Here is a 54,368-nt window from a genome sequence, read left to right as displayed (position 1 = left end):
GTCGACGGCCCAGAGCTGCACCTGCTCGGCCCCGGCCGAACGGGCCCACTCCACGGACCGGTCGACCAGCCGGGAGGCGAGCCCGCGTCCCCTGGCCTCGGGGGCGACCCACATGGACAGCAGGTGGGCGCCGGACTCCTCCAGGAGCATGCACACCAGGCCGACGTCGCCCAGGCCGTCGTCCTCGGCCACCCACCAGCGCGAGTGCGGGTTCTTCAGCCGATCGGCCCAGTCGTCGGCGGAGAACGCGACCTCGCGCGCGTAGGAGGAGCCGAACGCGTCCGGTGACTCCTGGAGCGCCCGCAGCCGGACGTCCTTCAGTCGTTCCCCTTCGTCCGGCCCCAACTGCACAATGGCGATTTCCGTCATATGGGAATCATGTCAGGGACAGGTCAGGGTCCGTCCCCGATGCCTCATGGGGGCCCGCGGCGGCACCATGAGGACATGAACGAAATCAGTAGACGCGATGAGGTCTCACTGTCCGCGGCGGCCCTGCGGGGCGCCCCTTGGAAGACCGCCGCCATCGGCGGCGTCGTGGTGTCGGCCGCCAGCTTCGGGATGGGCCTGGTCACCGGCGGCGGTGACCTGGTCTGGGCCCTGGGCCTCGGCATCAGCCTGTTCGCGCTGATCGCCGCGATCGGCGCGGTCGCCAAGCCGCACGAGGGCGACCGCGTCACCCGCCAGGCCCGGCTCTGGTCGCTGCGGCACCCGTGGAAGTTCGCGCTCCTGCCCGCCGCGATCACGGCGGTGCTCGACTACCCGGTGCAGCTCGTGCTCGACGACGAGGGCGTGTTCGGCTCGGCCGTGCAGGCGATGTGGCACGGCGCGCTGGTCTACCTGATCGCCGCGATCCTGACCCTCACGATGAAGGGACGAGCACGATCTTCCCAGTGACCCGCCGCTCCAGCAGGTCGTCCATGGCCCGGCCCGCCTCCGCCAGCGGCCTGACCTCCGGCGCCGCCGGGACGATGCCCGGCATCGCCAGCAGACCTTCGAGCATGGCCCGGTTCTCCACGGCGTGGCCCATGGACCACGCGCCCCAGTCGACGCCCACCACGGCCCGGTTACGCAGCAGCACCTGGTTGGCCGGCAGCTTCGCGATTCCGCCCGAGGCGAATCCGACGACCAGGAGCCGCCCGCCCTCGCGCAACCCGCGAAGGGCCTGCTCGGACAGCTCGCCGCCGACCGGGTCGACGGCCACGTCCACGGCCCACGCCCTGGCCGCTTCCTTCAGCCCGTCGTAGCCGATCACGTCGTCGGCTCCCGCCCGCCGGGCGCGCTCCCTCTTCTCGCCGGTGGACGCCGCCGCCAGCACGACGGCGCCGAGCGCCTTGGCGACCTGGACCACGGCCAGCCCCACACCGCCGCCCGCCCCGAGCACGAGCACCCGCTCGCCGGGCAGCAGCCGGCCGCGCTCGCTGAGCGCGTACATGGCGGTGCAGTAGCTCTGCGGGAACGCCGCCGCCGCGAGCACGTCGAAACCCTCGGGCAGCGGTACGGCCTGCGCCCTGTGCACCAGCACCCGCGTGGCGAAGCCGCCCAACCCGGTGATCGCCACGACCCTGCCGCCGTCGGGCAACCGCCCGGCCACCTCGTAGCCGGGGGTGAAGGGCAGCGGCGGCCTGATCTGGTAGCCGCCGCGCACCATCAGCCCGTCCACGAAGTTGACGCCGGCCGCCTCGACCTCGACGACCACCTGGTCAGGACCGGGGACGGGATCGGGCAGCTCGGCCAGCCGGACCGGCTTGCCGTATTCGGTGCAGACGACGGCCCTCACGCTCATGGGGCCAGCTTCACCGACAGAACATCATTCCGGCAAGGCCTTCTCCGCCTCGCTCCGGCACACGCAGAACTCGTTCCCCTCGGGGTCGAGCATGGTCACCCAGCCCGTGCCGTCGGGCCTGCGCTGGTCCTGGAAGACGGTCGCGCCGAGGCCGAGCAGCCGCTCGACCTCCTCGTCACGCGTACGGCCCTCGGTGCCGTTGACGTCGAAATGCACCCGGTTCTTGCCGGTCTTGCCCTCGGGCACGCGGATGAACAGCAGGAACGGGTCCTGCGGCGTGCGCAGCATCACCTCGTCGGCTCCCGGCTTGTCGCCCTCGGCCAGCGGCCACCCGGTGGCCTGGCTCCACCAGCTCGCGATCTCGTAGGGGTCGGTGGCGTCGACGGTGATGGCATGGATCTCAATCATCGCACTAGTGTCCACCAGCCAGATTGAGCCCCACGACACCGGCCAGGATGAGCGCGATCGAGGCCAGGCGCAGCGGCGAGACGTTGTCGCCCATGGCGACCATGCCGAGGATCGCGGTGCCGACGGCCCCGATGCCGGTCCACACTGCGTACGCGGTGCCGACCTCCAGGGACTTGAGCGCGTAGGCGAGCAGGCCGAAGCTGAGGGCGGCCGTGGCCAGGAAGGACAGGGTCCACCACAGGTTGCTGAGGCCGTTGCTGAGCTTGAGCGACAGTGCCATGACCACCTCGAACAGGCCGGCCAGCACAAGCAGAATCCACGCCATTTCCCACTCCTGACGACGAGACGTACGGGTACGTGCGTCGTCTTGGCGTTTCCGGGTACGGCGCGTCTCGTCCGGGAGCGGTCAGCTCAATGCTTACAACGGCTCAGCGAAACGGATCATTCCCACCAGACGGTGACCCACCGGTCACGCGGCACCGGCCACATGCCCAGCTCGACGGCGGTCTCGGCCACCTCCTCCACCCTGGACGGGTCGAGGCACACCCGGCGGCAGGCGCTCTCGGCCAGCTCCTCGACGGTCGTGAAACGTTCCAGGGGCGCCTCCCGCTCCTCCACGCGCACGGGGAAGCCCAGCGCCGCGGCCAGGGCCACGCAGTCTTCCGCGATGGGCCGGACCGGGCGGTCGACGCCGTGGAAGTGCTGCCAGAGCGGCGTCATCCAGCTCATGGGATGGCGGTGGGGCAGTTCGAGCACCACCCGGCCGCGGGTGCGGCGGTCGAGCGCCTGGAGGAACTCCGCCAGGTGGGGCACGTTGTAGACCACGTGCGCGGCGACGGACACGTCCACCACGGGCACCTGGTCGGCCACGTCCGGCCAGCGCCCCTCGACGGTGGTGGCGGGCACGCCGAGGTCCATCGCGCGGACCTTCAGGCCCTCCAGCATGGGCGCGGACGTGTCGACCGCGTAGAGGTGGCCGATGCGCTCGCGCAGCGGCAGCGACGCGGCGCCGGGGCCCGAGCCGACGTCGAGCAGCGTGCCCTTGTCGGGCAGCGCCTCGGCGAGCCGGGTCATGGTCGGGCCGTCGTCGGGCTCGGCCAGCGCCCGGTCGGTCCGCGTGGCGAACCGGGCCGGCGAGTGGCTCCACGGATCGGCCGGAGCCTTGGCCAGGATCTCCTCGGGGATGGCCCAGGATTCCAGTCGCTCCCGCCATCTTGTGGCGAGTTCTTCGGCGTCCATGGAGTCGAGCATGCCACGCATGGGCGGGGTTACCCGCGGGTAGCATTGCAGGTAAGGTTACTGGCCAGTACATGAAGACCTCGGTTCAAGGAGATCTGCACCCATGGGCCACTACAAGAGCAACGTGCGTGACCTGGAATTCAACCTCTTCGAGGTGTTCGGTCGACGCGAGATCCTCGGCACCGGGCCCTTCGGCGAAGTGGACGAGGACGTCGCGCGGAGCATCCTGGACGAGGTCAACAGGCTGGCGACCGGCGTGCTCGCCGACTCCTTCGAGGAGGGCGACCGCACCCCGCCGGTGTTCGACCCCGCGACGAGCACGGTGACCGTCCCGGCCGGCGTCAAGAAGTCGTTCAAGGCGCTGGTGGACGGCGGCTGGGCGCACCTCGACCTGCCCGCCGAGCTGGGCGGCCCCGGCATCCCGCGCAGCCTCGCCTGGGCGACGGCCGAGATGGTGCTCGGCTCCAACCCGGCCCTGTACATGTACGCCGCCGGCCCCAACTTCGCCTACACCCTGTGGAAGCTGGGCACGCCGGAGCAGAAGCGCTTCGCCGAGCTGGCCATCGAGAAGAACTGGGGCGCCACCATGGTGCTCACCGAGCCGGACGCGGGCTCGGACGTCGGCGCCGGCCGGGCCAGGGCGGTCCAGCAGCCCGACGGCACCTGGCACATCGAGGGCGTCAAGCGCTTCATCACCAGCGCCGAGCACGACATGGCCGACAACATCTTCCACCTGGTCCTGGCCCGTCCCGAGGGCCACGGTCCGGGCACCAAGGGCCTGTCGATGTTCCTGGTGCCCAAGTTCCACGTGGACCTGGAGACCGGCGAGCTGGGCGAGCGCAACGGCGCCTACGTCACCAACGTCGAGAAGAAGATGGGCCTGAAGGTCTCCACGACCTGCGAGCTCACCTTCGGCGACAAGCACCCGGCGATCGGCTGGCTGGTCGGCGACGTGCACGAGGGCATCAAGCAGATGTTCATGGTGATCGAGCACGCCCGCATGATGGTCGGCACTAAGGCCATCGCCACGCTCTCCACCGGCTACCTGAACGCCCTCGACTACGCCAAGTCCCGCTACCAGGGCGCGGACCTGACCAAGATGGCCGACAAGTCCGCCCCCCGGGTGACCATCACCCACCACCCGGACGTGCGCCGCGAGCTGATGCTGCAGAAGGCGTACGCCGAGGGCATGCGCGCCCTGGTCCTCTACACGGCCACCTTCCAGGACGCCCTCCTGATCGACCCGGCGGACCGGCACGCGGAGGCCATGAACGACCTGCTGCTGCCCCTGGTCAAGGGCGTCGGCTCCGAGCGCTCGTACGAGCTGCTGGCCCGCTCGCTGCAGACCCTGGGCGGCTCGGGCTACCTGCAGGACTACCCGATCGAGCAGTACATCCGCGACGCCAAGATCGACTCCCTGTACGAGGGCACCACCGCGATCCAGGGCCTCGACCTGTTCTTCCGGAAGATCCTGCGCAACCAGGGCGCCGCGGTCGGCGCGCTGCTCGCCGAGATCAACGAGTTCGCCGCCTCCGAGGCGGGCAACGGCCGGCTCAAGGAGGAGCGCAAGCTGCTCGCCGAGGCCGCCGCCGAGGTCAAGGCCATGGGCGACACCATGGCCGGCTGGGCGCTCGGCTCGCTGGAGAAGCCGGCGGAGGTCTACAAGGTCGGCCTGAACAGCACCCGGTTCCTGCTCTCGCTGGGCGACCTGGTGATCGGCTGGCTGCTGCTGCGCCAGGCCGAGGTGGCCCTGGCCCGGCTGGCGGAGTCGGAGGACCCGTTCTACCAGGGCAAGGTGGCCGCGGCGTCGTTCTTCGCCACGACCGTGCTGCCCAGGCTGACGGCCGAGCGGCGCGTCCTCGCCGCCACCGGCCAGGACCTCATGGAGCTTCCCGAAGAGGCCTTCTGAGCCACCGCTGGTGACGCCCGCCTCCCGTCCGGGGGGCGGGCGTCGCTGTTAGGTTCCGGGCATGAGCTCTTCACCTCATGACCACCCCCTGCCCCCGCCGCGCGTCGAAGAGGTCTCCGAGGGCGTCTACGCCTACGTCCAGCCCGACGGGAGCTGGTGGATCAACAACACCGGCTTCCTGGCCGGGCGGCGCGGCGTGATCTGCGTGGACGCCTGCTCGACCGAGCGCCGCACCCGCGACCTGCGGGCGGCCGTCGGCAAGGTCAGCAGCGGGCCGATCACCACGCTGGTCAACACCCACCACCACGGCGACCACACCTTCGGCAACTGGCTGTTCCCCGAGGCCACGATCGTCGGGCACGAGGGCGTACGCGCCCAGATCCTGGCCGACGGGGTCCCGGCGTACCGGGGGGCCTGGTCGCCGGAGGTGGTGTGGGGGGCGATGGAGGTCGCGCCGCCGTTCCTGACGTACACCGAGGGGGTCACCCTCCACTCCGACGACCTGCGCTGCGAGGTGCGGCACGTCGGGCCGGCCGCGCACACGACCAACGACTCGATCGTGTGGATCCCGGAGCGGCGGGTGCTGTTCTCCGGCGACCTGGTCTTCAACGGCGGCACGCCGTTCGTCCTGATGGGCTCGGTGGCCGGGACGATCGCCGCCCTGGACACGCTCAGGGCGCTGGGCGCGCAGACGATCGTCCCCGGACACGGCGAGGTGTGCGGGCCCGAGGTCTACGACCGGGTCGAGGGCTACCTGCGGTTCGTCCAGGAGACCGCCCGGCGGGGCCACGCGGCGGGCCGGACGCCCCTGGAGGCGGCGCGGGAGACCGACCTCGGCGAGTGGGGCGCGCTGCTCGACCCCGAACGGATCGTGGGCAATCTCCACCGCGCCTACGCCGAGCTGGACGGCCGCCCGCCGGGCGCGCCGATCGACGTCGGCGCGGCCGTCCAGGACATGATCGCCTACAACGGCGGGCGGCCACTGTCCTGTCTCGCCTGACGCGGCGGGGGTGTGATCACCGATACCCGGGTATGACCGTGGGCACATCTCGCCTTTGCCTGGAGGTCGTCATGGGTGTCGGGGTCAGCATCTTCTTCCTCACGCTCGGCGCCATCCTGCGGTTCGCCATCGAACCCGACGTGTTCGGCCAGAGCGTGCACATGGACATCGTCGGCGTCATCTTCATGATCGTCGGAGGCGTGGGCGTCGTGCTCAGCATCGTGCTCGCGCCCCGGCGCGGGCGCACCTCCGAGGACCGGCTGATGCACCGCGAGAACCACCCGCCCGAGCTCTAGAGGCTGAGCTGCACGGCGGCGCGCGTCGCCAGGATCGGCTTGATGTACTCCGCGATCACGGCCTGGTGCCGGGGATGGTCGCGGTAGATCACGAAGTCGTCCACGCTGTCGAGGTCGGCGACCACGGCGAACTCGTGGTTGCCGGGGGTGATGCCGGCGTCGGGCCCCACCGTGTACGCCCGTAGCTGCGGGATCTCGCCCGGCAGCTTGCGCAGCTCGGTCGCGACCGCGGCCTTCTGCTCGTCGGTGGCGTCGTCGGCCCAGGTGAACAGCACAATGTGACGGATCATGCGCCAACCCTATCGACACACGCCCGTCGGCGGAGTTATTCTCAAATCGAGATTGACTCGAACTGAGAAGGACTTGGGAATGGAAGAGTTCCTGGCGGGCTACAACCCCCGGCTCTACGCGCCGGTCGCGGTCACCGTCGACGTGGTGGCGCTGACCATCCGCGACCGGCGGCTGCACGTCCTGATCGTCGAGCGCGGCGTGGAGCCGTACGCGGGCCGCTGGGCCCTGCCCGGCGGTTTCATCAAGCCGGACGAGGACCTGGCCGAGGCGGCGGTGCGCGAGCTGGCCGAGGAGACCGGCGTGGCCACCCGCCCGGCGCACATCGAGCAGCTGGCCAGCTACGGCGGCCCCGGCCGCGACCCCCGCATGCGGGTGGTGTCGATCTCCTACCTCGCCTTCGCCCCCGACCTGCCCGACCCCAGGCCCGGCACGGACGCCGCCGCGGCCGTCTGGCACCCGGTCGACGACGTGCCGCCGCTCGCCTTCGACCACGCCCGCATCCTGGCCGACGGCGTCGAACGGGCCCGGTCGAAGCTGGAGTACACGCCGCTGGCCACGGCCTTCGCCGGGGCCGAGTTCACCGTCTCCGAGCTGCGGCTGATCTACGAGACCGTGTGGGGCACGCCGCTGCACGCGGGCAACTTCCACCGCAAGGTCCTGTCCGTCCCCGGGTTCGTCGAGAGCACCGGCCAGACCACCGAGACCGGCGGCCCCAGAGGCGGCCCGCGGGCCAAGCTCTACCGCGCGGGCGACGCCCGGCTGCTCCACCCCGCGCTGCTGCGGCCCGCCAGGGAGGAGGAGGTGCGGTGAACACCGAGCGGGCGGCGGCGATCGTCATGGGGGCGCGATCGGCCCAGGAGCTCTTCGCCGGCGGGTCCGCGGCCCGCGTCTACCGGCGGCTGGCCAGGGCGCTGCATCCCGACCTCGCGCCGGGCGGCGAGGAGGCGTTCAAGCGGCTGGTCGCGCTCTGGGAGACCTACCACCGGGGCCGGCGGGTCGGCTCCTTCCTGGTCGGGCCGCCGCTGCACAAGGGCGGCACCGCCGTGCTCTACCCGGCCGGGCGCGGCGCCGAGCGCGACTCGCTGCTCAAGGTGGCCCGCGATCCGGCCGCCGACCGGCTGCTGGTCCGCGAGGCCGCCGCGCTGCGGAAGATCGCGGCCGACGGCGACCCGCGCTTCCTGCCGTACGTCCCCCGCCTCGTCGCGAGCTTCCGCTACCGCGCCGGCGAGGTGGTCCGGCAGGCGAACGTGGTCAGCCGGGCGCCCGCCGGGTTCGTCACCCTCGACCGCGCCGGCACCGGCCTCGACCCGCGCGACGTGGCCTGGATCTGGCGGCGGCTGCTCGTGGCCGCCGGGCTCGCCCACCGGGCCGGCGTCGCGCACGGCGCCGTGCTCCCCCGCCACGTCCTCATCCATCCGCTCGACCACGGGCTCGTGCTGGTCGACTGGTGCCACGGCGACCGGCTCGACGAGCGCGCCGACATCGCCGCGCTGACCCGGTGCGTCGACCACCTGATGGGCGAGTGCCCGCGCCGGATGCGCGCCTTCGTCCGCGGCTGCCTGCTGCGCCCGCCGTCCGACGCGTGGGAGCTGCTGCGCGAGCTGGACGACCTGCTCGACGACCTCTACGGACCCCGTACGTACCGTCCGCTCCACCTTTGAGGGAGGCTGCCATGGGCAGCGGAATCTGGTCCACGAACGTCTACGACTCCGCCGCGCGCTACCGCGCGGCCACCGGCTCCAGCGCCTTCGCCTACAGCGACGGCGGAGCCCGGCGCGTCCACCCCGACCTCGACCCCTTCGGCGTGACGCGGGAGAGCCGCGACTCGGCCGAGCACCCCGACTCGCTGGCCATCGCCGTGCTCTTCGACGTGACCGGCTCGATGCGCGCGATCCCCCGCACGCTGCAGACCCGCCTGCCCGACCTGCTCGGGCTGCTGCTGCGCAAGGGGTACGCCACCGACCCGCAGATCATGTTCGGCGCGATCGGCGACGCCACCTGCGACCGGGCGCCGCTGCAGGTCGGCCAGTTCGAGTCCGACAACCGCATGGACGACCAGCTCGGCCTGATCCTGCTGGAGGGCGGCGGCGGCGGGCAGAAGCGCGAGTCCTACGAGCTGGCCATGTACTTCATGGCCAGGCACACCTCCATCGACTGCCACGACAAGCGCGGCAGGCGCGGCTACCTGTTCGTCATCGGCGACGAGATGCCCTACCAGCGGGTGTCCAGGAACCACGTCAAGGACCTCGTCGGCGACCGGCTGACCGCGCCCCTCGGGGTGGACGACGTCGTGGCCGAGCTGACCCGCAAGTACGACGTCTACTTCATCCTCCCGCAGGGGGCCAGCTACGCCGGCGACCCCGAGGTGCTGGACTCCTGGCGCCGTCTGCTCGGCCAGAACGTGCTGGAGCTGGACGACCTCGACGCCGTGTGCGAGACGATCGCGCTCACCGTCGGGCTCGGCGAGGACGCGATCGGCCTGGACGAGGGCCTTGAGGACCTGGCCGAGCTGGGCTCGACGGCCGGCGCGTCGGTGTCGCGGGCCCTGGCCAGGCTCGACCGCGGCACGGTCGTCACCGCCGAGCCGCTCGACGGGCTCGACAGCGGACTCGGGGGCGGGCTGGGCGGCGGGCTGGGCGGGCTCCGGGCGTGAACGAGCACCTGGTCGTCGTCGACCTCGGGTACGGCGACGCCGGCAAGGGCACGGTCGTGGACTGGGCGTGCGCCACGCTGCCCGTCCACGCCGTGGTCCGGTTCAACGGGGGCGCCCAGGCGGGGCACAACGTCGTCCTGGACGACGGGCGGCACCACACGTTCGCGCAGTTCGGCGCCGGGACGTTCCGGGGGGTTCGCACGCATCTCTCGCGGTTCGTGGTGGTCGATCCGCTGGCGTTGTCGGCCGAGGCGGAGCACCTGGCCCGGCTCGGCGTGCCCGACCCCTTCGGGCTGCTCACGGTGGACCGGGACTGCCTGCTGGCGACGCCGTACCACGTCGAGGCCGGGCGCAGGCGGGAGCTGGCGCGCGGGGAGGCGCGGCACGGGTCCTGCGGGATGGGCGTCGGGGAGACGATGGCGTACCACCTGGAGCACGGCGCGCTCGCGCCCCGGGCGGGCGACCCGCCGCGCGAGCTGACGCGCAAGCTGACCGTGCTGCGGGAGGCGCTGGGGGTCGAGGGGCCGCCGGTGGCCGACTGCGTGGCCGTCTACCGGGCGTTCGCCGAGCGGGTGCGGCTGGTGGACTCGTCGTACACCGCCGGGCTGGTCAGGCGGGGGCCGGTGGTGTTCGAGGGCGCGCAGGGCGTGCTGCTGGACGAGCGATGGGGGTTCGACCCGTACACGACGTGGAGCACGACGACCTTCGCCAACGCCTTGGAACTGCTGGACGGGTCCGGGGCGGCGCGGCTCGGCGTGCTGCGGACCTACACCACCCGGCACGGCCCCGGCCCGCTGGTGACCGAGGACCCCGGCCTGGAGCTGCCCGAGCCGCACAACGTGACCGGGCCGTGGCAGGGGGCCTTCCGCCGCGGGCACTTCGACGCGGTCGCCCACCGGTACGCGGCCGAGGCGGCCGGCGGCGTGGACGGTCTCGCGCTCACCCACCTCGACGCGGACGTCACCCGCATGTGCGTGCGCTACGACCGGCCCGTCACGTTCGCCGAGCCGGACCGTACGGCCCGGCTGCTGCGGGCGACGCCGGTCTACGAGGAGGGTGTATCAGACTGGCCCGCGGCGGTCTCTCATGTCGTGGGCGCGCCCGTGTGGCTGGAGTCGTACGGCCCCCGCGCGCGGGACAAGAAGGCGCCCTGGCCGAGCCTGCGGTGACCGCCGGGGAGAGGGGTCCTCCCGGCGGTCGCCGCCCGGCTTCGGCCCGGCGTCGGCCCGGTTTCAGCCCGGTTTCAGCTCCAGGCGAGCATGCGGAGCGGGTCCTCCAGCATCGCGCCGACGTCGCGCAGGAACATCGAGCCCAGCTCGCCGTCGACGATCCGGTGGTCGAAACTGAGCGCGAGGGTGGTCACCTTGCGCACCGCCAGCTCGCCGTCCACCACCCACGGCATGTCCCTGACCTGGCCGAAGGCCAGGATGGCGGACTCGCCCGGGTTGAGGATGGGGGTGCCGGCGTCGACGCCGAACACGCCCACGTTGGTGATGGTGATCGTCCCGCCCGCCATCTCGGCCGGCTGGGTGCGGCCCGCCCTGGCCGTCTCCGCCAGCGCGCCCAGTTGCCTGGCCAGCTCGGGGAGCGGGAGGGCGTGGGCGTCCTTGATGTTGGGCACGACGAGGCCGCGCGGGGTGGCGGCGGCGATGCCCAGGTTCACGTAGTGCTTGACCACGATCTCCTGGGCCGCCTCGTCCCAGGACGAGTTGATCATCGGGTAGCGCCTGACCCCGGTGAGCAGGGCCCGGCAGACCAGCAACAGCGGGGAGACCTTGACCTCGGCGAAGTCGGGCAGGGCCCGCAGCCGCCGGACCGCCTCCATGGTCTCCGTCACGTCCACCTGGAGGAACTCGGTGACGTGCGGGGCCGTGAAGGCGCTGGCCACCATCGCCTGGGCGGTCATCTTGCGCACGCCCTTGACGGGGACGCGCTCCTCCCGCCGCTGGGGCTCGGCCTGCCGGACGGGCTCGGGCGCGGCCTGAAGACCACCCTGGAGACCGCCCTGCGCGGCGGCGTGCACGTCGTCGCGAGTGATGGAGCCCTGGGGGCCGGTGCCGGTGAGCGTGGCGAGGTCGACGCCCAGGTCCTTGGCCAGCTTGCGGACCGGCGGCTTGGCCAGCACGGCCACGCGCCCGGAACCGGCGACCACTCCGGCGGCCGGCGCGGCGGCGGGGACGGGCTCGGCCGGGCGGGCCGTCGGGGCCGGGCCGGGCACCTCCACGCGGGCCGGGTTGGCCACCGGCGCGGCCGGGATCGGCTCCGCCGGCTGCTTGCGGGGACGGCGCTTGGAGGCGCCGGTCTTGACCCCGTAACCCACCAGGACCGCCTGCCGCTCCTCCTTGGGCGCGGGGCTGCCGTGGGCGCCGGGCTCGACCGCGCCCTCCTCCGGCGGCTTGGGAACCATGTCGTCGGCCAGCGCCTTGAGGCCCTGGTCAACGGGGCCCTGGTCGGCACGGCTCTGGCCGGCGGGGCCCTGGTCGGCGCCGCCCGCCTCGCCGCCGGTGTCCACGGCGACGATCGGCGTGCCGACGTCGACCGTGCGGCCCTCCTCGACCAGCACGCCCGCGACCACGCCGTCCCAGGGGATCGGCAGCTCGACGATGGACTTGGCGGTCTCGATCTCCACCACGATCTGGTTGACCTTGACCTCGTCGCCCGGCCGCACATGCCAGCGGACGATCTCGGCCTCGGTCAGCCCCTCCCCGACGTCGGGAAGCTTGAACTCGCGTCGCATGGAAGCGCGTCCCCCTTTCAGAACCCGAAGGCGCGGTCGACGGCGTGCAGCACCCGGTCCAGGTCGGGCAGGTAGTGCTCTTCGAGCTTCGACGGCGGGTAGGGGGTGGAGAAGCCGCCGACCCGCAGGACGGGCGACTCCAGGTGGTAGAAGCACTGCTCGGTGATCCGGGCCGCCAGCTCGGCGCCGAAGCCGCTGTAGACGGGCGCCTCGTGGACCACGACCACCCGGCCGGTGCGGCGGACGGACTCCATGACCAGCGGCTCGTCCAGCGGATTGAGCGAGCGCAGGTCGATCACCTCCAGCGAGCGGCCGTCGTCCTCGGCGGCCGCGGCGGCCTCCAGGCAGGTCTTGACCATCGGGCCGTAGGCCAGCAGCGTGACGTCGGAGCCGGGCCGTACGACCGTGGCCTTGTCGAACGGCGTCCACCAGTCGGTCGAGGCCGTGTCGATGTCGGCCTTCTCCCAGTAGCGGCGCTTGGGCTCGAAGAAGATGACCGGGTCGTCGCTCCGGATGGCCTGCTGGATCATGGTGTAGGCGTCGGCCGGGTTAGAGCAGGCCACCACGCGCAGGCCGGCCGTGTGCGCGAAGTACGCCTCGGGCGACTCGCTGTGGTGCTCGACCGCGCCGATGCCGCCGCCGCACGGGATGCGCACGACGACGGGCAGCTTGATCGCGCCGAGCGAGCGCATCGGCATCTTGGCGAGCTGCGTGATGATCTGGTCGGCCGCCGGGAACACGAACCCGTCGAACTGGATCTCGCACACCGGCCGGTAGCCGCGCAGCGCCAGGCCGATCGCGGTGCCGATGATGCCGGACTCGGCGAGCGGCGTGTCGATGACCCGGTCTTCGCCGAAGTCCTTCTGCAGACCGTCGGTGACGCGGAACACGCCGCCGAGCTTGCCGACGTCCTCGCCCATGATGAGGACCTTGGGGTCGTCCTCCATGGCGCGGCGCATGCCCTCGTTAAGCGCCTTGGACAGGCTCAACACCGTCATTTCTCGAAGCCCTCCAAGTAGGCGGCGAACTGAGCGCGCTCTCCGTCGATGAGCGCGTGGGGCTCGCGATAGACGTGGTCGAAGATATCGAGCGGCTCGGGGTCGGGCATCGCCAGGCACCGCCTGCGCAGGTCGGCGCCGAGCTGGTCGGCCTCGGCGGTCACGGCGTCGAAGAAGCCCTGGTCGGCCAGCTCGTTGCGGAACAGGTACGACTTGACCCGCTCGATCGGGTCCTTCAGCTTCCACGCCTCCAGCTCGCTGGCCACCCGGTAGCGGGTCGGGTCGTCGGTCGTGGTGTGGGCGCCCATCCGGTACGTGAACGCCTCGATCAGCGTCGGCCCCTGGCCCGTACGGGCGGCTTCGAGCGCCTTCCTGGTCACCGCGAGGCAGGCGAACACGTCGTTGCCGTCGACCCTGATGCCCGGGAAGCCGAAGCCCGAGGCCCGGCGGTAGAGGGGGATGCGGCTCTGCTTCTCCAGCGGCTCGGAGATGGCCCACTGGTTGTTCTGGCAGAAGAAGACGACGGGCGCGTTGAACACGCTGGCCCAGATGAACGACTCGTTGACGTCGCCCTGGCTGGTGGCGCCGTCGCCGAAGTAGACGATCGTGGCGGCGGAGGCGTCGTCGCGCTGGATGCCCATGGCGTAGCCGACCGCGTGCAGGGTCTGGCTGCCGATCACGATCGTGTACAGGTGGAAGTTGTGCTCCTCGGGGTCCCAGCCCCCGTGGTTGACGCCCCTGAACAGGCCGAGCAGCTTCACCGGGTCGACGTCGCGGCACCAGGCGACGCCGTGCTCGCGGTAGGTGGGGAAGGCCATGTCGGAGTCGGTGAGCGCGCGGCCCGAGCCGATCTGGGCGGCCTCCTGGCCGAGCAGCGAGGCCCAGATGCCCAGCTCGCCCTGCCGCTGCAGCGCCACGGCCTCCAGGTCGATGCGCCGGACGAGCACCAGGTCGCGGTAGAGCGACCTGACCTCTTCGGGCGTCAGGTCTATGTCGTAGTCGGGATGCTCGACCCTCACTCCTTCGGGGGTGAGCAACTGCACGAGCTCAGGGGGTGCTTCGGCACCACGAGAGGCGTCGACTGTCACGTGCCGCTCCTGTGCGATCGGGGCCGGTGTCGATGGGGTCGCCACCTGAGGCCAGCCGTGTGTGCGTGCGAACCATGTGGTGGTGGTTCATACGCGTTTGGGGACATCGTGGCAGACGTCACAGCACTCCGCGCAAGCCCCATGTCCTCCCCGTTCCCGTTGTGTTGACGGCCATGCGCGCCGGTAGGCTTGCTTTCCCAAGCACCCACTCCACCCAGGAGGAACGTAGTGGCGCGCGTCATCGTCGACGTCATGCTCAAGCCCGAGATCCTCGACCCGCAGGGCCAGGCCATCGCCAGGGCGCTGCCCAGGCTCGGTTTCTCCGGCGTCTCGGCGGTCCGTCAGGGCAAGCGGTTCGAGGTCGAGCTGGAGGGCCCGGCCGACGAGGCGGCCCTCGACGAGGTACGGAAGATGGCCGAGACACTCCTGGCCAACACCGTGATCGAGGACTACAGCGTCCGGGTTGAGGGGTAGAAGGCACATTTGATGCCTGGTTTTACCCCTGGTGAGTTAAAGTCGCGTTCGGGCATGCCACAATGCCACGGGCGTGCCAACACTAAATAACAACAACGTGATTTTGCGGTTAGCCCCGATTTCACAGGGAAACCTACTCCAGGTGACATTCCGGAGCCCGGAGGAGTCCGGTGGATATTGAGTTCTCGTTGGCGCTGCCTCGGGATGCGATCGGCATACCGATGGTCAGGCGAGTGCTTGGCGACGCGATGCGGTCACTCAACGTGAGTGAGACCTGCATCGCCGACATGCTGCTCGCCGTCTCCGAGGCGTGCTCCAACGCGGTGCGACACGGCGGCCCCGCCAACCGTTACGAGGTCTCGGCGTCGATCGGCTACGGCCGCTGCGACGTGCGCGTCGCCGACAACGGCGACGGCCTCCCGTCGATGCCGCTGCACTTCCCTCCGCCGGACACCGAGAACGGCCGCGGCCTGCTCATCATGCGGTCCGTGGTGGACGAGATCTCCTTCGGCACCACGCCCGGCCGCGGCACGACGGTCCACCTGCGCAAGACGCTCGCCTGGGACGACGAGGCCGAGGGCGCCCGTCACCGCGAGCTGGCCGCCGTCTGACCGCCGTCCGACCCGCTGCCCGGAACACAGCCGCGCACCCGATAATCTGAGTACACCGCCGTAGACCGCCGTCCGCCCCCAAAGAGACGGTGGCACGCGCGTGCGCATTCCTCGGAGGGGACGACTGTCATGAGCGCTGCCCGTGTGGGCGTAGTCACGTTTCCAGGAACTCTCGACGACCAGGACGCCGCCAGAGCCGTGCGCCTCGTGGGCGCGCAGGCGGTCCCGCTGTGGCACGCCGACCACGACCTGAAGGGAGTCGACGCCGTCTTCCTGCCCGGCGGCTTCTCCTACGGCGACTACCTGCGGTGCGGCGCGATCTCCAAGTTCGCCCCGCTGATGGACGAGCTCGTCCCGGCCGCCAAGGCCGGTCTGCCGGTCATCGGCACCTGCAACGGCTTCCAGATCCTCTGCGAGGCCCACCTGCTGCCCGGCGCGCTCACCCGCAACGCCTCGCTCCACTACGTCTGCCGCGACCAGCGGCTCACGGTGGAGCAGACCGCCACCGCCTGGACCGGCTCCTTCGAGCGCGGCCAGGAGATCGTGCTGCCGGTCAAGCACGGCGAGGGCCGTTACGTCGCCTCGGAGGAGACGCTGGCCGAGCTGGAGTCCGGCGGCCACGTCGTCGTGCGTTACGCCGGGGGCAACCCCAACGGCTCGCTCAACGACATCGCCGGCATCCGCAACGAGGCGGGCAACGTGGTCGGCCTCATGCCGCACCCCGAGCACGCCGTGGAGGAGCTGGTCGGAGCGCCGAGCACCGACGGGCTCGGCTTCTTCACGTCCATCCTGAAGAATCTGGTGAACGCATGAGCACCGACAACGTCAAGCGGGCCGCCGAGACCCCCGACGAGCCGATGCCCTTCGCCGAGCTGGGGATGAAGCAGGACGAGTACGACCGGGTCAAGCAGATCCTGGGTCGCCGTCCCACCGGCTCCGAGCTGGCCATCTACAGCGTCATGTGGTCCGAGCACTGCTCGTACAAGTCGTCCAAGGTGCATCTGCGGCAGTTCGCCACCAAGGCGCCCAAGTCCGAGGCGCTGCTCGTGGGCATGGGCGAGAACGCGGGCGTCGTCGACATCGGCGACGGCTGGGCGGCCACGTTCAAGATCGAGTCGCACAACCACCCGTCCTACGTCGAGCCGCACCAGGGCGCGGCCACCGGCGTCGGCGGGATCGTGCGCGACATCATGTCGATGGGCGCCCGCCCGATCGCCGTCATGGACGCGCTGCGCTTCGGCGGCGCCGACGCCGTGGACACCCGGCGGGTGCTGCCCGGCGTGGTCGAGGGCATCAGCCACTACGGCAACTGCCTGGGCCTGCCCAACATCGGCGGCGAGGTCGTCTTCGACCCCTGCTACATCGGCAACCCCCTGGTCAACGCGCTGTGCGTCGGCCTGCTGCGCAAAGACCAGATCAAGCTGGCCACCGCGCCGGGGCCGGGCAACCAGGTCGTGCTGTTCGGCGCGTCCACGGGTCCCGACGGCATCGGCGGCGCGTCCGTGCTGGCCTCGGCGACGTTCGAGGACGAGTCGCAGGCCAAGCGGCCCGCCGTGCAGGTGGGCGACCCGTTCATGGAGAAGCTGCTCATCGAGTGCTGCCTGGAGCTCTACGCGGCCGACGTGGTCGTCGGCATCCAGGACCTCGGCGCGGCCGGCGTCTCCTGCGCCACGACCGAGCTGGCCGCCAAGGGCACCGGCGGCATGAAGGTCGACCTCAACCTGGTCCCGCTCCGCGACTCCTCGCTCAAGCCCGAGGAGATCCTGATGAGCGAGTCCCAGGAGCGGATGATGGCCGTGGTCCGGCCCGACGACATCCCCGCGTTCATGGCGATCTGCGCCAAGTGGGACGTCCCGGCCACCGTCATCGGCGAGGTCACCGACACCGGCCGCCTGGTCATGACCTGGGACGGCGAGGTCATCGTGGACATCCCGCCGGGCACCGCCGCCGACGAGGGCCCGGTCTACGAGCGTCCCTACCACGAGCCGGCCGGGCAGGCCGCGCTCAACGCCGACACCCCCGACCGGCTGGCGCGCCCCGACGACCTGCGGGCCACCCTGCTGCAGCTCCTCGGCTCGCCCAACCTGGCCTCCAAGGAGTGGGTGACCTCCCAGTACGACCGCTACGTCCGCTCCAACACCGTGCTGGCCCAGCCCGCCGACGCCGGGATGCTGCGCATCTCCGAGGTCATCGCCGGAGCCGAGCCGACGACGCGGGGCATCGCGCTGTCCACCGACGGCAACGGCCGTTACGCCAAGCTCGACCCCTACGCGGGGGCGCAGCTGGCGCTGGCCGAGGCGTACCGGAACGTGGCCGTGACCGGCGCCAAGCCGCTGGCCGTCACCAACTGCCTCAACTTCGGCTCGCCGGAGGACCCCGAGGTGATGTGGCAGTTCGCCGAGGCCGTACGCGGGCTCGCCGACGCCTGCCGCACCCTCGGCGTGCCGGTGACCGGCGGGAACGTCTCCTTCTACAACCAGACGGGCTCGACGGCCATCAACCCCACCCCGGTCGTGGGCGTGCTCGGCGTCATCGACGACGTGGCCAAGCGGGTGCCGTCCGGGTTCACCGCCGAGGGGCTGCGGGTGGTGCTGCTCGGCGACACCGCCGAGGAGTTCGGCGGCTCGGAATGGGCGCACGTGGCCCACCGCCACCTGGGCGGCCTGCCGCCGCACGCCGACCTGGAGGCCGAGCAGGCGCTGGCGACCGTGCTGGTCGAGGCCGCTGCCCGCGGGCTGCTGGAGGGGTCGCACGACCTGTCCGACGGCGGGCTGGCCGTGGCGCTGGCCGAGTCGTGCCTGGCCCGCGGCATCGGGGCCACGGTGGCGCTGAGCGGCGAGCCGTTCACCGACCTGTTCAGCGAGTCGGCGGCGCGGGCCCTGGTCGCGGTGCGGCCGGAGGCGTTCGAGGAGTTCGCGGCGCTGTGCGGGCGGCACGAGGTGCCGTGCTACGGGCTCGGCGTCACCGGCGGGGCGTCGCTGGTGGTCGAGGGCGTGTTCGAGGTGGGGGTCGAGGAGATCCGCGAGACCCACTCGGCGACGCTGCCGGCGCTGTTCGGCTGACGTTCAACGAAAAGGGCCGGTGCGGGGTGATCCCCCGCACCGGCCCTTTCCGCTTTGTCAGACCTTCTTGATGCAGATGACGTACACCTTGCCGGAGACGCTGGTGCCGTTGCCGCCACCGTGGCTCTGGGTGCTCTGGGTGGTCTGCGTGTCGGCGGTGAGGTTGTTGCCGCCGCCGTTGTCGTCCTTGGCGACGGTCACCGTCCAGCCGTTGGCGCCGGGGTAGCTGCCCAGGACTTCGGCGTTCTTCAGGGTGCCGAAGGAGAAGCCGCCGCCGGTGGGGGTGCCGCCGTTGTTGCAGGTTGCGGTCTCCGAGCCGAGGCCGGTGATGGACACGCTGTTGGTGTAGGTGGTGTAGGCGGCGCCGGCGCCGTCCTTGCCGGGCTCACCCTTGGGGCCCTGCGGGCCTTGGGGGCCCGCCGGGCCGCGCTCGCCGTCCTTGCCGGGAAGGCCGTTCTTGCCGTCCTGGCCGTTCTTGCCGGGGAGGCCCTGCTTGCCGTCGTCGCCCTTGGGGCCCTGGGGGCCCGCCGGGCCGCGCTCGCCGTCCTTGCCGTCCTGGCCGTTCTTGCCAGGCAGGCCGTCCTTGCCGTCCTTGCCAGGCAGGCCGTCCTTGCCGTCCTTGCCGGGGAGGCCGGGCTTGCCCTGGGGGCCCACCGGACCCGTCTCGCCCTGCGGGCCCTGCTTGCCCTGGGGGCCCTGGTCGCCCTTGGGGCCGGACGTGCCGCCGTTCAGCTGCGTCGTGCTGCCGCCGATCACGATGCGCTCTTCGGTCTTGCGGCACGGCGTGGTCGGGTTGACGATGCGGACGTACCGCGTCTTCTTGTGCACGCAGGCGTACACCTCGCTCGCCGCCGACGAGGCGGTGGCCACGCCACCGACGGCGAGGAGCGAGGCGGCGAGCGCTCCGACAGTGGCGAGGGTGAGCGTACGCCCACCGCGAACGTTGATAGCCACGGCTTTCCTTCCAGGAAACAAGTGATGCTCATGTGGTGCATGAGATTCACGTTTCGACCGTTCCAAAGGTTGGCAGAAACTACATAACGTATTTGTCACGAAACGGAGGGTTACTGACCGGATTGACCGACTGTCGCCGTCGTAGTGGGTAAAAGGACGCATTGGCGGCGGCGATCCCGCGTGCATAATCGGGTCTGTGCCCAGCACCTACCTGCCGCCGGCCACGCAGCCCGTCCGAGGCGTGGTCTGGGTCATCCACCTCGCCCTTCCCCTGCTGGGGCTCTGGTTGCTGCTCGCCCAGCCCCACCTCAACGTCGTCTGGCAGCACAACGCGAGCCACTTCTGGATGATCCTCGCGGTGGCCGGGATCAACGTGGCGCTCGGCGGGCTGATCACCGAGGCCGCGCGCCGCCGTCAGGACGCCCGGCTGTTCCTGGTCTCCATGGTGTTCCTCAGCAGCGCGGGCTTCTTCCTCCTGCACGGCCTGGCCACGCCGGGGATCATCCTGCCGACCGGCTCGCTGGGCTTCGACCTGGGGCAGCAGGTGGGGCTCACGATCGCCTCGATGTTCGCGTTCGCCTCGGCCCTGCCGCTGGGCGAGCGGGCGGCCAGGAGCGTGCTCGCGGGGCAGCACTTCGTCCGGGCGGTGTTGTTCGGGTTCATGCTGCTGTGGGCGCTGGTCTCCCTGGTGCCCGAGCTGACCGAGCTCAGTCAGCCGCCGCCGGTCGCGCCGGTGAGCTGGCTGGGCGCGGCCTCGATCCCCGGCGTCCTGCTGTACGGCGCGGCCGGCGTGCTGATGTTCCTGCTCCACCGCCGCCGCCCCTCGGCCATGCTGGTCAGCCTGATCACCGCGTACGCGCTGCTGGCCGAGGCGATGGTCGCCGGGATGTCGCAGCTCAACTGGCACCTGACGTGGTGGGAGTGGCACGCGCTGCTCACCCTCGCCTTCGTGTTCGTGGCCTACAGCGCCTACCTGCAGTTCCGGCGCGAGGGGTCGAGCGCGGGGCTGTTCGACTCGGTGACCCTGGCGGCGACCGTCGCCCGCCTCCAGCAGGACTACGACCAGGCCCTGGAGGAGCTGGTCGAGCACGTACGCCGGGGCGAGCCGCTGGCCGCGGCCCGGTTGTCGGGCAAGTTCCGGCTGAACGAGAGCCAGGCCGCCGTGCTCGACCGGGCCGGGACGGCGCTGGCCCACGAGCGGGAGCTGTCGGAGCGGCTGGCCGCGCTGGTGGCGGTGAGCGCGCAGACCCGCGTGGGCCTGCCGGAGGGCGAGCTGCTGACCACCGCGCTCGACCGGGTCAGGCAGGCGTACGGAGACGTCAAGATCGCACTGGTGTCGGAGGGGAAGACCCAGATCGGCTCGCGCGCGTACGAGTTCGAGGGCGACGGCCCGATCCGCCGCGACCACCGGCTGGCCTACCCGCTCACGGTCAGGGGCCACCTGGCCGGCGTGCTGGAGGTGCCGGTGGGCCGCGGCGGCCACGACGAGGCGCTGGCCGCCACGCTCGCCGGCCAGTTGTCCATCTCGCTGGAGAACGCCCGCCTCTACCAGGAGCTGGACACCCTCTTCCGCCAGTACATGTCGCCCGACGTGGCCAACGCCCTGCTCGCCGACCCGGCGCGGGCGGCGCTCGGCGGCGAGCTGCGGGAGCTGACCGCGCTCTTCGCCGACCTCAAGGGGTTCACCACCTTCTCCGAGCAGGTCGCGCCCGGCGAGATCGTCGAGATGCTCAACCGGTACCACACGGCCGCCGTCCCGTGCGTGCTGAACAACGGCGGCACGATCGTGCAGTTCGTCGGAGACGCGATGCTGGCCCTGTTCAATGCGCCCGCCCCGCAGGCCGGTCACGCCAGGGCGGCCTGCCGGGCCGCGCTGGAAATGCAGCGGGCCGCCGCCGAGGTGGCCGAGGAGATGGCCTGGAAACGCGTCGGCGAGGTGGAGTGGCCGACCTTCCGGGTGGGCGTCAACACCGGCCCCGCGCTGGTCGGCAACATCGGCAGCCCCGAGTTACGCGGCTTCAACGCGATGGGCGACTGCGTCAACGTGGCCGCCAGGCTCCAGGCCCTGGCCGAGCCGGGGACGGTGGTGATCGGCGAGACGACCCTCAGGCAGCTCGGCCGCGACGCCTCGGTGAACGCCCTCGGACGGCTCAGCCTGAAGGGCAGGGAAGAACTCGTGGCCGCGTACGTTCTGACTGGAATGCCATAGAACGGCAATAGCCGTACGTACATAATCGGCGCATGGATCCAGAGCCCGGCGAGTTCCTTTCCCTGCTCACCGCCGAGGAGGTCGAGGCGCTGCGAGCCGCCGGGCGCCCGCGCCGATGGGACCGCGGCACGACGGTGATCACCGAGGGCGACGCGGCCGACTGGGTGCTCGTGCTGACGCAGGGCCGGGTCAAGGTGTCCTCGCACACGAGCAGCGGCACCGAGGTGGTCCTCGCGGTACGCGGCCCGGGGGCGCTGCTGGGCGACATGTCGGCCGTGGACGGTTTGCCGCGTTCGACCACCGTGACCGCGCTGGAGCCCATCGAGGGCATCGTGGTCCGCGACTTCAGCGGTTTCCTGGCCGCGCACGGCCGCATCGCCGTCCTGCTCCTGCAACTGGTCGTCGGCCGGCTGCGCGACGCCGACCGCAAGCGCATCGAGTACGGCGCGTTCGACACCACCGGCCGGGTGGCGACCCGGCTGCTCGAACTGGCCGACCGATACGGCGAGCCCACCAGCACCGGCGTGCGCGTGGCCCTGCCGCTCAGCCAGGACGAGCTGGCCGGCTGGACGGGCTCCTCGCGGGAGGCGGTCAGCAAGGCGCTGCGGACCCTGCGCGACCGCGGGCTCATCGAGACCGGCCGGCGGCGGGTGGTCATCCACGACGTCGAGGGGTTACGCAGGCGAGCCAGGTGACCCCTGGTACAAAACGGACGTACGACGTACGTCATAGTGGGAGGCATGGTCGCGGTCACCCCCGAAGCCGGCACCCGCATGCGCTACGCCTGGCGCGTGTGCTCGGTCACCAGCCTGGGCCTCGTCCTCATCGGCATCGCCGGCAGCACGCTCAACGTCGCGCTGCCGACCGTCGTGCGGCACTTCCACGCCGACGCGACGCAGTCGGGATGGATCCTGCTGGCGTTCCTGCTGGTCAACACCGCGAGCCTGGTGTTCTTCGGGCGGGTCGCCGACCTGCTCGGCCGGCGCGAGGTGTACCTGGCGGGCTTCGCCCTGTTCACCGTGGCCTCGCTGCTGGCCGGGCTGTCGCCGGACGTCTGGTTCCTGGTCGGCATGCGCGTGCTCCAGGCGATCGGCTCGGCCATGATCCTGGCCAACGGCACGGTGATCATCACCGACGCGTTCCCGCCCGAACGGCTCAGCCAGGGCATGGGCGTCTACATCGGCACGCTGTCGGTGGCCCAGCTCGCCGGTCCGACGCTCGGCGGCCTGATCGCCGAGACCGCCGGCTGGCAGTGGATCTTCTGGGTGAACGTGCCCGCCGGGCTGATCGCGCTCGGCTGGGGCGCGGTGATCTTACGCAAGATGCCGAAGAGGCCCAGGCAGCCGGTGGACGCGCTCGGCAACGTGCTGGTGTTCGCCGCGCTGTCGGCCGTGCTGCTGGCGGTCAACGAGGCCGGGTCGGGCGGCCTGACCAGCCCGGTCGTCCTGACGGGGGCGGCGCTGTTCGTGCTGCTGGTGCCGCTGATCGTGCTGGCCGAGCGGCGCTCGACCAACCCGGTGCTGGACCTGCGGCTGTTCGGCGGCCGGCTGCTGGCCTACGCCAACCTGGCCTCCTTCTGCAACGCGCTCGCGCGTTCCGCGCTGATCCTGGTGGTCGCGCTCTACTTCCAGGCGGCGCGCGGGCTCGACGCGTTCTCGGCCGGGCTGAGCGTGCTGCCGGTGCCGGTGGGCATCGGGCTGGCCTCGCCGATCGCGGGGCTGCTCGGGCCGCGGGTCTCGCCGTACGGGCTGTCGATCGGCGGCGCGGCGATGAGCGCGCTGGGGCTCGGCGCGCTCATGCTGACGGCCGACCCGGCGACGCCGTACTGGGTGACGGGGATCGCCCTGTTCGTGGCCGGCTGCGGCAGCGGGACGTTCCTGACCGGCAACACCACCCAGGTCATGGCCGCCCTGCCGAGCGGCAGCCTGGGCGTGGTCAACGGCTTCCGGGTCATGATCATGAACGTCGGCATCGTGATCAGCGTGGGCCTGTCGCTCAGCGTCGTGACCAGCTCCGTGGGCCCGGCGCTGCGCGCCCAGGTGTACGCGGGCACGCTGTCCACGCTCTCCCCGGTGGCCGTCGGGCAGCTCATGGACGGCTTCCAGCGGGCGTACGCGGTGCTGTTCGCCGTGGCGCTGGCCGGCGCGGTGCTGGCCGCGCTCGCCCGGTCTCAGAGGGCTCCGGCGAGCCTCGACTCCACGTCGCGGTAGCGCGAGACCGGGATGAGGTGCACGCCGTCGAACGCGCCCGAGTCGCGCAGCGCGAACACCTGCTCGCAGGCCGCCTCGACGCCCGCCATGCGGTCGGCGGCCACCCGCTCGACCAGCTCGCCGGGCAGGGCGATGTCGGGGATGGCGGCGGCCAGCGTACGGGCGTGGCGCTCGCTGGCCAGCACCATGACGCCCGCGTAGACCGGCACGTCGACCTGGTTGGCCTCGCGCCACCGGACCTGCGCCTCGACCGAGAAGCTGACCTGGGCGAACAGGAAGTCGGCCGCGCGCTTCCAGGCGGGCAGCGGGCGCAGCCCGGCCGCCGCGCCGACCCGGAAGGCCGGCGAGAAGCCCCTGGCCTCCTCGATCATCGAGCGGACCGTCAGGTCGCTGGTCCGGCTGCCGCTGGCGGGCTTGTCGCCGTGGACGAACAGGAACTGGTCGACGCCGTACGCCGCGGCCGTCAGCAGGTCGCGGTGGAAGCCGAGCAGGTTGCGGTCGCGGGAGTTGAGACAGGCGATGCTGCGCCCGCCCATCGCCTCGACCTCGTGGGCCACGGCCACGCTGGACACGGTGGCCCGGCCGATGTGGTTGTCGGGGATCAGGAAGGAGTGGGCGACCTGGCTGAGCGTGCCGATCTGGTGGCGTACGCGCTTCAGATCGGGCTTGGTGGGCGGTTCGATCTCGCAGACCAGCTCGAAGGGCATGATCCCGACCCTAACGCTCGGCGGCCAGCGCCTCGATGCCGCGCAGCACGAGATCGACGCCGAAGGAGTCGTAGAAGGCCGGGTCGGCGCCCGCGACCAGCGGTGAGGCCATCTCGACCAGGTACGGGTACCTCTCGGGCGGCAGCGACTGGAGGCCGGCCCGCTTGACCCTGACCATCTCGGCGATCTCCTCGCCGGTCCGGCCGGCCTTGAAGTGCACGGGCGCGTCGGCGATCGACAAGGCGCTCTGCAGCAGGTACTTGGTGATCAGGCAGCTCTCCTCCACGTCGAACCCGGCCGTACGGGCCAGGCCCAGCGCCTTGTCCCAGACGACCAGGAAGTTGGGGACGGAGATCGGGTCGATCTGCTCGATGACGTTCTTGGCGCAGGGATGGGTGCGCAGGGTCCTGATGAGCCCATGGGTCAGGTCGCGGAGCTGCTCCTGCCAGGGCCGCTCGTCGGCCGGCTGCGGCACGAAGCCGCCGACCAGGTGGTCGGCCATGCCGACCAGCAGCTGGTCCTTGTTCTTGTAGTGCCAGTAGAGGGCCATCGGCGTCACGCCCAGGTCGGTCGCCAGGCGGCGGATCGTCACGGCGTCGAGCCCCTCGGTGTCGCCGATCTCCAGCGCCCGCTCGGCGATGGTCCGCGCGTCCAGTTTTCCCATCACGGTTGACAACTATACGCCGTACAAGTTGAACTGTACGACGTACAAGTACGGCGTATAGGAGGTTGGCGACATGCGATGGTGGGCGCTGGGTGCCGTGACATTGGGCACCTTCATGACCTATCTCGACAACAACGTGGGGAACGTCGCATTGCCGACGATCCAGCGGGAGCTCGGGCTGACGATCTCCGGGCTGGAGTGGATCGTGAGCTCGTACATCCTGGTCTTCGCCGGGCTCATGCTGGTCGGCGGCCGGCTCGCGGACCTGTTCGGGGCCCGCGTGGTGTTCCTGGCCGGGCTCTCCGTCTTCACCGCGGCCTCGCTGGGCGCCGGGCTGGCCACCTCGGGCGGCGCGCTGATCGCGGCGCGGGCCGTCCAGGGCGTGGGGGCGGCGCTGCTCACGCCCACGTCGCTCACCCTGATCAGCCAGATCTTCCCCGAGCCCGCCGAGCGCGGCAGGGCCGTGGGCATCTGGAGCGCGTCCGGGGCGCTGTCCATGGCGCTCGGCCCGGCGGCCGGCGGTTTCATCAGCGAGCACCTGCACTGGGGCTGGATCTACCTGATCAACGTGCCGGTCGGGATCGCCACCCTCGGCCTGGCCCTGTGGGCGGTCCGGCCCGACTTCACCCACCGCCGGCACCGGCTCGACCTGCCCGGCCTGGCCACCTCGGCGCTCGCGCTGGTCTCCCTGACCTACGCGCTCATCGAGGGCGACCGCGCCGGATGGACGTCGGCCGAGATCCTGGCCGCGTTCGGGCTCGCGGCGGCTGCGGCCGTGGCGTTCGCGCTGGTCGAGACGCGGTCCGAGCGCCCGATGATCGACCTGTCGCTCTTCCGCTCGCGGGTGTTCACCGGCGGCGCGCTGACCATGGGCATCTGGTCGTTCGGCGTGTTCGGCATCTACTTCTTCAGCGCCCTGTGGCTGCAGAACGTGCTCGGCTTCTCCCCCACGCAGGCCGGCCTGGCGTTCGTGCCGATGGCCCTGGTCATGGCGGTCGTCGCCATCACCTCGCAGCGGATCTCCGCGCGGCTCGGCACCGGCCGCACGGTGGCGCTGGGCATGGCGCTCATGGGCGCGGCGATCTACCTGATCTCCGGCGTCGGGGCCGACGGCGACTACGCCGACGTCGCCCCCTGGTTCCTGCTCTACGGCCTCGGCGGGGGCCTGCTGGTGCCGCTGACCTCGGCGATCCTCGGCGGCCTGCCCAAGGACAGGGCGGGCGTGGCCTCAGGCGTGCTGAACGTCTCGCGCGAGGTGTTCGGCCTGCTCGGCATCACCGTGCTGGGCGCGATCCTCAGCTCCCGCCAGAGCGGGAGCGACCGGCCCCCGCTGGCCGCCTTCCTCGACGCCTACCAGTTCACGCTGGTCATCGCGGCGGTGATCGTGCTGGCCGCCGTCCCGCTCGGCCTGTACGCGCTGCGCCCGTCCCGCCGCCCGCCGGTGCCGGACGAGCCTCAGGCCACCGCCCCGGCGACCGTCGGCTCGTCGAACTGAGTGCGGTACAGCTCCTCGTAGCGGCCGCCCATGGCCAGCAGTTCGGCGTGCGTGCCCCGCTCGGCCACGCGGCCGTCCTCGATCACCAGGATCTGGTCGGCCGCCCGCACGGTCGACAGCCGGTGCGCGATCACCACGGCGGTCCGGCCCGCCAGCGCCTCCCCCAGGGCCTCCTGCACGGCCGCCTCGGAGGTGGAGTCGAGCGCGGCGGTGGCCTCGTCCAGGATCACCACGCGCGGCCTGGCCAGCAGGAGCCGGGCGATCGTGAGCCGCTGACGCTCGCCGCCGGACAGCCGGTAGCCGCGCTCGCCGACCACGGTGTCCAGGCCGTCGGGCAGCGACTCGATCAGCGTCCGCAGCCGGGCCCTGGACAGGGCGTCCCAGATCTCCTCCTCGCTCGCCGCCGGCCTGGCCAGCAGCAGGTTCTCCCTGATCGTGTCGTGGAAGAGGTGGCCGTCCTGGGTGACCATGCCGAGGGTGTCGCGGATGGCGTCGAAGGTCAGGTCCCGTACGTCCACGCCGCCGAGGCGGACCGCGCCGGAGTCGACGTCGTACAGCCTGGGCAGCAACTGGGCGATCGTGGACTTGCCGGCCCCCGACGAGCCCACCAGCGCCACCATCTGGCCCGGCAGGGCCGTGAACGAGATGCCGTGCAGCACCTCCTCGCCGCCCCGCGAGTCCAGCGTGGCGACCTCCTCCAGCGAGGCCAGCGACACCTTGTCGGCGGCGGGGTAGGCGAAGCGCACGTCGTCGAACTCGACCGCGACCGGGCCCTCGGGGACGTCGCGGGCGTCCGCGCGCTCCTGGATCAGCGGCTTGAGATCGAGCACCTCGAAGACGCGCTCGAAGCTGACCAGGGCGCTCATCACGTCCACCCGGGCGCTGGCCAGGGCGGTGAGGGGCGCGTAGAGGCGGGTCAGCAGCAGGGCCAGCGACACCACTGCGCCGGGTTCGAGCTGGTCGCGCAGGGCGTAGAAGCCGCCGAGGCCGTAGACGAGGGCCAGCGCGAGCGCCGAGACCAGGGTCAGGGCCGTGACGAACACCGACTGGTTCATGGCCGAGCGCACGCCGATGTCGCGCACCCGCCGCGCCCGCGCGGCGAACTCGGCCGACTCGCGCGCCGGACGGCCGAACAGCTTCACCAGGGTCGCGCCCGGCGCGGAGAACCGCTCGGTCATCTGGGTGCCCATGGCGGCGTTGTGGTCGGCGGCCTCGCGCCGCAGCCGCGCGATCCGGACGCCCATCCGGCGCGCGGGCAGCACGAACACCGGCAGGAGCAGCAGCGCGAGCAAGGTGATCTGCCACGAGATGCCGATCATCACGGTGAGCGTCAGCACGAGCTGCACCAGGTTGCCGGCCACGCTGGACAAGGTGTCGGTGAAGGCCCGCTGCGCGCCGATCACGTCGTTGTTCAACCGGCTCACCAGCGCCCCGGTGCGCGTCCGCATGAAGAACGCGACCGGCATGCGCTGGACGTGGTCGAAGACCGCCGTGCGCAGGTCGAGGATCAGCCCTTCGCCGATGGTGGCCGACTGCCAGCGGTTCAGCAGGCCGAGCCCGGCCTCGGCGAGCGCCAGGCCCGCGATCAGCAGCGCGACCACGACCACCACGCCGAGCGGCTCACCGTTGAAGATCGCGTCGACCACCCGCCCCGCGAGCAGCGGCGACACCACGGCCAAACCCGCCAGCACCACGCTGAGCACCAGGAACAGCACGATCCTGCGGCGGTGGGGACGGGCGAACCCGCCGATACGCCGAAGCGTCGCCCTGTTCAGCGGGCGACGCTCCGGCCGGTTGTTCATCGAGTAAAGCTGATGCCAGGCGGTCACTTCCATGCTCATGCATGGGAGACTATTTCCTCAAGTTAACTTGAGGTCAACTGGTTCTACCGGGGATCAGCTGCCGATCTTCTTGCCACTGCCGTGCCAGACCACCGCCACCGACGGGCGCGGCTGGTCGCCGTCGGGCCAGCGGCTGGCCGGGTTCTCCGGGGTCGCGCCGTCGATCTCGCCCGGGTGCTGCACGGCCACGAACACGCTCTTCTGGTCCGCGGTGACCAGCGGGCCGCAGGTCTCCGCGCCGAGCGGGACCGTGAGGAACTGGCGCAGGTGGCCGCGGTCGGAGCCACGCACCGGCATGACGAACAGGCCGTCGTTGCTGCCGAGCTGGTTGCCGTCGGTGGAGATCCACAGGTTGCCGTCGGCGTCGAACGTCACGTTGTCCGGGCACGAGATCGGCGAGACCTTGGTCTTGTCGAAGCCGGCGAAGTAGGTCGCGGGGTCGTTCGGGTCGCCGCAGACGAGCGGGAGCGACCAGGCGAAGGTGGTCTCGCCCGCGTCGTTGTTCCGCTCGGCCACCTCCAGGATGTGACCGTGCTTGTTGGACGGGCGCGGGTTGGCCTCGTCCACCTGGGCGGCGGTGCGGTTGGAGTTGTTGGTCAGGGCCACGTAGACGCCGCCGGTGACCGGGTTGCGCTCCATGTCCTCCGGACGGTCCATCTTGGTCGCGCCGACCTTGTCGGCCGCCGTACGGGTGTGGACCAGCACCTCGGCGGCGGTCATGCCGTCCACGTACGACTTGTCGCCCGACACCAGCGGGATCCACCGGCCCGAGCCGTCGAACAGCCCGTCGGAGGGCAGCTTGCCGGAGCCGTCGATCTCGGCGGCCGGGCTGTCGCCGGTGAACTTGGCGACGTACAGGGTGCCCTCGTCCAGCAGGGTGCGGTTGTGACGGTCGAAGCCCGGGATGTACCGGTCCTTGGAGACGAACTTGTAGATGTACTCGAAGCGCGAGTCGTCACCCATGTAGACGACCAGACGGCCGTCCGCGGCCAGGGTGGTGTTGGCGGCCTCGTGCTTGAACCTGCCGAGCGCGGTGCGCTTGATCGGCGTGGAGTCGGGGTCGAACGGGTCGATCTCCACGATCCACCCGAACCTGTTGGCCTCGTTCGGGTGCTTGGCCAGGTCGAAGCGCTCCTCGACCCGGTCGAAGCGGCGGCTGCTCGCCGGGGTGCCCGTCGTGATCGTGTAACGCGAGATGTACGGCCGCTGCGCCTCGGGGACCTTGTCGCCGTTGACGAAGTACTGGTCGAAGTTCTCCTCGGCGGTCAGGACCGTGCCCCACGGGGTGGAACCGCCCGAGCAGTTGTTCAGCATGCCGACCGGCGCCAGGCCCTTGGGGTCGGCGGCCGTCCTGAGCAGGGCGTGACCGGCGGCGGGGCCGGAGAAGCGCATCGGCGTCTGCGCGGTGACGCGCCGGTTGTAGCGGCGGCGGCCCTTGGTGGTGAGCTTCCACTCGCCGGTGCCGTGCGCCCGCTCGATCTCCACGACCGAGCCGCCGTGCGCGGCCAGCGCGATCCTGATCTGCTCCTCGGTGGCGGCCGCGCCGCCCGTGTACCCGCGGAACATCAGGTTCTCGTCGGTGTACTCGTGGTTCACCCACAGCAGGCCGCGGTTCTGACCCATCGGGAAGAACGTCACGTAGTCGCAGTTGTAGCCGAACTGCTTGTTCTGGGCGTCGGCCGTCTGGTTGTCGAAGTCGAAGGCCGGCGCGTCGTGCAGCACCGGGTCGCCCCAGCGCACGACCACGGAGGAGGTGTAGCCGTCGGGGATGCGCAGCGCGTCGTCCTTGTTCGGCGGCACCGGGGTGAAGGCGATCTCAGCCGGGCCGCGCCCGCCCACCGCGACCGGCGCGGCGGCGGTCTCGGCCGCCGGCTCGTCGGCGAGCGCCGGGACCGCGCCCGCCACGCCCACGCCCGCCACCAGCGCGCCGAGCGCGCCCGCGCGCAGCACGCCGCGGCGCGTCAGCGCCTCCTTCACCACGTCGCCGAAGTAGGCGTTGCCCGTCGTGTTGGCCACGTCGTGCGCGCACGCGTTCCCGCAACGGAACTGACAGGTCAGAGCGGATCGGCCACCTTTGTGCGGGGTGGAAAGCAGCGGCAGCAGCCGCCCCGCCTCAGGGTTCGCCACAGGTCCTCCAGATATGTGCGCGGTTGTACGGCGGGGACGTTACGGTCGTCAACGAAACCCGGGGTGAACGACGACCTCCGCCCCGATGAACGCTTGCCGCGAGACAATGGACCCGTGCCACCACGCAAGATGGACCCGGAGAAGCTGCGCGCGGCCCTCGACGGCCAGCTCGTCGCCCTCGACGAGCCGCCCTACGACGGCCCCGCCTCGGCCCTGCCCGACGCCCTGGTCGCCGCGGTGCTGACCGCCTACGACCGCGGGCTCGCCCCCGAACGCGACGCGGCCAGGCAGGCGGTGCGCCACCTGCTGGAGAAGCTGGCCGCCGCGGCTCCCGGCCGCACGGTCGAGGTGCGCGTGCCGCCCTACGCGGCCGTCCAGGCCGTCCCCGGCCCCCGCCACACCCGCGGCACGCCGCCGAACGTGGTGGAGACCGACGCCCGCACCTGGCTGGAGCTCGCGCTCGGCCGGCTGACCTGGGACGAGGCCATGGCCAGGGGCTCGGTCGCGGCGAGCGGCTCCCGCGCCGACCTGTCAGCCCACCTGCCGCTCTAGCGGCCCTTGCCCATCCAGGGGAACCTGCTCTCGAAGCACTGGTCGGCGAGCTGGCCGGGAAGCTGGCCGCACTCCTGGACCACCTTCCAGAACCAGATCGCGACGATCGCGAACAACACCAGCGACAGCGCGCTGATCACGATCCCGGCGATGGCCCGGCCCCTGCCCACGCGCTTGGCGAGCGCCACACAGCCGAAGACGATCGACAGGATCGCCGTGAGCACGCCGGTGAAGCAGACGAACACCAGGAACGGGCTCGCCACGCCCAGCACCAGCGAGGCGGTGGCCAGGCCGCTGCCGGGCGGCGCGGTCGGCTGGGCGCCGTAGGGGCCGTACTGGCCGTAGGCGGGGGCTCCCGGCGGCGGGCCGTAACCGGGCGGGCCGCCGTAGGGGCTGGAGGGGGTGGTGCCGGGAACGGACGCGTCCCGGCCCCCGGCCTCGTACGCCCCCGGAGCCCCCTCATAGGACCCTCCGGCCGCCGGCCCCCCATAGGCCCCCTCGCCGCCACCAGCCCCATGGGACCCTTCGCCGCCGGATCCCGGCCCTCCATAGGGCCCCTCCCCGCCGCCGGACGCTGTCGGCCCGCCATACGCTGTTGGCCCGCCATAGGGCCCGGCGGATGCCGCGGGGCCGCCACCGCCGCCGGGCGCTGAGGGCCCGCCGTAGGCTCCCTCGCCCCCGTACGGCGCGCCCGGCCCGCCGTAAGCTCCTTCGCCCCCGTAAGGGGCGCCAGGCCCTCCTGGGGGCACACCCGCGCCTCCGGGGGTCGGCGTCACGCCTCCCGCGCCGGCTGTGGCACCTGGGCCTACGGCGCCGCCACGGCCTTCTGCACCTTCTGGGCCTTCCGCACCTCCTGGCGCAGGGGTGCCGGCCTGGCCCGGTGTGCCCTCGCCCGGCGGACTCCGGAAGTCCGGCGCGCCAGCGATGCCCCCGGCCCCCTCAGCCCCCTCGGCGCCCTCAGCGCCGCCGGGCTCCTCGGGGCCCCTGGCCGCGTGGGTGCCGGTGGGCGGGGGCTCGAAGGTGGGCACGTCGCCGTATTCGTACCGGGAGGGCGCGGGGCGGCTCGGCTCCTCGTCCGGTTGCGTGCCCCAGCCGGGATAGGCCGGGGTGCCACCGGGCACCGGATAGACCTGCGTCTCCTCGGCGTCCCCGCCGGACCACCGCGTCCTGCCGGCGCCGCCCTCGGCCGGTCCCGGCGTCTCGGGCGAGGTGGGCAGGTCGGGATGGTCGGGACGGCCCCCGGGCCTGGGCTCGTGCGACGGCGGCACGTCAGGTGGCGGCGGTGGCACCACGGGCGGCACGGGCGCGATCGGCTCCTCGCCCTCCCGCTCCTCCTCGAACGGCCACTCATCCGCCCACCGCCCACCCCCGGGCTGCCCCCCAGCTCCTCCACCCTCAGACCGCCCACCCTCGGACTGCCACTCCCCAGGCCGTTCACCGGGCCGTTCACCGGGCTGTCCGCCCTCGTGCCGCCCGCCGCCCGACCGGCCTCCCTCTCCGGGACCGGCGCCTTCGCCGGATGCCGCGCCCTGCGGAGTGTCCGCATGACCAGCGGCGTGCTCGTGACCAGCGGCGTGCTCATGTCCAGGGGCGTGTTCGTGGTCGGGGGCGGTCCAGCCCTCCGGGGTGCCCGCGCCGCCGGTCGGCCCGGCGCCGGGCGGGCCGCCGACGGCCCACTCGCTCGGACGCCACTCGTTGCTCGTCGGCCCGCCCTCGTACGGCCCGATCTCCGGCGGCTCCTCCTCAGGCGCAGGCCGATCCTCCTCGGGCACCGGCCGGTCCTCCTCGGCCGTCCCCTCCCGCCACCATTCGGGCGTGTGCTGCGGCGGCGCGGATTCGGGCCGGCCCTCGCGGGGGTGGCCTTCGGGGTGCTGCGGGTCCTGCCCCTCGCGGGGTTCGTTGGGGTCCCCAGGTGTGGTCACGTCTGCGTCTCCCGACGGGTCTGCATGCCGGATACTTCACCTTTTCGCGGAGGGCATCGGCTAAAGCGCACGACACGGTAAGACGGGCGCCATCCTTGGGTCACCATGCGCCAAAGCGGCAGGCGGCGGGCAAGATGAGTGCATGCTGGACGAGACCCTGACGTACGCCCTGATCATGGTCATGAAGACCCACCGCAACCGGATGGCCGCCGCCCTGGCGCCACTGGGCCTGCACACGGGCCAGGAGCTGCTGCTCAACCAGCTGTGGCGCCAGGACGGCCTCACCCAGGGCGAGCTGATCGCCCGGCTGGGCGTGGAGCCGCCGACCGTCACCAAGACCCTCCAGCGCCTGGAACGCGCGGGCTTCGTCCACCGCTCCCCCGACCCCGACCGCCCGCGGGTGGGCCGCGTGCACCTGACGGAGGCGGGCAAGGCGCTGCGCGAGCCGGTCGAGGAGATCTGGGCCAGGACCGACGAAGAACTCCAGCACGGCCTGGACGACACCGAACGCGCCCTGCTGTCCCGCCTCGTCCGCGCCATCCCCCAGTAACCCTCTTCACCGAGAGCGAAACCCCCTTGCCTCCAGCGACCAGAAGCGACTTAGCTGGCTAATTAGTCGGCTAATCAAGAGAGGCATCCCCATGCACGCGTTCATCACCGGCGGCTCCTCCGGCATCGGCGCCGCCACCGCGCTCGCCTACGCCAGGGCCGGCGCACGGGTCACGATCACCTACAACACCGGCCCCGGCCGCGCCGCCGAGGTCGTCAAGCGCATCGAGGAGTCGGGCGGCCAGGCGGCGGCCGTCCACCTGGACCTGGAGGACCACGCCACCATCGCGCCCGCCGCCGCCCAGGCGGGCCCGGTGGACGCCCTCGTGCTCAACGCCGTCCGCTGGGGCACGATCATGCCCAACAGCATGAGCTTCGAGGACGTGCCCGCCGCCGAATGGACGGCCGCCCTGCACGCGAACGTCGTCGGCAACGCCCTGCTCGTCCAGGCTTTCCTGCCCGGGATGCGGAGGAACGGCTTCGGCCGGATCGTCTTCGTCTCCTCGGGCGCCGCCGAGGAGGGCCAGCCGGGCCCCGGCCCGTACGGCACCGCCAAGATGGCCCTGCACGGCATGGCCCGCGCCCTGGCCTGGGAGGCCGGCAGGGACGGCGTGCTGGTCAACGTGGCCGTGGCCGGGCTCACGATCACCGAGGCCGAGCGCCCGGTCACCCAGGAGGCCCTCGACCGCGTCGCGGCCCGCACGCCGAGCCGCCGGCTCTCGACCGCCGACGACATGGCGGCGCTGATCCATTTCCTCGGATCGGCGGCGAACCGCAACGTCACCGGGGAGTTCGTCCGCGACGGATCCAACGCCGGCAGATCGTCCCACGCCGGCTGATGGAGCACCCGGGTGTGCGAGCACGGAAGCCCGCAACCTAAACTGAGGCATGTGCTGAAGGGCGACGGCCGGCTCGGCCATGACCTGGACCCCCACGACCGCGCACCCAAAGACGCCTGTGGCGTCTTCGGCGTCTGGGCGCCAGGCGAGGAAGTTTCCAAACTCACCTACTACGGGCTGTACGCGTTGCAGCACCGCGGCCAGGAGTCCGCGGGCATCGCGGTCAGCGAGGGCAGCCGCATCCTCGTCTACAAGGACATGGGCCTGGTGGCCCAGGTCTTCGACGAGTCGGTGCTGGGCACCCTCCGCGGCCACCTGGCCATCGGCCACTGCCGTTACTCCACCACCGGTTCGAGCGTGTGGGAGAACGCGCAGCCGACCCTCAGCTCCACCGAGGTCGGCGGGCTCGCGCTCGCGCACAACGGCAACCTGATCAACACGCCGGAGCTGGCCGAGCGCCTGGCTCCCGGCTCCACCCGGGCGACCACCGACACCGAGGTCCTGGCCTCGCTGCTCGCCCAGGATCGCACGCGTTCCATCGAAGACTCGGCGGCCGAGCTGCTGCCGCAGGTCAAGGGCGCGTACTCGCTGGTGTTCATGGACGAGAAGACGCTCTACGCGGCCCGCGACCCGCAGGGCATCCGCCCGCTGGTCCTGGGCCGCCTGGAGCGCGGCTGGGTGGTGGCCTCCGAGACGGCGGCCCTCGACATCGTGGGCGCCACGTTCGTCCGCGAGATCGAGCCCGGCGAGCTGCTCACCATCGACGAGGACGGCGTCCGGTCCCGCCGGTTCGCCCTGCCCGACCCCAAGGGCTGCCTGTTCGAGTACGTCTACCTCGCCCGTCCCGACACCACGATCGCGGGCCGCGGCGTGCAGGTCACCCGGGTCGAGGTCGGCCGCGTGCTGGCCCGCGAGCACCCGGTCGAGGCCGACCTGGTCATCCCCACGCCCGAGTCCGGCACCCCGGCCGCCGTCGGCTACGCCGAGGAGAGCGGCATCCCCTACGGCCAGGGCCTGGTGAAGAACTCCTACGTGGGCCGCACGTTCATCCAGCCCTCGCAGACCATCCGCCAGCTCGGCATCCGGCTCAAGCTCAACCCGCTGCGCGAGGTCGTCGCGGGCAAGCGCCTGGTGGTCGTCGACGACTCGATCGTGCGCGGCAACACCCAGCGCGCCATCGTGAAGATGCTGCGCGAGGCGGGGGCGCGCGAGGTGCACGTCCGCATCTCCTCCCCGCCCGTGGCCTGGCCGTGCTTCTACGGCATCGACTTCGCGACCCGCGCCGAGCTGATCGCCGGCTCGCTGTCGGTCGAGGAGATCCGGGCCTCGCTGGGCGCCGACTCGCTGGGGTACATCTCCCTGGAGGGCCTGACCAAGGCCACCACCATCCCCGCCGAGCGGCTCTGCCGGGCCTGCTTCGACGGCTCGTACCCGATCCCCATCGACCAGGACAACGTGGGCAAGTTCGTGTTGGAGAGCAAAGCGTGAGTACCTACGAGGCCGCCGGCGTCGACATCGAGGCGGGCGAGCGCGCCGTCACCCTGATGAAGGACAAGGTGGCGCGGGCCCGCCGGCCGGAGGTGGTCGACGACGCCAGCGGCTTCGCCGGGCTCTTCGACGCCTCGGCGCTGCTGCGTTACCGGCGTCCGCTGCTCGCCTCCTCCACCGACGGCGTGGGCACGAAGGTCATGATCGCCCAGCGCTACGGCAAGCACGACACGATCGGCATCGACCTGGTCGGCATGGTCCTCGACGACCTGGTGGTCTGCGGGGCCGAGCCGCTGTTCATGACCGACTACATCGCCGTCGGCAAGGTCGTGCCCGAGCGCGTCGCCGAGATCGTCGGCGGCGTGGCCGAGGGCTGTCGGCTGGCCGGCGCGGCGCTGGTCGGCGGCGAGACCGCCGAGCACCCGGGCGCCATGGGCCCCGACGAGTACGACCTGGCCGGAGCCGGCACCGGCGTGGTCGAGGCCGACGCCATGCTGGGCCCCGACCGGATCCGCGAGGGCGACGTGGTCCTCGGGCTGGCCTCCTCCGGCATCCACTCCAACGGCTACTCGCTGGTTCGGCACGTGCTGCGCGAGGCGTCGCTGTCGCTCGACGCGGTGCTGCCCGAGCTGGGCCGTCCGCTGGGCGAGGAGCTGCTGGAGCCGACCCGCGTCTACTCGCTCGACTGCCTCCACCTGGCCCGCACGACCGAGGTGCACGCCTTCGCGCACATCACGGGCGGCGGCCTGGAGGCCAACCTGTCGCGGTCGCTGCCCGGCCACCTCGACGCGCTGCTCGACCGGTCGTCCTGGACCCCGCCGGCGATCTTCGGCGTCCTTGCCGGGCACGGGCAGATCGCCCAGAAGGACATGGACCGTACGTTCAACCTCGGCGTGGGCATGGCGGCCGTGGTGGCGCCCGGCTCGGCCGACGAGGCGATCCGGCTGCTCGCCGAGCGCGGTCTGCACGCGTGGGTGCTGGGCGAGATCGTCCAGGGTTCGGGCCAGGCCCGCTACCGCTGACCCGAAGGGGGCCGGCTCGACCCCGGCCCCCGTTCAGCCGGTCTTGTGCCGCTGGTAGTGGCGGGCGACGCGCACCCGGTTGCCGCACAGCTCCGGTGAGCACCAGCGCCGCCGGGGGTGGGCGGGCAGGAAGATCATGCGGCACCGGGGCCCCTCGCAGGCCCGGATCCGGCTCGCCGCCGGATCGGTGAGCAGGTCGGCCGCGGCCTCGGCGAGCTGCGCGAGCAGGCGGGCGAGCCGGTCGCCGTCCCTGCGCGCGCCCTTGGTGAGCCCGCCGTCCGTGGCGTCCAGCTGCCCGTACGCGGGCGCGGCGCGCATCGCGTCGTTGATCGCCCCGACCGCCTCGCCGGCCGGTCTCTCGCCCCGGCGCACGGCGTCGACCGCCGCCGCCACGTGCGCCCGCAACTCCCGGACCGCGCCCAGGTCGTCCGCCGTGTACGGCCCCCCGACGGAGGTCAGCCGGCCCGCCTGACGATCGAGCCAGTTCCCGAACACCTCGGGCGTGTCGAGGACGTCGAAGTCCTCGGCCCGGGTGTTCACCAGGTCCAGCGCGAGCGGCTCACCGATCAGGAACTCCATGGCTCCTAATGCTACATCTCCCCCTTGACCCGTTAGAAGTCTGCCCGCTATAACTAACGCATCATTGCGCGAGAAAGGCATTAGGCATGGAGATCCCGGAGATCCGCCACGGTTTCGTGGACGTGGAAGGCGTGCAGGTGTTCTACCGGGAGGCGGGCCCGCGCGACGGCATCCCCGTGCTCCTGCTGCACGGCTTCCCCTCGGCCTCCCACCAGTACAGACGCCTGATGGACGCGCTGGGCACGCGCTACCGCCTGATCGCGCCGGACTATCCCGGCTTCGGCCACACCGAGGCCCCCGGCGACTTCGTCTACTCCTTCGACCGCCTGGCCGACGTGGTCGAGGGTTTCGTGCAGAAGATCGGCCTAGACCGCTTCGTCTGGTACGCCTTCGACTTCGGCGGCCCCGTCGGCTTCCGCCTGGCCACCCGGCACCCCGAATGGATCGCCGGCCTGATCGTCCAGAACGCCAACGCCTACGACGAGGGCCTGTCGGACCTGGCGCGCACCACCATCCACGCGCCCGCGGAGAGCCTGGGCGACCTGTTCACCCTGCCCGTCACGCGCGGCCAGTACGAGGGCGGCGCGTCGGACGTCTCAGCGGTCGCACCCGACGGATGGACCCTCGACCAGCACTTCCTGGACCTGCCCGGACGCCGGGAAGCCCAGCTCGCGCTCGCGCTCGACTACCGCTCCAACCTCGCGCTCTACGCCGACTGGCAGGCATGGCTGCGCCGCCACCGGCCGCCCACGCTGATCGTGTGGGGCCGCAACGACGCCTTCTTCCCGGAGCCGGGCGCGCACGCCTACCTGCGGGACCTGCCGGACGCCGAGCTGCACGTGCTCGACACCGGGCACTTCGCGCTGGAGGACAGGCTCCCTGAGATCGCGCCGCTGGTCGCGGGCTTTCTCGACCGCACGCAAGCGTGACGAAAGCCCCACGGTTGCCCGTGGGGCCCGACGCTCATGAACGAGGATCCGGCACATGCCGGATCCTCGGCCACGTCACTCTGAAGAACGGCTATCGGCGACCGGAAGGACGGCCGTCTTCGTCGTCCCCCGAGCCGTAGTCATCGGCGTAATCGGCATAGCGATCCGCCAGCTCATCGTTGAGGTCGTCGGCGTCGTCATTGCTGGAGTCTCCGACCCCGAGTTCGTCGCGCAGACGGTCAAGATCCGTGCCACCGCTGTTGTACTTCAGCTGGCGAGCAACCTTGACCTGCTTGGCCTTTGCTCGGCCGCGCCCCATTGGCTCGACCCCCTCGTGTGGGGTCGTCCCCGACCCCTCGTCGCTAACGCACCACACACTGACGCCGCCTGACTTTGGACGTCAGCCTATCGTTCGCCTATTACCGTACCTGTTTTGTGCCCAGCTCGGTACGTCGTATGGGCGTGGGGCGTCAGTGGCCCAGCCAAATGGCCCTAATACGCCCGACTTCCGACATTCTGCGCTCAGCTAGCCTATCCGCTGCCACAGCCGGCGGAACGCCCTCGTCCGCCGCGATCCCGAAGATCTTCAGAGTCGTGTCGTAGATCTGGGCCGCCTTCGCCCTGGCGCGGTCCATGCTGAAGCCCTCGATCTCGTCGGCGACCTGGATGACGCCGCCGGAGTTGACCACGTAGTCGGGCGCGTACAGGATCCCGCGGTCGGCCAGCTGCTTCTCGACGCCGGGATGCGCGAGCTGGTTGTTGGCCGCGCCGCAGACGATCTTCGCCCGCAGACCGGCCACCGTGGCGTCGTCGAGCGCGCCGCCCAGCGCGCAGGGCGCGAAGACGTCGATGTCGGACGTGGTGAGCGCCTGGGCGTCGGCGACCACCTCGACCTCCGGATGCCGCTGGCGCACCCGCTCGACGGCCCGCGGGTCGACGTCGCAGATCACGACCTCGGCGCCGTCCTCGCGCAGGAGGTCGACCAGGCGGTGGCCCACCTTCCCGACTCCCTCGACGCCGACCCGCCTGCCGTGCAGCGACGGCGTGCCGAAGACCCGTTCGGCCGAGGCGCGCATGCCCTGGAAGACGCCGAACGAGGTCAGCACCGAGGAGTCGCCGGCGCCGCCGTGGGCCAGGGTGCGGCCGGTGACGTGGCGGGACTCGCGGGCGACGACGTCCATGTCCTCGCTGAAGGTGCCGACGTCGCAGGCGGTGATGTAGCGCCCGCCGAGCGACTCGACGAACCTGCCGTAGGCGCGCAGCAGCGCCTCGCTCTTGACCTTGGCCGGGTCGCCGATGATGACGGCCTTGCCGCCGCCGAGGTCGAGGCCGGCCAGGGCGTTCTTGTAGGACATGCCCTTGGCCAGGTTGAGCACGTCGGCCAGGGCCGCCTGCTCGTTCTCGTACGGATAGAACCTGGTGCCGCCGAGCGCGGGCCCGAGGGCCGTGCTGTGGACGGCGATGATCGCACGCAGGCCGCTCTGCTCGTCGGCGCAGAAGACGACCTGCTCGTGGACGTCCTTGTGGGACGTGCCGAAGACGTCGGTCACGGTAGTGACTCCCTGTCCGGTCCACCGCTCCTTCGCGGCGGAGGTCACTCTCAGACTAGTGAGCCCGACGGTGCGCGCAGGTGCTCTTCGTGACACGATGCCTCCGTGCTGCCCTATGCCGCCTACCTCCGCGTCTATGAGCCACTGACCGCGTTCGCCGAGTCCGAGCGCAAGCTGTGGGCCGACTACGCCGACTCACGCGACCGTCCGCGCCGGGCGAACGCGCTCAACGCGGAGCACAGCGAGTCGGTCATGCGCCTGCTCGGCATGCCCCCTCAGCCCGTTCCCGCCCAGGAGAGCCCCAATGCCTATCTGCGGCGTGTTGAGGACCGTTTGTACGTATGTCCCTGGCAGACGCGTCTGCGGTCGTGGCTGGCCTTCTCAAGGCTTCGTGGCGCCACTCCCGTGAAGCTGATGGACCGGCTCGTGCCCAAGGCCATCGCCGAGCAGACGGCCGACGACTTCGACCGGTTCAAGCGCCGGGCCGGTTCGTCCGCCTTGCGTACGCACATTCGCACCACGGCGTGGCATGTGCCGCCATCGTGGTTCGTGCCGTTTGATGGGAACGAGCGCTGGCTGGTGCTCGGCTCCTCCACCCCGGGACAGGACGTGACGACCACTACGGGCCGTAACCTCATCTACGTCACCTCCATGGCGCAGGCCAGGAGGCGGGCGGCCCGCGCCCTCAACGTGATGCGCCGGCACCTCGGCGACGCGTCGTCCAACTTCGACGTGGAGGACATCGCGCGCTGGCTGGAGGAGTTCCACCCGCACTCGCTGGTCGAGCTCGACTACGGCGGCCTGGTCCACCTGATGAACGACGACGCCCTCCAGGCCGACCAGTCGGTTGCTGAGCTTTCGGCCGCTTTGACCGGTCTGGACACGGGTCAAGAAGAACTTGCCTATGCCATGTACCAGCGCGTCATCCTTCGGTGGAAGTCAATGCAACAGCTGGAATCCGCCAACTGATTCCCAAAACAACCGTCTGACCTGCATGAGTAGGTCACGTCTCGCGGCTGCTCTCTTCTGCGAACTGAGTAGTTTGCCGTTTTCACTGCGATACCACGAACCGTGTCGCTAGAATCACCGAGCGTGACATCGCCATGGGGGCGGGCAGTTGGGTCAAAGAAGGGCTCGCCAATCGCTCTGCGTGGCGGTATGGTCACATCGGGTGATGCCGCATATGGCTCAGAAAAGCCGCACGCTCTGCGCCATAGGGGGACATCCGTGACACGCGCAAAGGCAGTCACAGGATCGCTAAGCCGGTCCACACGGAGGAGAGGCCGCACAAATGTCAGCTCGTACACCCGAGGCCGAGCCACTGCTCACGCCCGCTGAGGTCGCGACCATGTTCAGGGTCGACCCCAAGACCGTTACGCGGTGGGCCAAGGCGGGCAAGTTGACGTCGATTCGTACCCTCGGCGGTCATCGGCGTTACCGGGAGACCGAGGTTCGCGCACTGCTCGCGGGCATTCCGCAGCAGCGTTCCGAGTAGTCGCAAGGGTCGTCACGAACCTCAGGGGGGTTGAGGGTGGACCAGGTACGCTTGCCCGGTCCACCGACGTGACGTCGCACGGGGAAGTTGGCGTCGCCCGCCCGGCGCCACTCTTCCCCCGCTACCCCAGTTGCTCGCCGGTGAGCACGTCGAGCAGCTCGCCGACCTCGCCGTCGTAGGCGGCGGCCACGCCGAGCAGGGCCACCATGTGGTCGACGAGCATCTTCTCCAGGATCGGCCGCTCGACGTCGCGGTGCTCCAGCCAGTCGAGGCCGGCCGTCTCCACGGAGGCGATCCACGAGCGCAGCGTGGTGCGCAGCACCGGGCTCGGCTCCTCGACGCGCATCTGCTTCTGGATGAGGCGGAACAGCCTCCGGCGCACGCCGTCGACGATCTCCCCGACCTCGCCCGCCCGGTTGGCGGGCCCCCCGCGCAGCAGCGCGGCGAAGCCGGCGGCGTGCTCCTCGACGAAGTCGAAGTAACGCCCGAGGCCCGCGGCCAGCTCGTCGAGCGGCCTGCCGCCCTCGGCCGGGCGCAGCCGCGACTCCAGCTGCTCGGCCGCGCTCCTCAGCGCGGCCACGTAGAGCTCCTGCTTGCCGCCGAAGTAGTGGTAGACCAGCGCCCGCGAGGCGCCTGCCGCGGAGGCGACGTCGTCGATCGAGACGTCCTCGGCGTCACGGGTGCTGAACAGCTCCAGCGCGGCCGCCATGAGCTCCTCGCGACGGCGGTCCACACTCAGCCTTCGGCGTGCGGGGCGTGCCGTCTCGGCTGACTTCCCGGGTGTCACACCTGCACAGTATCCGACGGCATGCCCAATAGCGGACGTGTGGCGAATGGGTCAATATCAGGCTTCCCTAACCCGAAGCCGTACCCTGCGGCTTACTCGATCGTTTGGTGAGACAGGTGCCCATATCCGCATCGCGGGGGAGACACATGTCAGGACCGCCCGTCAACACTTCAACCATCGCCGAGCTCCGCGAGGTAGAGCCATTGCCTCGGCCACGACCCACCATCCGCAACGTCGCCGAGCGAGCCGGCGTCTCGAAGTCGCTGGTCTCACTCGTGCTGCGCGGATCCCCGCACGTGAGCGAGCATCGGCGGCAGGCAGTGCTCCAGGCGGCGCGCGAGCTCGGCTACCGGCCGAACGCCGTCGCGCGCAGCCTGGTGGAAGGACGTACACATCTGGTCGGGGCGCTCGTCGCCGACCTGCACAACCCGTTCTACGCCGAGTTCCTCGACGGCCTGCAGGAGAGCCTGCACGGCGACGGGCTGCGCATGCTGATCGGGAACAGCCAGTGGGACCCGGCGTTCGAGGACGAGGCCGTCGAGGCCTTCCTGGAACTCCGGGTCGACGGGCTGGTGCTCTTAGGCATCGCGCCGACCAGCGAGACGCTGATCGAGGCCACCGCCTACACCCCGACCGTCGTCGTAGGGGAACGTGACATCGAGCTGGACGGCGTCGACATCGTGGTCGACGATGACCGGCTCGGCGCCCGGCTGGCCATCGACCACCTGGTGAACCTGGGGCACAAGCGGATCGCGCACATCGAGGGCCCCCGGTCCTCGCGCTGCGAGGGCTACCTCGTAGCGATGCGCAGGCATTCGCTGGCCCCGTACATCATGGTCGAGGCGGCGGACGCGACCGAGGAGGGCGGCCGCGAGGCGGCGATCGCCCTGCTGACCCGCGACCCGCGGCCGACGGCCGTGTTCGCGGCCAACGACGTGGTGGCGCTGGGCGTGCTGGCCGCCGCGGCCGAGCTGGGGCTGCGGGTGCCGGACGACCTGTCCGTGGTCGGCTACGACAACACCCACCTGTCGGCCTCCCGGCACATCTCGCTCACCTCGGTCGACCAGCCGCGCCGTGCCATGGGCAGGTCGGCGGCCGCGCTGCTGAGCGACAGGATAGGCGAGCCGGCCAAGGGCGCCCGGCTGCGCGAGATCCAACCCGAGCTGATCGTGCGCCGCAGCACGGGACCCGCCTGAGGGGATATCTGCCGGTTGCGCTGCCGTTGCGGGCCTTTATGGGCGCCGCAATGGCACGGCGGGCCAATGCGCAGGTCTCTCGTCAGCAAGCCCGCCCAAAGCCTGGGTCAAGCCGTACGGCAGCGTCGCCGGACGGCGGTTTACTCGTCAGGGTCATGCTAATTGTGGCCGAATCTGGTTCGGTCACGATCTGATCCGGGGGACAGTCATGCGTGATCCAGAACTGGTGTCCTGCGCCCAGCGCGCGGCGGCCGAGCTCGAACGCGCCTGGGGGCACTGGCGGGCGGGCAGGGGGCGGGGCACCGACGTCGGCGCCGAGTCCGTCGCCAGCTACGTGGCGCATTCCCTCGACCATCCGTGGGGCCGCCCCCGCGTCGTCCTCGGCCTCGACGCCGAGGACGCGCGGGAGCTGGCCGCCCTGCTCGAACGGCAGGAGGTTGGCGAGCACGTGTGGTGAAGCGGACGGCGAAACCGCCAGGCGGACCGTCGCAGCGGTCCCGATCCGGCACTTCGGCGGGGTCGCGGGCCGACTCGCAGGATTGCTGTTGATACGGGCCTGAACGCGTGGCTTCACGTAAGTTGGAGCTCATGCGTGCTCTACCAGCCACCGTCCTCGCCGTCTGCGGCCTGATCGCCTCCGCGTGCGGCGGCACCGAGCCTGGTGGCGCCGCGGCAGGTCAGGCCCCCTCCACCGTCCAGGAGACCGGCAAGGCGTCCGTCCAGGACGGGCCGACGGAGACGGCCACGGCGAAGCAGGCACCGCCCGGCGCCAAACCGCTCGCCGGCAAGGTCATCGTCATCGACCCCGGGCACAACGGCGCCAATTACCGCCATCCGGCCGAGATCAACCGCAAGGTCAACGTGCTGACCAAGATGAAGGAATGCGACACGACCGGCACGGCCACGAAGAGCGGTTACAGCGAGGCCGCCTTCACCTGGGACGTCTCCAACCGCATGGCGAAGATCCTTGAGCAGCGCGGCGCGACCGTCAAGCTGACCAGGTCGAGCAACGACGGCGTCGGCCCGTGCATCGACAAGCGGGCCGCGATCGGCAACAAGGCCCGTGCCGACGCCGCGATCTCGGTCCACGGCGACGGCTCGGACAACCCCTCGCACCGGGGATTCCACGTGATCCTCCCGAAGAAGATCAACGGGCCGGTCGACAAGGTCGTGGGCGCCTCGACCAAGCTGGGGATCGACGTACGCGACGCCTACCTCAAGGGCACCGGCATCCCCTACTCCAACTACGTCGGCGCCAAGGCGCTGAACTTCCGCAACGACATCGGCGGGCTCAACCTCTCGACCGTGCCGAAGGTCCTCGTCGAGTGCGGCAACATGCGCAACGCCGTCGACGCGGCCAAGTTCCAGGACCCGAAGTTCAGGCAGCGGATCGCCTTGGCACTCGCGAACGGGATGCAGCACTATCTCGAAGCATGATTCCTCGCCCAGAGCTGCTCAGTGATCTTTCCGGCTCCTTCGAGCTGACCTCGGGCGCGACCGTCGCCGGTCCGTACGCGGACGCGGTACGTCGCGCGCTGCCCCTCCTCGACCTGCGCCCGGGAGACTCGGGCGAGATCGAGGTACGCCAGGATCCCGCGCTCGGCGCGGAGGCCTACCGGCTGACCACCGGGTCGCGGGGGATCGAGATCGTCGCCGGCGGGGCGGCGGGCGCGTTCTACGCCGCGCAGTCGTTGCACCAGTTGCTGCCGGACGCCTCCTACCGGTTCGCCGAGGGCGCGTCGTGGCCGGTGCCCGGGGTGCGGATCGAGGACGCGCCGCGGTTCGCCTGGCGTGGGCTGCACCTCGACGTGGCCCGGCATTTCTCCCCCAAGCGGGAGGTGCTCCGGCTGATCGACCTGATGGCCGTGCACAAGCTGAACCGGCTGCACCTCCACCTGGTCGACGACCAGGGCTGGCGGGTGGAGAGCCGGGCGTACCCACTGCTCCACGAGGTCTCCTCGCACCGGCCGCGCACGGCCACCAACTACTACCGGGAGCCGGAGGCGTACGACGACATCCCGCACGGCGGCTACTACACGCTGGAGGACCTGGCCGAGATCGGCGCGTACGCGCGGTCCAGGTTCGTCACGGTGGTGCCCGAGATCGACGTGCCGGGGCACGCCTCGGCGATCCTGGCCGCCTACCCGGCGCTCGGCGCCACCGGCGAGCCCTACGACGTGCTCGACCGGTGGGGCATCTCGCCGGCGATCCTGTCGCCGCTGCCGCCGACCGTCGAGTTCCTGATCACGATCTTCGACGAGATCATCGGCGCGCTGGGCGAGGTGCCCTTCTTCCACATCGGCGGGGACGAGGTCGTGCTCGACCACTGGGCGCAGTCGGCGCAGATCACGGCCTACCGCGAATCGCTGGGGCTGTCCACGGTGCCCGACCTGCAGGCGTGGTTCCTGCGTCAGCTGGCCGACGCCCTCGCCGAGCGCGGCGCGCGGGCCGTGGTGTGGGACGAGGCGTTCGTCAGCGGCGGGCTGCGCCAGGACACCGTCGTCATGCCCTGGCGCGGCATGGGCGTCGGGCGGCGGGCCGCCGCGGCGGGCCACGACGTGGTCGCCACCCCGGTGTTCCCGCTCTACTTCGACTACGCCGAGGCGGCCTCCGCCGACGAGCCGATGGCCATCGGCGACACCACCACGGTGGCCGACGTGGCCGCGTTCGACCCGGCCCCCGCCGACTGGACGGACGAGGAGCGGGCGCGCGTCATGGGCGTGCAGGCCCAGCTGTGGACCGAGCGGGTGCCCGACCCCCGGACCGTCGACTACCGGCTCTGGCCGCGGTCGTGCGCGCTGGCGGAGGTGGCCTGGGCGGGCTCGGGCGGCGACGGGTTCGCCGAGCGGCTGGAGAGTCACCTGCGGCGGCTCGACGCCATCGGCGTGGAGTACCGGCCGGCGGCGGGCCCGCACCCGTGGCAGCGGCGGCGTCCGCACCGGCCGAGCGGCGTGAAGGTGAACGAGGTGATGGAGCGCATCGACGCCATGACGCACGACGCGGAGTCGACCAGGCCGAGCGTCTGACCGTCGGTCAGATGGGCGCGGGACGGTCGTTGAGTATGCGCTGGAACAGCACGTGGTCCTGCCACGCGCCGTCGATGCTGACGGCGCGTGGGGCCATGCCGTACTCCTCGAAGCCCGCCTTGCGCAGGACCGCCTGCGAGGCCTTGTTGTGCAGCAGCGTGCCGGCCTCCACCCGGTGCAGGCTCAGGTCCTCGTCGGCGGCCCGGCACGCCTCCAGCACCGCCTTGGTGGCCAGCCCCCGCCCGTTGTAGGCGGCGTCCACCCAGTAGCCCAGCGACGCGCTCTGGGCGGCGCCGCGGATGATGCTGTTCAGGTTCATCCTGCCCACGACGCGGTCGCCGTCCGTGAGCACCCACGGCATCACGAAGCCGGCCGCACGGTCCTCGGCCAGTCGTTCGAGGCGTGCGGCCTGGCCCGCGGGGGTGAAGAAGTCGGCCGGCCTGCGGGGCTCCCAGGGGCGCAGGAAGTCGCGGTTGCGGCGGTAGGCGTCGGCCAGCGCCCGCGCGTCGGACCTGGCGACGGGACGCATGACGACGTCGTCGGTGAGCTTCACCTCGGCATTGATCACGATTCCACGATAGGGGCCCTAGGCGGTGCGGCCGATCGCCTCGGTGACGGAGGACAGGCCGTGGCGGCGGACCCGGCGGGCGAGCTGCCGGTGGATGCGGGCGGCCCACAGCGGGCCGCCGTAGATCCAGCCGGTGTACCCCTGGACCAGGGTGGCCCCGGCCAGCAGGCGCTCCCAGACGTCGTCGACGTCCTCGACGCCGCCCACGGAGACCAGCGTGAGGCGGTCGCCGACCTTGGCGCGCAACCGGCGCAGCACCTCCAGCGAGCGCCCCTTGAGCGGACGCCCGGACAGGCCGCCGGTCTCGCCGCCGTGCCGGATGGTGGTGTTGGTCGCGATGATGCCGTCCAGGCCCAGCTCCACGGCCAGGTCGGCGACCGCGTCGACGTCTTCGTCGGCCAGGTCGGGGGCGATCTTCACCAGCAGCGGCGTACGGCGCGGCGTCGCGTCGGCGACCTCCTTGACCGCGACCAGCAGCGGGCGCAGCAGCTCGACCGCCTGAAGGTTGCGCAGGCCGGGCGTGTTGGGCGAGCTGACGTTGACCACCAGGTAGTCGGCCAGCGGGGCCAGCTCCCTGGCGCCGGTCACGTAGTCGGCCACCGCCTCGGACTCCGGCACCACCTTGGTCTTGCCGATGTTCACCCCGACCACGACCGGCACCCCGCGCGTACGGCGCAGCCGCCGGGCGGCGGCGCGGGCGCCGGAGTTGTTGAAGCCCATCCGGTTGATCACCGCCCGCTCCCCCACCAGCCGGAACAGGCGCGGTTGCGGGTTGCCGGGCTGGGCGTGCGCGGTGATGGTGCCGACCTCGACGTGGCCGAAGCCGAGCGCGGCGATCGCCTCGGCGCAGGCCGCGTCCTTGTCGAACCCGGCGGCCAGGCCGAACGGGCCGGGGAAGTGCACGCCGAACGCGGTCACCCGCAGGACCGGGTCGTGCGGGGCGAACGCTCGGTGGAGCAGCCGCTTGAGCAGGGGCAGCCGGGCGAGCACGGCCAGGCCCTTGACGGTGAGACGGTGCACGGCCTCGGCGTCGAAACGCCGCAAGACCTGCGTGAACACGAGGCGATACATCACGGGTCAGGCTACCAATCCCGCCTCGTGGGCGATGATCGCGGCCTGGACGCGGTTGCGCACGTCGAGCCGGGTCAGGATCGTGCTCACGTACGCCTTCACGGTGCCCTCCACGATGTGCAGCCGCTTGGCGATCTCCGCGTTCGACAGGCCCGCGCCGAGCAGCGCGAGGACCTCCCGCTCGCGGTCGGTGAGCACGCCGACGCGGTCGCGGGCCTCGGCCTCGCGGGCCATCCGGCCGCCGCCGAGCTGGGCGATCACGCGCTGGGCCACCTTGGGCGACAGGTACGCCGCGCCGTCCGCGACCGCGTGGATGCCGGCGATCAGCTCGCGCGGGTCGCCGGACTTGAGCAGGAACCCGGCGGCCCCCACCTCCAGCGCCCTGGCGATGTAGTCGTCCTCGCCGAACGTGGTCAACATCACCACCGCCGTGGCGGGCGCGACGCGGCGCAGCTCGGCCGCGGCGGCCAGGCCGTCGAGGCGCGGCATGCGGATGTCAAGCAGCGCGACGTCGGGACGGTGGCCGATGGCCAGGTCGACGGCCTGTCTGCCGTCGCCTGCCTCGGCGACCACCTCCAGGGACGGGTCGGAGTCGAGGATCGCCTTGACCCCGGCCCGGATCATGGCCTCGTCGTCGGCGAGGAGTACGCGGATCACGCCCTCTATATTGCCGACATGGCACAAGTGAAGGTTTACGGGCGTCGTGACGTGTGGGCCGGACGGCAGCGGGAGATCTCCGATCTGCTGCAGTCGTGCCTGGTCAGCGCGTGGGGCGTGCCCGAGGAGAAGCGATTCCACCGGTTCCTGCTGCTGGACGCCGACGACTTCGTCTGCCCGGGGCGCAGCGCGAACTACCTGATCATCGAGGTCGTGTGCTTCACGGGACGCAGCGACGACGCCAAGCGCGCGCTGATCCGGTCGATCTACGAAAAGTCGGGATACGACCCCGAGGATGTGGAGATCACGATCATTGAGATGCCCAAGGTGAACTGGGGAATCCGGGGCGTTCCGGCCGACGAGCTGACGCTGCCGTACAAGGTGGAGGTCTAGCGTCAAGGGTGGCCTGGGGCGGGCGGTATGGTCCGAGTCATGAGCACTCACTATGACGTCGTCGTTCTCGGCGCGGGTCCGGGAGGATACACGGCCGCCGTCCGCGCCGCCCAGCTCGGGCTGCGTACCGCGGTCATCGAGGAGAAGTACTGGGGTGGCGTCTGCCTGAACGTGGGCTGCATCCCGTCCAAGGCGCTGCTGCGCAACGCCGAGCTGGCCCACATCTTCCACAACGAGGCCAAGACGTTCGGCATCAGCGGCGAGGTGAGCTTCGACTACGGCGCGGCCTTCCAGCGCAGCCGCAAGGTCGCCGACGGCCGGGTCAAGGGCGTTCACTACCTGATGAAGAAGAACGCCATCACCGAGTACGACGGGCGCGGCACCTTCCTCGACGCCAACACCCTGCAGGTCAACGATGAGACGATCACGTTCGACCACTGCATCATCGCGGCCGGGGCCACCACCAGGCTGATCCCGGGCACGCAGTTGTCGGAGCGGGTGGTGACGTACGAGGAGCAGATCCTCACCGAGAACCTGCCGCGCAGCATCATCATCGCGGGCGCGGGCGCGATCGGCGTGGAGTTCGCGTACGTGCTGCACAACTACGGCGTCAAGGTGACGATCGTGGAGTTCCTCGACCGGGTCGTGCCGCTGGAGGACGAAGAGGTCTCGGCCGAGCTGGCCAAGCGCTACAAGCGGCTCGGCATCGAGGTGCTGACCTCGACCCGCGTCGACGGCATCGAGGACACCGGCGGCTCGGTCAAGGTCACCGTCACCCGCGACGGCCAGACCCAGGTGCTGGAGGCCGACAAGGTCATGCAGGCCATCGGCTTCCAGCCGCGCGTCGACGGCTACGGCCTGGAGAAGACCGGCGTGCAGCTCACCGAGCGCGGCGCGATCGCCGTCGACGGCCGCTGCCGCACGAACGTGCCCCACATCTTCGCCATCGGCGACGTCACCGCCAAGCTCATGCTGGCCCACGCCGCCGAGTCGATGGGCATCATCGCCGCCGAGACCATCGGCGACGCCGAGACCATGGAGCTCGACTACGTGATGATCCCGCGGGCCACGTACTGCCAGCCGCAGGTGGCCAGCTTCGGCTACACCGAGGCGCAGGCCCGCGACCTGGGCTACGACGTCAAGGTGGCCAAGTTCCCCTTCACGGCCAACGGCAAGGCCCACGGCCTGGGCGACACCGCCGGGTTCGTCAAGATCATCAGTGACAACACCCACGGCGAGCTGCTCGGCGCCCACCTGATCGGCCCCGAGGTCACCGAGCTGCTGCCGGAGCTCACGCTGGCCCAGCAGTGGGACCTGACCGTGCACGAGGTCGCGCGCAACGTGCACGCGCACCCGACGCTCGGCGAAGCGGTCAAGGAGGCGATCCACGGCCTCGCGGGCCACATGATCAACATGTGATCCCGTCGCGCGGATGCGCATCCCGGTGCTCGTCCATCGGGATGCATCCGGCCGGGTCAGACCCAGACGTACGCCGGGTCAGACCCAGACGTACAGGGCGACGCCCAGCAGCGCCACGGCCAGCGCCGAGGCCCAGCCGCGCAGCGTGTTCCACCGGGTCCAGCGCGGCGCGTACGCCTGCCAGGCCAGGTCACCCGCCTCCAGGGCGTTGTTCATCGGCACGTTGATCGCGGCCGTGACGGCGATCGAGCCCAGGAAGTAGACGACGGCCGCCGCGAACGCCAGGACGGCCGGCCCGCCGTCCCCGCCGATCAGCAGGAACACGCCGGCCAGCAGCGAGGCCACGGGCGCGAGCGTGAACGTGGACAGGAACCCCGGGTTCAGGATCTTCCTGTTCATGCTGCGCATGGCGGCCGCCGCGCCCTCCTCCCCCACGGCGTCCAGGCCGGGCATGACGGAGGTGGAGAAGGCGAAGAACACGCCCGCCATCAGCCCGTTCAGGACGAGGGCGAGCACCGAGGAGACGACCGCGAGTACGCTCACGTCCCTATGATCCCTTACGTCACCCTTGTCCAGAACGCTCGGCGATTCTCATTGAACGTTCATATATTCCTGAGATGTCTCTGAGACCGGAGGCCCACCGTGGTGCCCGTGCCTCCAACGAACGCGCAAACACAGATCGGACGGCTCGGGGCCGTCACGGTACGCCTGGGGCTCTTCGGGCTGGTCGCGCTGGGCATCCTGGGCGCCGGCCTGGAGCTGGCCTTCGAACGCCACTGGCAGTCCTGGCAGCAGTTCGTCCCCTGGGTGGCGCTGCTGGCGCTCGGGGCCGCGCTCGTGCTGCTGGCCCTGGACGCCTCACCCCTCACGCTCAAGGTCGTCCGCGGGATCGCACTGGTGGTGCTGCTCGCCTCCGCCTACGGCGTGTACGCGCACATCTCGGCCAACCATGACATGGGCGCCTTCGACCCGCGCCACGCCGACACCTGGCAGACCCTCTCGCCCCTCACCCAATGGTGGTACGCGCTGACCAAGTCCGTCGGCCCGGCCCCGCCGCTCGCGCCCGGCATGCTCGCCCAGAGCGCGCTCCTGCTGCTGCTGACCACGCTGGCCCCCGCCAGGGCCAGGGAGAACGCCTGATCACACCCCGCAGGCGGCCCGCACGTCGGCGACGAGCCGTTCGGCGGCGGCCACCGTACGGGTGATCTCCTCCGGCGTGCCGCCGACGGAGGCGAGCAGCGCCTGGGCCCGCTCGCCGAAGCCGGGGGGCGCAGAGGGCAGCCGGTCGGCGGCGGCGACCATGCCCTTCTCGTTGATCAGCCAGGCGCCGTCGGCCGCGTGCAGGGCGTGGCAGGCGACGCCGATCGCGCGGAACAGCGCCCCGGCGGCGTACACCGGGTCGCGCCCGGCGGCGCCGTATGCGGCGATCGTCAGCGAGAAGCCGGCCTCCCACAACCCCTGGACCAGCGCCTCGCGCAGCGCGGGCGGGTACGCGGCCGTCTCGGCGCGCAGGGCCGCCAGCTCGCCGGACGGGTCGGCCAGCACCTTGCACAGCGCCACCTCGCCCGCGTAGGCGTGGGAGTAGAAGCCCAGCGGGTGGCCAGGCTGGACGCCGATCTCGTACCGTCCGGCACGGCAGTCCTGCCAGACGCGGCGCACCCGGTCGAGGTCGCGGTAGATCCAGTCCACCCGCCACCCCTCGACGGTGAGCCAGCCGCCGCCGTCGACCCATGGCCCCCAGCCGCCGGGCTCGGTCACCTCGGTCGGCTCGCCGGTCATCTCCCGGGCGAGGGCGCGCAGGTCGCCAACGGCGAGCGGCCCCCGGTAGTACAGGCCCAGATCGATGTCGGAGTCGGGCCGGTGCGTGCCGCGCGCCCGGCTGCCGCCGAGCGCGACCGCCACCACGCCGGGCACCTCGGCCAGCTTCGCCGCGATCTCCCGCAGCCGTTCGTCACGCATGCCGGTCCGCCATGCGTCCAACCTACCGAAGGCCCAAATCGCATATTTCCGAACCACTCCGGCATTTTCCGCGTCACACTCAAGCACAGCCCGGTGTGTGATCCATGAGACTGGAGAGACCGAAGTGGCGTCAGGTCGCAAACTCGTAGCCATGGCCGTGATGACGGCCGCCGCGCTCACCACGGGAGGGGCCGTGGCCCGGGGCGAGGCCCGCCCGGCCGCCGCCGCCGTTCAGGAGCCGGCCCCCGTGACCACCACCGCTCTGACCACCACCCCCGCCGCCGTCGCCGAGCCCGCCTGCGTGCGGGTCAAGGGCGCCGAGGTGTGCGTGGGCCCGGACGGCAGCGACCGGCCCGGCATCTGGGTCGAGGACACCCGCAACGACAAGCTGCACGCCGCCGTCGAGTACCACCTGAACGAGTACCTGGGCACCAAGTACGTCATCCACAACCTGGCCGGCAAGGGCGAGATCCGGGGCAACCGCGAGATCGGCAGGACGGTGACGTTCCGGGCCGCCGTGTACGAGGGCAACCACCGCGTCCGGGTGGGCCGCTGGAAGACCGTCCGCAACCTCACCAAATACCCGGTCAAGCGCGACACCGGCGTCACCCCGGCCGCCGCTCGGGGCCGTGCGGAGCTGTGCTCGTCCACCAAGGGCGGGGCCAGCGTGTGCTTCCACGAGCGCGACACGTACGTCTTCGCCTGCGACACCAGGGCCGACGAGTACCAGGCACGCGCCGAGTACTTCGTGGCCGGCGACCCGACCGCCCGCTACGAGATCCACCAGCTCGCCGGCCTCAACACCTGCGGCAAGGCCGAGCACGGCGACCAGTCGATCAGCATGTACCGCGCGTCGGTCTACAACGGCTCCCACCGGGTCGCGACGCGGCAGTACAAATACAACTAGCTTGCAAGCGGCCCCGCAAGCCGGTTGAAATCGGGCCAATGCACTGTGTGGTCATCCCAGAGAGGAAGGAACCCCTCGATGACCGCCTCCCGTACCGCCGCCGTCCTGACCGGTGTCGCCGCCGCAGCCCTGGTCGCGCTCGCCTCCTCCCCCGCCCAGGCCGCCTCGGCCGCCCCCTGGGGTCCCTACTACGCCCCTGGGCACGCCGCCAAGGCGACCGGCACGCTGAGCGCGACCGGCGAGGACCACGCCGACCTGCCGACCGCCGACGTGGTGCGGATCTCCGGCAAGCTGACCGACTCGACCCGCAAGGACTCCGCCTGCGGCTGGGCGGTGTTCCGCATCACCTACCGCGACGGGAGCAACCTGCCCAACAAGGAGCGCGGCATCCGCAACTGCTCCGCCAGCTCCGCCAAGCGGTTCTCCTTCGAGTACCACGACGTCTACCAGGTCGAGCTGAAGGTCTGCGCCGAGGGCAAGGGCTCCAAGCCGTCCCTGAACTGCCTGTACGCCGGCACCTGGAAGACCCTCTACCTGTCGAAGTGACCACCCCCGGCGGCGGGGGGCCCCCCCCCCCCCCCCCCCGGGGGGGGGGGGGGCCCCCCCCCCCCCCCCCCCCCCCCCCCCCAACCCCCCCCCCCCCCCCCCCCCCCCCCCCCCCCCCCCCCAACCCACCCCCCCCCCCCCCCCCAAAACAAACAAAC

General features: G+C 71.4%; 57 protein-coding genes and 1 riboswitch (1 of these 58 running past the window's edge). Of the genes, 33 read left to right on the top strand and 24 right to left on the bottom strand.

The genetic code is table 11. The annotated features are described in order from the left end of the window. On the bottom strand, positions 1 to 369 hold the start of the coding sequence (locus ACIBK9_RS51275; protein ID WP_397166671.1) for a GNAT family N-acetyltransferase. 558 nt of this gene lie to the left of the window's left edge; 369 of the gene's 927 nt are visible here — the first part of the coding sequence; its start codon is at positions 367 to 369; the stop codon falls past the left edge of the window. 75 nt (positions 370 to 444) lie between these two features. Between ACIBK9_RS51275 and ACIBK9_RS51270 the strand changes: the two genes are divergently transcribed. Further along, complete coding sequence (locus ACIBK9_RS51270; RefSeq protein ID WP_358302049.1) at positions 445 to 894, top strand: hypothetical protein; 450 nt, start codon at positions 445 to 447, stop codon at positions 892 to 894. Here the strand turns inward: ACIBK9_RS51270 and ACIBK9_RS51265 are convergent. The 4 genes from ACIBK9_RS51265 to ACIBK9_RS51250 form a co-directional block, all read right to left on the bottom strand. After that, entirely contained in the window at positions 860 to 1,783 is a 924-nt protein-coding gene (locus ACIBK9_RS51265) for a zinc-binding dehydrogenase (RefSeq protein WP_397166670.1), read from the bottom strand. The two genes, ACIBK9_RS51270 and ACIBK9_RS51265, sit on opposite strands and share 35 nt — an antisense overlap. A 24-nt stretch (positions 1,784 to 1,807) precedes the next feature. Then, positions 1,808 to 2,191, bottom strand: coding sequence for a VOC family protein (locus ACIBK9_RS51260; protein ID WP_358302046.1), 384 nt, complete (start codon positions 2,189 to 2,191; stop codon positions 1,808 to 1,810). Between the two features lie 4 nt (positions 2,192 to 2,195). After that, a complete protein-coding gene (locus ACIBK9_RS51255; protein ID WP_397166668.1) occupies positions 2,196 to 2,516 on the bottom strand; it encodes a DMT family transporter in 321 nt (106 codons plus the stop codon). Positions 2,517 to 2,547: 31 nt separating this feature from the next. Next, positions 2,548 to 2,609, bottom strand: a riboswitch (guanidine-III (ykkC-III) riboswitch). Between the two features lie 23 nt (positions 2,610 to 2,632). Continuing rightward, a complete protein-coding gene (locus ACIBK9_RS51250; RefSeq protein ID WP_397166666.1) occupies positions 2,633 to 3,430 on the bottom strand; it encodes a class I SAM-dependent methyltransferase in 798 nt (265 codons plus the stop codon). 103 nt (positions 3,431 to 3,533) lie between these two features. Here ACIBK9_RS51250 and ACIBK9_RS51245 point away from each other — a divergent pair, with 103 nt between their 5' ends. From ACIBK9_RS51245 to ACIBK9_RS51235, 3 genes are all read left to right on the top strand, one after another. After that, positions 3,534 to 5,339, top strand: a complete 1,806-nt coding sequence (locus ACIBK9_RS51245) for an acyl-CoA dehydrogenase (protein ID WP_397166664.1) — start codon at positions 3,534 to 3,536, stop codon at positions 5,337 to 5,339. 61 nt (positions 5,340 to 5,400) lie between these two features. Next, positions 5,401 to 6,339, top strand: coding sequence for an MBL fold metallo-hydrolase (locus tag ACIBK9_RS51240; protein ID WP_397166663.1), 939 nt, complete (start codon positions 5,401 to 5,403; stop codon positions 6,337 to 6,339). A 71-nt stretch (positions 6,340 to 6,410) separates the two neighbouring features. Then, positions 6,411 to 6,635, top strand: coding sequence for a hypothetical protein (locus ACIBK9_RS51235; RefSeq protein WP_358302033.1), 225 nt, complete (start codon positions 6,411 to 6,413; stop codon positions 6,633 to 6,635). On the opposite strand, the gene ACIBK9_RS51230 is transcribed toward ACIBK9_RS51235, so the two are convergent. Then, positions 6,632 to 6,925, bottom strand: coding sequence for a Dabb family protein (locus ACIBK9_RS51230; protein ID WP_358302030.1), 294 nt, complete (start codon positions 6,923 to 6,925; stop codon positions 6,632 to 6,634). The genes ACIBK9_RS51235 and ACIBK9_RS51230 overlap by 4 nt on opposite strands. 79 nt (positions 6,926 to 7,004) lie before the next feature. On the opposite strand from ACIBK9_RS51230, the gene ACIBK9_RS51225 reads away from it, so the two are divergent. From ACIBK9_RS51225 to ACIBK9_RS51210, 4 genes are read left to right on the top strand one after another with little or no spacing between them, the layout of a single operon-like run. Then, positions 7,005 to 7,736: an NUDIX hydrolase gene (locus tag ACIBK9_RS51225; RefSeq protein ID WP_358302027.1), complete on the top strand. Its 732-nt coding sequence runs from the start codon at positions 7,005 to 7,007 to the stop codon at positions 7,734 to 7,736. Beyond that, positions 7,733 to 8,587, top strand: a complete 855-nt coding sequence (locus ACIBK9_RS51220) for a molecular chaperone DnaJ (RefSeq protein ID WP_397166661.1) — start codon at positions 7,733 to 7,735, stop codon at positions 8,585 to 8,587. The genes ACIBK9_RS51225 and ACIBK9_RS51220 overlap by 4 nt, the downstream gene beginning before the upstream one ends. Before the next feature lie 11 nt (positions 8,588 to 8,598). Continuing rightward, on the top strand, positions 8,599 to 9,579 hold the full coding sequence (locus ACIBK9_RS51215; RefSeq protein WP_397166659.1) for a hypothetical protein: 981 nt from the start codon (positions 8,599 to 8,601) through the stop codon (positions 9,577 to 9,579). After that, complete coding sequence (locus ACIBK9_RS51210; protein ID WP_397166657.1) at positions 9,576 to 10,748, top strand: adenylosuccinate synthetase; 1,173 nt, start codon at positions 9,576 to 9,578, stop codon at positions 10,746 to 10,748. Before ACIBK9_RS51215 ends, ACIBK9_RS51210 begins: the two co-directional genes overlap by 4 nt. Positions 10,749 to 10,822: 74 nt before the next feature. Here ACIBK9_RS51210 and ACIBK9_RS51205 read toward each other — a convergent pair whose 3' ends face one another. Genes ACIBK9_RS51205 through pdhA form a run of 3 tightly spaced genes read right to left on the bottom strand, consistent with a single transcriptional unit; the run spans position 10,823 to position 14,402 of the window. After that, positions 10,823 to 12,316, bottom strand: a complete 1,494-nt coding sequence (locus ACIBK9_RS51205; protein ID WP_397166655.1) for a dihydrolipoamide acetyltransferase family protein — start codon at positions 12,314 to 12,316, stop codon at positions 10,823 to 10,825. A gap of 17 nt (positions 12,317 to 12,333) precedes the next feature. After that, complete coding sequence (locus tag ACIBK9_RS51200; RefSeq protein ID WP_352320500.1) at positions 12,334 to 13,314, bottom strand: alpha-ketoacid dehydrogenase subunit beta; 981 nt, start codon at positions 13,312 to 13,314, stop codon at positions 12,334 to 12,336. After that, positions 13,311 to 14,402, bottom strand: a complete 1,092-nt coding sequence (gene pdhA, locus ACIBK9_RS51195; protein ID WP_352361056.1) for a pyruvate dehydrogenase (acetyl-transferring) E1 component subunit alpha — start codon at positions 14,400 to 14,402, stop codon at positions 13,311 to 13,313. The genes ACIBK9_RS51200 and pdhA overlap by 4 nt, the downstream gene beginning before the upstream one ends. 228 nt (positions 14,403 to 14,630) lie before the next feature. On the opposite strand from pdhA, the gene purS reads away from it, so the two are divergent. The 4 genes from purS to purL all read left to right on the top strand — a co-directional run bounded on the left by purS (position 14,631) and on the right by purL (position 18,549). Next, on the top strand, positions 14,631 to 14,876 hold the full coding sequence (gene purS, locus ACIBK9_RS51190; RefSeq protein WP_352320496.1) for a phosphoribosylformylglycinamidine synthase subunit PurS: 246 nt from the start codon (positions 14,631 to 14,633) through the stop codon (positions 14,874 to 14,876). A gap of 221 nt (positions 14,877 to 15,097) precedes the next feature. Next, positions 15,098 to 15,487 (top strand): ATP-binding protein, encoded by a 390-nt coding sequence (locus tag ACIBK9_RS51185; protein ID WP_352361053.1) that lies wholly within the window; start codon positions 15,098 to 15,100, stop codon positions 15,485 to 15,487. A gap of 129 nt (positions 15,488 to 15,616) precedes the next feature. Beyond that, positions 15,617 to 16,300: a phosphoribosylformylglycinamidine synthase subunit PurQ gene (gene purQ / locus ACIBK9_RS51180; RefSeq protein ID WP_352361051.1), complete on the top strand. Its 684-nt coding sequence runs from the start codon at positions 15,617 to 15,619 to the stop codon at positions 16,298 to 16,300. Further along, positions 16,297 to 18,549 (top strand): phosphoribosylformylglycinamidine synthase subunit PurL, encoded by a 2,253-nt coding sequence (gene purL, locus ACIBK9_RS51175; protein ID WP_397166652.1) that lies wholly within the window; start codon positions 16,297 to 16,299, stop codon positions 18,547 to 18,549. Before purQ ends, purL begins: the two co-directional genes overlap by 4 nt. A 57-nt stretch (positions 18,550 to 18,606) precedes the next feature. Here the strand turns inward: purL and ACIBK9_RS51170 are convergent, their stop codons facing one another. Further along, the gene (locus ACIBK9_RS51170) at positions 18,607 to 19,503 is read right to left on the bottom strand and encodes a hypothetical protein (protein WP_397166650.1); all 897 of its coding nucleotides are present in this window, start codon (positions 19,501 to 19,503) and stop codon (positions 18,607 to 18,609) included. A gap of 196 nt (positions 19,504 to 19,699) precedes the next feature. Here ACIBK9_RS51170 and ACIBK9_RS51165 point away from each other — a divergent pair, with 196 nt between their 5' ends. The 3 genes from ACIBK9_RS51165 to ACIBK9_RS51155 are packed head-to-tail and all read left to right on the top strand — an operon-like array spanning position 19,700 to position 23,922. After that, complete coding sequence (locus tag ACIBK9_RS51165) at positions 19,700 to 21,712, top strand: adenylate/guanylate cyclase domain-containing protein (RefSeq protein WP_397166648.1); 2,013 nt, start codon at positions 19,700 to 19,702, stop codon at positions 21,710 to 21,712. A gap of 32 nt (positions 21,713 to 21,744) precedes the next feature. Then, positions 21,745 to 22,407, top strand: a complete 663-nt coding sequence (locus ACIBK9_RS51160; RefSeq protein WP_397166647.1) for a Crp/Fnr family transcriptional regulator — start codon at positions 21,745 to 21,747, stop codon at positions 22,405 to 22,407. A 45-nt stretch (positions 22,408 to 22,452) separates the two neighbouring features. Continuing rightward, complete coding sequence (locus ACIBK9_RS51155; protein WP_364342886.1) at positions 22,453 to 23,922, top strand: MFS transporter; 1,470 nt, start codon at positions 22,453 to 22,455, stop codon at positions 23,920 to 23,922. Here the strand turns inward: ACIBK9_RS51155 and ACIBK9_RS51150 are convergent. Together ACIBK9_RS51150 and ACIBK9_RS51145 are read right to left on the bottom strand one after the other, a co-directional pair. Next, entirely contained in the window at positions 23,883 to 24,629 is a 747-nt protein-coding gene (locus tag ACIBK9_RS51150) for a methylenetetrahydrofolate reductase (protein WP_352320480.1), read from the bottom strand. The two genes, ACIBK9_RS51155 and ACIBK9_RS51150, sit on opposite strands and share 40 nt — an antisense overlap. Before the next feature lie 10 nt (positions 24,630 to 24,639). Next, a complete protein-coding gene (locus ACIBK9_RS51145; protein WP_397166681.1) occupies positions 24,640 to 25,293 on the bottom strand; it encodes a TetR/AcrR family transcriptional regulator in 654 nt (217 codons plus the stop codon). 73 nt (positions 25,294 to 25,366) lie between these two features. On the opposite strand from ACIBK9_RS51145, the gene ACIBK9_RS51140 reads away from it, so the two are divergent. Next, on the top strand, positions 25,367 to 26,788 hold the full coding sequence (locus ACIBK9_RS51140; RefSeq protein ID WP_397166645.1) for an MFS transporter: 1,422 nt from the start codon (positions 25,367 to 25,369) through the stop codon (positions 26,786 to 26,788). Here ACIBK9_RS51140 and ACIBK9_RS51135 read toward each other — a convergent pair. Further along, positions 26,749 to 28,629: an ABC transporter ATP-binding protein gene (locus ACIBK9_RS51135; RefSeq protein WP_397166643.1), complete on the bottom strand. Its 1,881-nt coding sequence runs from the start codon at positions 28,627 to 28,629 to the stop codon at positions 26,749 to 26,751. The two genes, ACIBK9_RS51140 and ACIBK9_RS51135, sit on opposite strands and share 40 nt — an antisense overlap. Positions 28,630 to 28,683: 54 nt before the next feature. Beyond that, a complete protein-coding gene (locus ACIBK9_RS51130) occupies positions 28,684 to 30,756 on the bottom strand; it encodes a PhoX family protein (RefSeq protein WP_397166641.1) in 2,073 nt (690 codons plus the stop codon). Between the two features lie 129 nt (positions 30,757 to 30,885). Between ACIBK9_RS51130 and ACIBK9_RS51125 the strand changes: the two genes are divergently transcribed. Then, positions 30,886 to 31,308, top strand: coding sequence for a sterol carrier family protein (locus ACIBK9_RS51125; protein ID WP_352361113.1), 423 nt, complete (start codon positions 30,886 to 30,888; stop codon positions 31,306 to 31,308). Here the strand turns inward: ACIBK9_RS51125 and ACIBK9_RS51120 are convergent. Next, on the bottom strand, positions 31,305 to 33,230 hold the full coding sequence (locus ACIBK9_RS51120) for a hypothetical protein (RefSeq protein ID WP_397166639.1): 1,926 nt from the start codon (positions 33,228 to 33,230) through the stop codon (positions 31,305 to 31,307). The two genes, ACIBK9_RS51125 and ACIBK9_RS51120, sit on opposite strands and share 4 nt — an antisense overlap. A gap of 142 nt (positions 33,231 to 33,372) precedes the next feature. Here ACIBK9_RS51120 and ACIBK9_RS51115 point away from each other — a divergent pair, with 142 nt between their 5' ends. The 4 genes from ACIBK9_RS51115 (at position 33,373) to purM (ending at position 37,128) form a co-directional block, all read left to right on the top strand. Further along, complete coding sequence (locus ACIBK9_RS51115) at positions 33,373 to 33,780, top strand: MarR family winged helix-turn-helix transcriptional regulator (RefSeq protein WP_387660719.1); 408 nt, start codon at positions 33,373 to 33,375, stop codon at positions 33,778 to 33,780. Positions 33,781 to 33,871: 91 nt separating this feature from the next. Continuing rightward, the gene (locus ACIBK9_RS51110; protein ID WP_397166637.1) at positions 33,872 to 34,618 is read left to right on the top strand and encodes an SDR family NAD(P)-dependent oxidoreductase; all 747 of its coding nucleotides are present in this window, start codon (positions 33,872 to 33,874) and stop codon (positions 34,616 to 34,618) included. A gap of 51 nt (positions 34,619 to 34,669) precedes the next feature. Then, a complete protein-coding gene (gene purF, locus ACIBK9_RS51105; protein ID WP_352361025.1) occupies positions 34,670 to 36,106 on the top strand; it encodes an amidophosphoribosyltransferase in 1,437 nt (478 codons plus the stop codon). Further along, positions 36,103 to 37,128: a phosphoribosylformylglycinamidine cyclo-ligase gene (gene purM / locus ACIBK9_RS51100; RefSeq protein ID WP_352361023.1), complete on the top strand. Its 1,026-nt coding sequence runs from the start codon at positions 36,103 to 36,105 to the stop codon at positions 37,126 to 37,128. The genes purF and purM overlap by 4 nt, the downstream gene beginning before the upstream one ends. A 33-nt stretch (positions 37,129 to 37,161) precedes the next feature. Here purM and ACIBK9_RS51095 read toward each other — a convergent pair whose 3' ends face one another. Further along, positions 37,162 to 37,707: a CGNR zinc finger domain-containing protein gene (locus ACIBK9_RS51095; protein ID WP_397166634.1), complete on the bottom strand. Its 546-nt coding sequence runs from the start codon at positions 37,705 to 37,707 to the stop codon at positions 37,162 to 37,164. 86 nt (positions 37,708 to 37,793) lie between these two features. On the opposite strand from ACIBK9_RS51095, the gene ACIBK9_RS51090 reads away from it, so the two are divergent. Then, positions 37,794 to 38,636, top strand: a complete 843-nt coding sequence (locus tag ACIBK9_RS51090; RefSeq protein ID WP_397166633.1) for an alpha/beta fold hydrolase — start codon at positions 37,794 to 37,796, stop codon at positions 38,634 to 38,636. A gap of 91 nt (positions 38,637 to 38,727) precedes the next feature. Here the strand turns inward: ACIBK9_RS51090 and ACIBK9_RS51085 are convergent, their stop codons facing one another. Continuing rightward, positions 38,728 to 38,955 (bottom strand): DUF3073 domain-containing protein, encoded by a 228-nt coding sequence (locus ACIBK9_RS51085; protein ID WP_352320460.1) that lies wholly within the window; start codon positions 38,953 to 38,955, stop codon positions 38,728 to 38,730. Between the two features lie 151 nt (positions 38,956 to 39,106). Next, the gene (locus ACIBK9_RS51080) at positions 39,107 to 40,186 is read right to left on the bottom strand and encodes a Glu/Leu/Phe/Val dehydrogenase dimerization domain-containing protein (protein WP_352320458.1); all 1,080 of its coding nucleotides are present in this window, start codon (positions 40,184 to 40,186) and stop codon (positions 39,107 to 39,109) included. A 105-nt stretch (positions 40,187 to 40,291) separates the two neighbouring features. On the opposite strand from ACIBK9_RS51080, the gene ACIBK9_RS51075 reads away from it, so the two are divergent. Then, complete coding sequence (locus ACIBK9_RS51075; protein ID WP_352320456.1) at positions 40,292 to 41,155, top strand: hypothetical protein; 864 nt, start codon at positions 40,292 to 40,294, stop codon at positions 41,153 to 41,155. A gap of 322 nt (positions 41,156 to 41,477) precedes the next feature. Further along, the gene (bldC, locus tag ACIBK9_RS51070; protein ID WP_013133571.1) at positions 41,478 to 41,681 is read left to right on the top strand and encodes a developmental transcriptional regulator BldC; all 204 of its coding nucleotides are present in this window, start codon (positions 41,478 to 41,480) and stop codon (positions 41,679 to 41,681) included. Between the two features lie 121 nt (positions 41,682 to 41,802). Here the strand turns inward: bldC and ACIBK9_RS51065 are convergent, their stop codons facing one another. Next, positions 41,803 to 42,414 (bottom strand): TetR/AcrR family transcriptional regulator, encoded by a 612-nt coding sequence (locus ACIBK9_RS51065; protein ID WP_358301955.1) that lies wholly within the window; start codon positions 42,412 to 42,414, stop codon positions 41,803 to 41,805. 257 nt (positions 42,415 to 42,671) lie between these two features. Here ACIBK9_RS51065 and ACIBK9_RS51060 point away from each other — a divergent pair, with 257 nt between their 5' ends. The 4 genes from ACIBK9_RS51060 to ACIBK9_RS51045 all read left to right on the top strand — a co-directional run bounded on the left by ACIBK9_RS51060 (position 42,672) and on the right by ACIBK9_RS51045 (position 46,690). Beyond that, positions 42,672 to 43,664, top strand: a complete 993-nt coding sequence (locus tag ACIBK9_RS51060) for a LacI family DNA-binding transcriptional regulator (RefSeq protein ID WP_358301952.1) — start codon at positions 42,672 to 42,674, stop codon at positions 43,662 to 43,664. Positions 43,665 to 43,872: 208 nt separating this feature from the next. After that, positions 43,873 to 44,121, top strand: a complete 249-nt coding sequence (locus ACIBK9_RS51055) for a hypothetical protein (RefSeq protein ID WP_125645653.1) — start codon at positions 43,873 to 43,875, stop codon at positions 44,119 to 44,121. Between the two features lie 131 nt (positions 44,122 to 44,252). Next, the gene (locus tag ACIBK9_RS51050; RefSeq protein WP_397166630.1) at positions 44,253 to 45,101 is read left to right on the top strand and encodes an N-acetylmuramoyl-L-alanine amidase; all 849 of its coding nucleotides are present in this window, start codon (positions 44,253 to 44,255) and stop codon (positions 45,099 to 45,101) included. Next, complete coding sequence (locus tag ACIBK9_RS51045) at positions 45,098 to 46,690, top strand: beta-N-acetylhexosaminidase (protein ID WP_397166628.1); 1,593 nt, start codon at positions 45,098 to 45,100, stop codon at positions 46,688 to 46,690. Before ACIBK9_RS51050 ends, ACIBK9_RS51045 begins: the two co-directional genes overlap by 4 nt. Before the next feature lie 7 nt (positions 46,691 to 46,697). Here ACIBK9_RS51045 and ACIBK9_RS51040 read toward each other — a convergent pair whose 3' ends face one another. Genes ACIBK9_RS51040 through ACIBK9_RS51030 form a run of 3 tightly spaced genes read right to left on the bottom strand, consistent with a single transcriptional unit; the run spans position 46,698 to position 48,986 of the window. After that, complete coding sequence (locus ACIBK9_RS51040; RefSeq protein WP_397166627.1) at positions 46,698 to 47,258, bottom strand: GNAT family N-acetyltransferase; 561 nt, start codon at positions 47,256 to 47,258, stop codon at positions 46,698 to 46,700. Positions 47,259 to 47,276: 18 nt separating this feature from the next. Continuing rightward, complete coding sequence (locus tag ACIBK9_RS51035) at positions 47,277 to 48,329, bottom strand: quinone-dependent dihydroorotate dehydrogenase (protein ID WP_358301940.1); 1,053 nt, start codon at positions 48,327 to 48,329, stop codon at positions 47,277 to 47,279. A gap of 6 nt (positions 48,330 to 48,335) precedes the next feature. Continuing rightward, positions 48,336 to 48,986 (bottom strand): response regulator, encoded by a 651-nt coding sequence (locus ACIBK9_RS51030; RefSeq protein WP_397166625.1) that lies wholly within the window; start codon positions 48,984 to 48,986, stop codon positions 48,336 to 48,338. Positions 48,987 to 49,004: 18 nt separating this feature from the next. Here ACIBK9_RS51030 and ACIBK9_RS51025 point away from each other — a divergent pair, with 18 nt between their 5' ends. Next, on the top strand, positions 49,005 to 49,379 hold the full coding sequence (locus ACIBK9_RS51025) for a tautomerase family protein (RefSeq protein WP_387681520.1): 375 nt from the start codon (positions 49,005 to 49,007) through the stop codon (positions 49,377 to 49,379). A 39-nt stretch (positions 49,380 to 49,418) separates the two neighbouring features. Continuing rightward, positions 49,419 to 50,798, top strand: a complete 1,380-nt coding sequence (lpdA, locus tag ACIBK9_RS51020) for a dihydrolipoyl dehydrogenase (RefSeq protein WP_352361000.1) — start codon at positions 49,419 to 49,421, stop codon at positions 50,796 to 50,798. Between the two features lie 78 nt (positions 50,799 to 50,876). Here lpdA and ACIBK9_RS51015 read toward each other — a convergent pair whose 3' ends face one another. Next, on the bottom strand, positions 50,877 to 51,341 hold the full coding sequence (locus ACIBK9_RS51015) for a DUF1772 domain-containing protein (protein ID WP_397166624.1): 465 nt from the start codon (positions 51,339 to 51,341) through the stop codon (positions 50,877 to 50,879). A 108-nt stretch (positions 51,342 to 51,449) separates the two neighbouring features. Here ACIBK9_RS51015 and ACIBK9_RS51010 point away from each other — a divergent pair, with 108 nt between their 5' ends. Beyond that, on the top strand, positions 51,450 to 51,938 hold the full coding sequence (locus ACIBK9_RS51010) for a hypothetical protein (protein WP_397166622.1): 489 nt from the start codon (positions 51,450 to 51,452) through the stop codon (positions 51,936 to 51,938). Here the strand turns inward: ACIBK9_RS51010 and ACIBK9_RS51005 are convergent, their stop codons facing one another. Further along, complete coding sequence (locus tag ACIBK9_RS51005) at positions 51,939 to 52,757, bottom strand: nucleotidyltransferase domain-containing protein (protein WP_397166620.1); 819 nt, start codon at positions 52,755 to 52,757, stop codon at positions 51,939 to 51,941. A gap of 151 nt (positions 52,758 to 52,908) precedes the next feature. On the opposite strand from ACIBK9_RS51005, the gene ACIBK9_RS51000 reads away from it, so the two are divergent. Together ACIBK9_RS51000 and ACIBK9_RS50995 are read left to right on the top strand one after the other, a co-directional pair. Continuing rightward, positions 52,909 to 53,664 (top strand): hypothetical protein, encoded by a 756-nt coding sequence (locus tag ACIBK9_RS51000; protein ID WP_397166618.1) that lies wholly within the window; start codon positions 52,909 to 52,911, stop codon positions 53,662 to 53,664. 78 nt (positions 53,665 to 53,742) lie between these two features. Then, positions 53,743 to 54,210, top strand: a complete 468-nt coding sequence (locus tag ACIBK9_RS50995; RefSeq protein WP_397166616.1) for a hypothetical protein — start codon at positions 53,743 to 53,745, stop codon at positions 54,208 to 54,210. Positions 54,211 to 54,368: the final 158 nt, after the last annotated feature.

The organism is Nonomuraea sp. NPDC050227, assembly GCF_044459705.1.
In the GTDB taxonomy this organism is placed as follows: Bacteria; Actinomycetota; Actinomycetes; order Streptosporangiales; family Streptosporangiaceae; genus Nonomuraea.
This window is presented reverse-complemented; position numbering and strand designations above follow the sequence as displayed.

What these genes read in the sequence shown, in the direction of transcription:
- ACIBK9_RS51025 (WP_387681520.1), top strand. Translation starts at nt 49,005, where the DNA reads ATGGCACAAGTGAAGGTTTACGGGCGTCGTGACGTGTGGGCCGGACGG.
- ACIBK9_RS51185 (WP_352361053.1), top strand. Translation starts at nt 15,098, where the DNA reads ATGGTCAGGCGAGTGCTTGGCGACGCGATGCGGTCACTCAACGTGAGT.
- ACIBK9_RS51035 (WP_358301940.1), bottom strand. Translation starts at nt 48,329, where the DNA reads ATGTATCGCCTCGTGTTCACGCAGGTCTTGCGGCGTTTCGACGCCGAG.
- lpdA (WP_352361000.1), top strand. Translation starts at nt 49,419, where the DNA reads ATGAGCACTCACTATGACGTCGTCGTTCTCGGCGCGGGTCCGGGAGGA.
- ACIBK9_RS51050 (WP_397166630.1), top strand. Translation starts at nt 44,253, where the DNA reads ATGCGTGCTCTACCAGCCACCGTCCTCGCCGTCTGCGGCCTGATCGCC.
- ACIBK9_RS51045 (WP_397166628.1), top strand. Translation starts at nt 45,098, where the DNA reads ATGATTCCTCGCCCAGAGCTGCTCAGTGATCTTTCCGGCTCCTTCGAG.
- ACIBK9_RS51095 (WP_397166634.1), bottom strand. Translation starts at nt 37,707, where the DNA reads ATGGAGTTCCTGATCGGTGAGCCGCTCGCGCTGGACCTGGTGAACACC.
- ACIBK9_RS51225 (WP_358302027.1), top strand. Translation starts at nt 7,005, where the DNA reads ATGGAAGAGTTCCTGGCGGGCTACAACCCCCGGCTCTACGCGCCGGTC.
- ACIBK9_RS51140 (WP_397166645.1), top strand. Translation starts at nt 25,367, where the DNA reads ATGCGATGGTGGGCGCTGGGTGCCGTGACATTGGGCACCTTCATGACC.
- ACIBK9_RS51115 (WP_387660719.1), top strand. Translation starts at nt 33,373, where the DNA reads ATGCTGGACGAGACCCTGACGTACGCCCTGATCATGGTCATGAAGACC.
- purL (WP_397166652.1), top strand. Translation starts at nt 16,297, where the DNA reads ATGAGCACCGACAACGTCAAGCGGGCCGCCGAGACCCCCGACGAGCCG.
- purQ (WP_352361051.1), top strand. Translation starts at nt 15,617, where the DNA reads ATGAGCGCTGCCCGTGTGGGCGTAGTCACGTTTCCAGGAACTCTCGAC.
- ACIBK9_RS51000 (WP_397166618.1), top strand. Translation starts at nt 52,909, where the DNA reads ATGGCCGTGATGACGGCCGCCGCGCTCACCACGGGAGGGGCCGTGGCC.
- ACIBK9_RS51245 (WP_397166664.1), top strand. Translation starts at nt 3,534, where the DNA reads ATGGGCCACTACAAGAGCAACGTGCGTGACCTGGAATTCAACCTCTTC.
- ACIBK9_RS51005 (WP_397166620.1), bottom strand. Translation starts at nt 52,757, where the DNA reads ATGCGTGACGAACGGCTGCGGGAGATCGCGGCGAAGCTGGCCGAGGTG.
- ACIBK9_RS51085 (WP_352320460.1), bottom strand. Translation starts at nt 38,955, where the DNA reads ATGGGGCGCGGCCGAGCAAAGGCCAAGCAGGTCAAGGTTGCTCGCCAG.
- ACIBK9_RS51055 (WP_125645653.1), top strand. Translation starts at nt 43,873, where the DNA reads ATGCGTGATCCAGAACTGGTGTCCTGCGCCCAGCGCGCGGCGGCCGAG.
- ACIBK9_RS51260 (WP_358302046.1), bottom strand. Translation starts at nt 2,191, where the DNA reads ATGATTGAGATCCATGCCATCACCGTCGACGCCACCGACCCCTACGAG.
- ACIBK9_RS51230 (WP_358302030.1), bottom strand. Translation starts at nt 6,925, where the DNA reads ATGATCCGTCACATTGTGCTGTTCACCTGGGCCGACGACGCCACCGAC.
- ACIBK9_RS51090 (WP_397166633.1), top strand. Translation starts at nt 37,794, where the DNA reads ATGGAGATCCCGGAGATCCGCCACGGTTTCGTGGACGTGGAAGGCGTG.
- ACIBK9_RS51145 (WP_397166681.1), bottom strand. Translation starts at nt 25,293, where the DNA reads ATGGGAAAACTGGACGCGCGGACCATCGCCGAGCGGGCGCTGGAGATC.
- ACIBK9_RS51135 (WP_397166643.1), bottom strand. Translation starts at nt 28,629, where the DNA reads ATGAGCATGGAAGTGACCGCCTGGCATCAGCTTTACTCGATGAACAAC.
- ACIBK9_RS51200 (WP_352320500.1), bottom strand. Translation starts at nt 13,314, where the DNA reads ATGACGGTGTTGAGCCTGTCCAAGGCGCTTAACGAGGGCATGCGCCGC.
- ACIBK9_RS51255 (WP_397166668.1), bottom strand. Translation starts at nt 2,516, where the DNA reads ATGGCGTGGATTCTGCTTGTGCTGGCCGGCCTGTTCGAGGTGGTCATG.
- ACIBK9_RS51235 (WP_358302033.1), top strand. Translation starts at nt 6,411, where the DNA reads ATGGGTGTCGGGGTCAGCATCTTCTTCCTCACGCTCGGCGCCATCCTG.
- ACIBK9_RS51240 (WP_397166663.1), top strand. Translation starts at nt 5,401, where the DNA reads ATGAGCTCTTCACCTCATGACCACCCCCTGCCCCCGCCGCGCGTCGAA.
- ACIBK9_RS51265 (WP_397166670.1), bottom strand. Translation starts at nt 1,783, where the DNA reads ATGAGCGTGAGGGCCGTCGTCTGCACCGAATACGGCAAGCCGGTCCGG.
- ACIBK9_RS50995 (WP_397166616.1), top strand. Translation starts at nt 53,743, where the DNA reads ATGACCGCCTCCCGTACCGCCGCCGTCCTGACCGGTGTCGCCGCCGCA.
- ACIBK9_RS51215 (WP_397166659.1), top strand. Translation starts at nt 8,599, where the DNA reads ATGGGCAGCGGAATCTGGTCCACGAACGTCTACGACTCCGCCGCGCGC.
- ACIBK9_RS51110 (WP_397166637.1), top strand. Translation starts at nt 33,872, where the DNA reads ATGCACGCGTTCATCACCGGCGGCTCCTCCGGCATCGGCGCCGCCACC.
- ACIBK9_RS51205 (WP_397166655.1), bottom strand. Translation starts at nt 12,316, where the DNA reads ATGCGACGCGAGTTCAAGCTTCCCGACGTCGGGGAGGGGCTGACCGAG.
- bldC (WP_013133571.1), top strand. Translation starts at nt 41,478, where the DNA reads ATGTCAGCTCGTACACCCGAGGCCGAGCCACTGCTCACGCCCGCTGAG.
- ACIBK9_RS51125 (WP_352361113.1), top strand. Translation starts at nt 30,886, where the DNA reads ATGGACCCGGAGAAGCTGCGCGCGGCCCTCGACGGCCAGCTCGTCGCC.
- ACIBK9_RS51155 (WP_364342886.1), top strand. Translation starts at nt 22,453, where the DNA reads ATGGTCGCGGTCACCCCCGAAGCCGGCACCCGCATGCGCTACGCCTGG.
- ACIBK9_RS51270 (WP_358302049.1), top strand. Translation starts at nt 445, where the DNA reads ATGAACGAAATCAGTAGACGCGATGAGGTCTCACTGTCCGCGGCGGCC.
- ACIBK9_RS51150 (WP_352320480.1), bottom strand. Translation starts at nt 24,629, where the DNA reads ATGCCCTTCGAGCTGGTCTGCGAGATCGAACCGCCCACCAAGCCCGAT.
- ACIBK9_RS51250 (WP_397166666.1), bottom strand. Translation starts at nt 3,430, where the DNA reads ATGGACGCCGAAGAACTCGCCACAAGATGGCGGGAGCGACTGGAATCC.
- ACIBK9_RS51160 (WP_397166647.1), top strand. Translation starts at nt 21,745, where the DNA reads ATGGATCCAGAGCCCGGCGAGTTCCTTTCCCTGCTCACCGCCGAGGAG.